We start from the raw sequence: 57,671 nt of genomic DNA, 5'->3' as shown, positions 1-57,671 counted from the left end.
ATAATCTGTGTTTGAAAATACAACCTCCTATTTTGGAGGTTGCATATTATTGTTTAGTCAATATAACTTCTTTTGGCAATGGCTGAGGAATTGCCATATTATAATAAGGGCAATCTGATGTTATAATCTCATTATTATAAAGATATTTCCAGTCTAATTTAGTTTTACTAGAATCGGTGAAATTAATGGCAATACTACCAGAAGTATTACATAAATCAGGATCAATAAAGACAAGAGAATACTTGTCTCCATATCTCCTAAAACTTACACCTTTAATTTTAGCTGTATCATCTGCTAAGTTTGTATTATCAAAAATTATATTATTATTTGAATCTATAACTTTAAATTTGGCTATTAGATAATCTTTGTAATGTTTAAAATTATTATCATATTTATTAGTAACCTTTTTAAAAGTAATAAAAATTATTTTATTATCCCATGTTCCTTTCCAAGTTCCTTCATAAGCAGGTAGTTCGTTGTTTGTATCTTTTTGGTAAGAATTTTCTGGGAGATCAATTTCTGTCGGTCTTAATGAATAAATTTGTTGTGCTCTGCATGAAATGGCAGATATGAATAGTATAAGTAGGAATATATTTTTCATAATTAAAATTTTAAAATTTTTATGGACAAGGTATTGTTTGTGTTGGATTATCTTTTCCATTATAGTTGAGCTTACTTGTGTCACCTGTAGTTTTATCAGATTTATATACTTCCAAGCCGTTAATTTTCACCTGTTCTTCCAAAAATTGTGTAAATATTTTTTCTACAATATTTGAATTAGACAATTCACTGTCTTTAAGTTTACTATATTCATCCCTATACCAAGTTTGCCAGTTATTTAGTTGCCCATTGGTAATTGCAAAGTTACCATCTCCTGAATATTTCAGGATATAGTTTCCCTGTGAGGTTATGACCATTGCATAGGCATCTATCATACTCCCCTTTAATTTTGCATTTGCTACACAGCTTGTTAAAAAAGTAACAATATCATAAGGAGAGAATATTTTTACAACACCTTCTTTGTTAAGATGAGTATGTATATATCCAAAATATTTGTTTCCATCTGGTAATCTTACATTTCCATCGGAATTATTGGCCATCTGCTCAAAAGGAGTTGTGCCATAAGCTGCAGCAAATCCTGTTTCCTGGCTTTTATCAAAAACTTCGATTTTGTCTAATGATGAAACTTTAGCTTTAAAATCGGGATTTGTATTCTGTATTTTCATCTTATCACAAGGATTTGGTGGATCAGGAGGGTTATTGTTAGAATCTCCTCCTATCGGATACTCATATCCGTCACCTCCTCCAATCTGACATTCTCCATCTGGCCCTACGATACCCATACATGAATCCATTTGTGAGAATTTACAGGTGGTCACATGATAAGTTCCCCAATGTCCTGATCCGCTGGAAGGATCGGGATTAGACTCATTATCAGGATACCATATAGAATATGCTTTTGTAGTACAAACCAGTTTGCTGGCTTCATCACTCATGTTTGTATCCATCACTTTCTTTATCTTCGAAGAAAACAAGTTCTGGAAGAAAGAAATATCATCATCTGAAGATGTATAAATAAAATACACTTTATCCTGATGTCTCGGGACTTGCAGTACAGATACCACTTTCCCGTTCTCTACTACAGGCACCATCAGAAAGCTTTCATCATACCGGTCTGCAGTAGTAGCATAGTTCCAGTAAGGAGTTCCATTGCTTTTTTTGATTTTAAATTCGTTATCCTGGTAGATTTTCATTACATTCATGATGTACTTTTCATCTTCTTTCCACAAGCTCTTATTGGTGTATTCTTTAGAAGCCGGATCTGAGGAAGCTAATGTTTCATCATGAATACAGGAATGGAACAGGGTAAAGAATACCATCGGCAGGAAAAGCCGAAAGATTAAATTTTTCTTCATAAGCATTTGTTTTTTAGTTGTTAAATATATACTTTTTTTATTACTCTACAAATGTGTGAATAATAAATTGAAACAATACAGAAGAAAAATACTGGTTTCCGTATTATTTTTCTAAAAGAAAAAATATGTAATTTTGGTAAAAATACATTGTGCTATGACGCTAGGAGAAAAACTGAAAAAAGCGAGAATCAATAAGAACTTTACCCAGGAGTATCTTGCGGAAGTATTGAATGTTTCTCAGAAAACCTATTCTAATTTTGAGAATGATAAAAGTAAGCCCGCTTTTTCTCAGGTAGAGGATATTGCAAAAGCATTGGATGTAAGTGTTCTTGACTTTTTAAGCGGAGATAATATCACGGTAAATCAAAATAATAATGATGTTGCAATAGCCCAAAATTATGCAACAATTAATGTTTCTGAAAAGTTAATAGAACAATACGAACAAAGGCTTAAAGACAAGGATGCGGAGCTCGCATTTCTCAAGCAGCTTCTCGATAAAAAATAAAAACTTCAATTTTTTTTGAAGTTTTTTTATTTTTGATGTAATAGATCTGTAACGGCAATTGTCTTACCTATAAGAAACAAAACTCATGACCCAAGAAACTTTCAAGAATACGGTGTTTATTCTCAAAGACGAGATGTATCGTTTTGCGAAGCGGTTTGTCATGAGCAGTGATGAAGCAGAAGATGTAGTACAGGATCTCATGATAAAGTTTTGGCAGAAGAGGGATGAGCTGGGGCAATTCGGGAATTTTAAATCCTATGCGCTGAAGTCTGTCCGGAACGAATGCCTGAACCGGCTGAAGCATCACGATGTCAAGATTGGCTTTGCGGATATGCAGCTTCATCGCTCGGAGCTTTATAGTATGGAAGTTGATAACCTTAAGGAACATATTATAGGATTTATCAATCAGCTCCCCGAAAAACAAAAGATGGTCATCCACTTGAAAGATGTAGAAGAGTATGATGTTTCCGAAATTTCTGAAATGCTGGAAATGGAGGAAAATGCAGTAAGGGTAAACCTGATGCGTGCGAGACAAAAAGTAAAAGAACAAATCTCACAACTGATGAGCTATGAAAAAAGATCAATTACAAGATAAATACAACGAAGTCTTCCAGGATATCAAGGAAGAAAAAATGGACTGGAGCTTTGAAGACTTTCTTCAGACTGCAGAAGGTACAGAGCCTGAACAGCATATTGCGCCTCTTATTCCATTGGAAGAAAAGAAGAAACCCTCCTTTCCTAAATGGTTCTGGATGGCCGCCAGTGTGATGCTGGTTTTCAGTATCGGATTCTTCCTGAATAACAATAATAAAGATGCGCAGGATAAAGAAAAATTGGTAAAAGATGAAATCTTAAAGCAAAAGTCCGGATTCATTGAAGAAAACAGCGATCACCAGGAACAGGTTGCTGTAAATCATACAGATTCTATTTCCGGAGTGAAAAAAGATTCTGTTTTTCAGGATAATCAGGTAGCAGAAAAGGATGTAATGGATGAAATCCTTCCAAAAAGAGGAAGACTTAAAAAGGAAACAAGACCCAGATATGTCAGCAATACCTCAAATAAAAGTTTAAATGATTCTGCATCTGCATACAATGACTCCTACGTAATTGTAAACGGCAAAAGAATCAGCAGTGAAAAAGAAGCCATAGATGTTGCCAAATATTCCTTTATGAAACTAGGAACTGAGTTTAAAAAAACAGTAGCATCTTCTCAGAAAAATGAAAATATTGACAGCGAATACTAAAAATCAGAACAATCCCATGAAAAAAATATTTTTTTTAATAGCCATAATGCTAAGCAGCTTTGCAACTTATTCTGCACAGACTGAGAAATTAGACAAGCTTTTTCAGGATTTTGAAAAAAATGGAAGAGTAACCTCTATCAATATTAAAAAACCAATGTTCAAGCTACTGAATACCATTGATGTTGATGATGCTTATATTGGAAAAATAAAACCTATTTTGAACGAAGTGGATGGGCTTAAAATTCTGATTATCCCTAAAATTACTTTTCCGGATCGTTTAAAAGATGAAAATCTTGCTAATATAAAAATGAATGAAGATAAAACGGCAAGAGTAAACAATGCCTTAAAATCTTTAAACTTCAACGAGCTGATGTCTATGAGCAGTGATGGAACTTCTATGAAATTCCTGGCTGAAGAAGAGAAAGATAACTATCTTGAAAATTTGGTGTTCAACGTAGATTCCAAAGAAGAGAATATTATTTTTATTCTTAACGGAAAAATGAAATTATCAGATGTAAACAAGATTATTAATTCTGGTGAAACAACCACTTCTACTTCTACGGTAACCACTTCCGTTAGAAATGATCTCACTTCGGGTAATACATCATCTTACCTGAATGGAGATAACAGAAACGTAGGTGAATTCTCAAAGATAGATGCCAGCGTAGGGGTAAATGTTACCTATAAACAGGAAAATACAAGAAGTGTAAAAGTAATTGCGGATGCAGATAAGCTTCAGTATGTCATCACAAAAGTGGAAAACGGAGTTTTAAAGATATATGTTGACAATAAAGGGGTTCGAAACCTGAGATTTAAAAATCTTAACGTCAATGTCTCCGCTCCTAGTATTAGTGCTATAAAAACATCATCAGGAAGTGTCTTTACAGCAGTGAATCCTGTTACAGAAAGCAGTTTGGCAATTGAAGCAGACTCTGGTTCTATTATTAAAGGAACATTCAATCTGAATCAGACGGCAGCAGTAGCTGTGAGCTCAGGTTCTGTACTGGATGTTGATATTAAGACTCCAAAATTGGCCCTGGATACTTCAAGTGGTGCAAGTGTGAGTATATCCGGAGAGGCAGCCTCTGCAGTGATTGATATCAGCAGTGGAGCATCTTGTAAAGCAGATGATCTTAAGATCGCTACAGCAGTGGTAGAATCTACTTCAGGTGCAAGTCTTTCTCTGCTGGTTACAGATAAACTAAAAGTAAGTGTTTCTTCAGGAGCTTCTGTGAGATTGAGAGGAAACCCTGAACTGGATGCTAAAGTAGATAAAATTTCAGGGGGAAGCTTAAGACAAATCAAATAAAAAACTAACCTATGAAGACTCTTAAACATTTTTTTCTCGCTATTCTGATGCTGGGTATGCTTCAATCATGCATCGTTTCAGAAAAACCGAATATCGACTTTTTTCAAAACTCAAAATATGATTTCAAAGGAGCCCGGTTTGCAAGTATTAATGTACCCATGGCTCTTGCTAAATCTTATATTAAGAAGGCTTTGAGAGAAGATGGAGAAAGTGAGGAAACGATTAATCTGGTAAAAAAAGCTTCAAAAATAAAAGTTCTTACCGTAACAAACGGAAGTAAGGAAATGCTGAATGATTATACTCAATATTTGAACGACAATCATTATGAAGAATGGGCTACCATAAAGCATGACGGAGATAATGTCAATATAAGGGTAAAACAAGAAGGGGACGCTATTAAAAATATGCTGATCACTGTAGGTTCCAATAGTAATGATATGGTATTTGTAGATGTGAAAGGAAACTTTACTCCTGATGATATCTCAAAAATGATTAATTCTGTTTCCGTTAAATAATCCGGATAATTAATCCAAAAAACTTTCACAGCATGGAAAAACTAATAAGAGAAGTTCGTATCCTTAAAATCTATGCCGTTGTACTTACCATACTTTGTGCGATGTTTTTCTTTCTCGCATTCAAAAACTCATCTTCCAACGAACGTTTTAAGGAAATAGATGTAGAACGTATCAATATCGTTGAGAAGGATGGAACTTTAAAAATGGTGATCAGTAATAAGGAACGCCAGCACCCCGGATTGGTGAATCACAAACAAATGAAACCCCGTGAAAGAGAAGCAGGACTTATTTTCTTCAATTCTATGGGAGACGAATGTGGCGGCCTTGTATATGATGGTGATGAAAAAGAATCAGGGATGGCATATTCTGTAGATCAGAGAAATACAGATCAGATTATGCAGCTGCAATATTCTGAATCAGCAGGGAATGATAAAAAAAGAGTCTATGGTTTAAAACTCTGGGACAGGCCGGATGATTTTCTGTTGGAAGATATTATTAAGGCTGGAGATTCTATCAAAAAAATTAATAATCCGGAAGCTTCAAAAAAAGCATTTGCAAAACTGCAGGAAAAAGGCAAGCTGGGATATGAGCGATTTTTTGCCGGTAAAATGGCTAATGGAGATGTAGGGATTTTTATCCGTGATACGAAAGGGAAAGTAAGATTAAAAGTTTACATCGATAAAAATAATCAGACCCATATTGAGAAATTGGATGAAAATGGAAATCCGGTAAACTAGACCTGTTAACAGCCATATTAATTAAATTTAACAAGTAGTTTCTACATATTCAATTATTTTGTACCGTAACCGTTCTGACAAAAGAGCGGTTTTTTGATTTAAGTTATTGATTATTAATTTTTATTTAAACTATTAAAAAGGATTTTCATATCTCACTAAAATAACCTAATTTTGCACAGAAAGTAAAGATGTCTATTCATAACAAAATTGTAGAGGCAGCCATCACTTTCGATGACGTTCTTCTAGTCCCTTCTTATTCAGAAGTTTTACCTAACCAGGTTTCATTAAAATCAAGACTTACCGACAAAATCACGCTGAATGTTCCGATTGTTTCTGCTGCGATGGACACAGTTACTGAAGCTGATCTGGCTATTGCATTAGCAAGAGTTGGAGGATTAGGTTTTATTCACAAAAACATGACAATCGCTGAGCAGGCTGCTCAGGTAAATCGTGTAAAGCGTTCCGAAAACGGAATGATCTCTGATCCGGTAACTTTATCTAAAGATCATACTTTAGGAGAAGCGAAAAGTCTTATGTCAAAATATAAGATTTCAGGTCTTCCAGTGGTAGATCATGATAATGTCCTGATTGGAATTATTACCAACAGAGATGTGAAATATCAGGAAAATCTTGATATGAAAGTGGAAGAGATCATGACCAAAGAAAATCTGATTACTTCAGATAAAGATACCAATCTTGAAAAGGCAAAAGAAATCCTTCTTAAAAATAGAGTTGAAAAACTTCCAATTGTAGATAAAGATAATAAACTTGTAGGATTAATTACCATCAAGGATATTGATAATCAATTGGAATATCCAAATGCTAATAAAGACCAGAACGGCCGCCTTATCGTAGGAGCAGGAGTTGGAGTTGGAGAAGATACATTAGCAAGAATTGAGGCTTTGGTAAAAGCAGGAGTTGATATCGTAGCTATTGATTCGGCACACGGTCATTCTAAAGGAGTTTTAGACAAAATCTCAGAAATCAGAAAAGCATATCCAAACCTTGATGTTGTAGGTGGAAATATTGTAACTGCAGAAGCTGCAGAAGATCTTATTAAAGCTGGAGCTAACGTACTTAAAGTGGGTGTAGGTCCCGGTTCTATCTGTACAACCAGAGTGGTTGCAGGAGTGGGAGTTCCTCAGTTATCTGCAATCTATAACGTTTACGAATATGCTAAGTCACAAAATGTAACGGTAATTGCTGATGGAGGAATCAAACTTTCAGGAGATATCGTTAAAGCTATTGCAAGTGGAGCAGGAGCGGTAATGCTTGGTTCTCTTTTAGCAGGTACAGATGAAGCTCCGGGAGAAGAAATTATTTTCCAAGGAAGAAAATTCAAATCTTACCAGGGTATGGGAAGCCTTTCTGCAATGAAGAGAGGAGGTAAAGAAAGATATTTTCAAAGTGAAGCTAAGAAATTCGTTCCGGAAGGAATTGAAGGAAGAGTTCCTCATAAAGGAAAATTGGAAGATGTAATTTTCCAATTGACAGGAGGTTTAAGAGCTGGTATGGGATACTGTGGATCAAAGGATATTGAAACACTTCAAAAAGATTCTAAACTGGTAATGATTACAGGAAGCGGATTGAAAGAATCTCACCCGCATGATGTAATTATTACACAGGAAGCTCCGAATTATTCTTTATAAATCATCATTGAATTTATATATTTAAAACCGCACAATCAGTGCGGTTTTTTCATTTTATAGTTTTGATTTAATAAATTGATTGGTAGAGTGTTAATTTTAATTATTCGGTTTTTTAAATTATTTAATTATTTATATTTTGTGTATTTTTTTTAAGAATAATTTAAACAACATAACACTGGTTTGAAATGATGTTAATTTTATTTTTAGATTGAATTGTAACAATAATGTGTCTTTTTCTACTAACTGTAGTGAAGTTTGTATTTTGTGATGATTTTTAGTTATAAATATCACTGATTAATTCATAAAATTAATAAATTTACAACTTGTTTAATTTTTTAAATTTTTGAAATGAAGAGAACTATACTTTGTGGAGCATTGCTACTTTCACTTTCTGTATCAGCACAGCAAAAAAAAGATTGGTGTGACTTTGATAATGAACAGAGAGTACACCAAAGACAGAACGCGGAAATTGATGCAATGGTTCGCAATATCCGTAACAAAATTATTAGCGGTAATCAAGATGCTGCTGGTAAGAATGGAAGTGCATACAAAATTGTAAATGGAGTTTATGAAATTCCTGTTGTAGTACACGTAATTGCACCTACAGGAGCTGCTATTGGTACCGCTTACAATAAGAGTGATGCACAAATTCAGGCGTGGTTGGATCATTGTAATCAAATGTACGCAGGTACTTATCAGTGGGCTCAGGGAATTCCTGCAGATTTTGGTAATGCTGCTACAATGCCGATTAAGTTGGTATTGGCTAAAAGAGACCCTAACTGTAATGCCACAACAGGGATTGTTCGATATAACGGAGGCGCTCTTGCCGGATACGATGCTTATGGAGTAAAGCGTAGCGGTACTGACGGCGTTACTACAGCACAGGTAAAAACTATTGCTCCACACTGGCCGGAAGCTTCTTATTTTAATATTTATATTATGAATAAAGTAGATGGTGGTGGAACATATGGTATCATGGGTTGGGCAGGACTTCCTCAAAATGCTGATGCTAACTATGAATCCTTCATGAAATCTTTTGTGGTTACATTACAGGATGATATTACTTTGGCGCACGAATTTGGACATAGTATGGGACTACTTCATACTTTTGGTAATGCTAACGCTCAGCCGCCACAGGGTACTACTTCTACTACTTACTGCCCAGCAACAACTAATAACTGTGCTACGGATGATGACCAGGTATGTGATACAGAAAGATCAAGAAGTTTGTTGAATGACCCTGCTCCTACTAACAATGATATGAATTATTGTACAGGAGCAAACTATCAGGGAGTACAGTACAACATGATGAACTATACCAATCCTATAGCATTCAAGTTTACCAATGGACAACATGATAGAGCTGCTCTTTATTTCTTTTTAATGAGAGGATCTCTAAGTACTTCATTAGGAGCAACAGCACCTTCTGCAGCCGCTGCGGTTGGAACGCCTATTGCTGCTACATGTAATCCAACCGGAGTAACCAATCCGGATAATTATTTTGTGGGACCAACTTTAGTAAAATTAGGTGCTATTAATAACGCTACTACAGGATTTTGGCAGAATAATGCAAGTTTTTATGAAGACTATACAGTTGCAAGCTGTCTGAAAGCTACCTCTACAGAACTTTCAGCAACAGGAACACATAACCTTCAGGTAAATGTATCAGCTTCAAATAATGATCTAAGAGTTTGGCTTGACTATAATAATAATGGAACGTTTGAAGCTTCTGAGCTTGTAGCTTCTGCTGATAATATTGTAGCTGATCCAGTTACGGAAATAGGTACTTACAGCGCTACGATTACAGCTCCTGCTTCAGTAGTGTTGAATACACCATTAAGAATGAGAGTTCTTGTAGATGATGAGAATCCTAACATGACTCCTTGTGGACAATTAATGTACGGACAGGTTGAAGACTATACAGTGAAATTTGTTACGAACTTAGGAACAAACGAAGTAAAAGCTGATAATAATGATTTAACAGTTTATCCTAATCCAGTAGCAACAGGAGATAAAATCTTCATTAAAGCTAAAAATGGTAAAAACCTGAAAGTTTCTATTTCTGATATGGCAGGAAGACTGGTAGCAAGCCCATCTGCAACTGAAGAAGGAAATGGTATTTTCAAAGTAGATCAGCAGTTAGGAAAAGGGGTGTATATGATTCAGGTTTCTAACGGGAAAGATTCTAAAACTTCAAAATTGATCATCAAATAAATTGATCATAGTTTAATATATTATAAATGTCTCCATTTCGATGGAGACATTTTTTTTATTCAATTTTACGGTATTTAAATCTGGGCTTGATCACTTTATTTAGAAATTGCCCTTTAGATCTGGCCTTTCCGAATTTTTCTACGATGTAAGGTGGTACTTTAAGATAATCATAAACCGCTCCTGACTGATATATAATTCGTAATATTTCAGTATCCGGGAAATAGATGAAATGATGTACAACACTTGAAGGCATACTATATTTCATACAAAAAATGTTCCTTGTCAGGAAAAATAAAAGCTTCCGGAAATTCCGAAAGCTTCAAAGATTTACTCTTTTTAAAATAGCAGATTATTTTTTCACGAATTTAAATTGGTGAGTTTGAAAATTCCGGGTATTTATCTTTAAAATATAACCGCCTGGAATAAGTTGTGAGACATCAATTTTTGAATCAAACATTTCAGATTTTATAAGACGTCCATCCATATTGTAAATTTGAATAGAGAGACCGTCATCAATCCCCGAAATACGAATGAAATCCGTTACAGGATTTGGGAAAATCTGGATTTTATTTTTAGAAAGATCTGAAGTTCCCAATGTTGTAGTCTGTATGTCACCCGTCATGGTGGAATTGACCGCAGTAAGGTTTCCGCCACATTGTCCGTTGGTCATTACGGTATTTTCAACCCAGGTTCCAACGCTGTTACCTGGAGGGATTGGAACAGAATTGTTTCCCGTTGAATTATAAAAAATCAGATAAGGAGTCGTAAAAATTCCGTTTCCTTCATCACCTAGAAATTCCCATCTAGTAAGGGTGTTGTTCCATTGGATTTTAAATTCACAGGTACCTAATCCACTACAGTCTTGTCCGCCATCAATAGGAGTGGTCATATAGATGTTCTTATTAAAAGCATCTACTCCTGTTTTGTTAAAGACATAAGTATTAGGCGGACTATCAAACAGATTAGGACATCCACTAAATGTTATGGTCTGTGCAAAAGCTGAGCTTCCAGCTATCAGACATAATAAATAAAGAATTTTCATAACTATTAATTTTGTGATGGAAAGACTCCTGCTAATGCAATGATGCATTTCAGAGTAATAAAAGGAGGTCTGTTTTCATGAGGCTGATTTCCTCCTGTGTTTCCTACCATTGTGCTTTTCATGATGGTGTTAGCGGCTGCATCGGAATATTCCTTATCAAGAACTTTGGTGTCTGCCGGAAGATTATTTGTTGGAGAATTCTGATTTCCTTCCGCCGTTACGGCATTTACCGTGTGGTTATGGGCTGGCATTTGTGTTATCAATAGTGTTACACTTTCAGCTCCTCCGGTTTCTCCCATGGTATACGTAGTAGGTCCTCCGGGAGCCTGTCCGTTATGAACAAGTACTCTTCCCCTCATATCAGGTAAAGCAAATGTGGTTGTTCCGTTTCCTCCGTAAGTGGTTCCTAGTAATGAAAAAAGTGCTTGATTTTGAGCGATAGGCAGGATCTGCCCATTACATTCTGCCCAGTATTTTGGTGCAAAATTATAAGGTACAAAGGCTATTTGCCCTAAAAAAGGTTCTGATGCCTGAGCTTTTAAGGCAGGAGCAAATGCACTGCATATCAGCAGCGTGCATACAAAAAATAAATTTTTCATGATGACAAGGTTTTAAGTAATATAAAATTAGAAAATATTTAACATATAATCAATAATAAAATCTACCTTTCATTAATTTAATGAAAGGTAGATTTTATTAATTAAATATTAATTATTTATAGATTTTTTCTCTAATGTTTAAATTACTCAATAGTCAAAACATATGATAATTAATTTTTCAAATTATCTTTAAAATCTTCAATCCTGAAATCTGTCAGAGCATTTCCTTTTTCAATTTTCTCTTTAGAATACAATCTGAAATCATTTTCCGTTTTTTCTAAAAGATAGTCATAGGGTCCTATGTGGGAAATTAATTTTACAAGAACCGGAGATATTTCAAGGCAGATAAACAGTCCCATAATAAAAGCTGCTGCTAATCCTATAATCGCTGAATTTTTTCCCAGTTCATCCAATGCCTGAAGCCTTGCTGCAAACCCATTGAATTTATCTTCAAATGTCTCTGTAGATTTTCTTTCAGTTTCAAGGTTGGTATATACCTTAGATATTTCTTTATCCAGATATTCAAGTCTTGGAGAAGCCTGTTTTTGGTAATTCTCAAGATCCTGTCTGCGTTGCTCTTTCAATTCCTGTTTACGCTTTGCATTCGGTCCGTAGCCTTCTTTTCCACTTGTTAAGCCTGATTGTTTTCCCAAAATTTCCTTCTCAAGTTCTACTGACGCAGAATCATAGGCTTTCTGATACAGTGCTACTTTTCCTGAAATCTGTTGTTTTTCTGTTTCAAAAGGTCCGCTCTGTTGAAGAATTCTTCCATTCATTTCTCCCTGAAGCTGTTTTTTATTCCTTTGGATGATTGTATTCAACTGCTTGTTTACTTCTTTCTCAAAAATTTTAAGCTCTAATGGTTTCGAAATAATAATGCCTAAAAATGTAGCGAGGATAAGACGGGGAATGGCCATCAGAATTTGGTTCCACCAGGTTCCTGTTTTTTTAATGGAAGAAACAATATAACGGTCAAGATTGAAAATCATCAACCCCCAGAGAATTCCAAATCCTATGGAAGCCCAGATATTGTCGAATACCGTATACATAGCATAGCCTGCAGACAAAGTAGCGAATACTGCGGTGAAAAGTACGATCCCTCCAATCCCGGAAAATTTATTCCATTCGCTTGGGGTCTTTCTTAAGATATGGATGTTCCCGCCGGAACACACCATTAGAAACTTTTGGAACCAGTTTATTTTATGAGTCCCTTGATTTATAGTTTGTTGGTTTGTTTTCATAACTGAAAATTTATACAAAGGTAGTACTAAAAATCATACCAATGTAAAAGATAGTATTATGTTTTACCAAGTAATTGTGCGTGTTTTTGTAAAACAATGTTTTTTAGAGGTTTAAAACAGTAGTTTGAAAGAATATAAGAAAAGGCAAAAATTATTTCAACCTATCCGGATTTTGCTTCAAAAAGCTTTCCCAGCCGGAATACGATTTTGTGTCCGTTATAGTTCCCGAATTAAAATGGTGGCATACCGCAACGGCAAGTCCGTCGGAAGCATCTAGATATTTGGTAGGGAATTCTTTTAAATTAAGAAGATTCTGAAGCATACCTGCTACCTGTTCTTTACTGGCGTTTCCGTTTCCTGTGATGGCCATTTTGATTTTTTTCGGAGAATATTCGGTGATAGGAATATTTCTGTAAAGGCTGGCAGCCATAGCTACTCCCTGAGCACGCCCAAGTTTAAGCATACTCTGTACGTTTTTTCCAAAAAAAGGAGCTTCAAGAGCTACTTCATCAGGATGAAACTCGTCAATAAGAGACAGTGTTCTTTCAAAAATATATTTGAGTTTGGTTTCGTGGTTGGGATATTTTTTTAAGATCAGTTCATGAATAGAAACCATCTCCATTTTTCCTTTTTTTACGGAGATGATACCAAATCCCATTATGGCTGTTCCTGGGTCAATACCTAAAATTATTTTCTCTGAAATCATTGCCCCAAAGATAGGAATTTCTAAGTTTTTCAGGAGTGAAAAAGTATTGGAAATGACTTTCATTTATATTTAAAACTTTAGTACCTTTAAACAAAAATGATTATGAAAAATGTATTTAATGTACTCATTGTTCCCGTTTTTCTGTTCTGTAGCTTCCAGAAAGAGAATGGATTAACTAAAAACAGACAATCGCTTTCTGAAACTATGACAAGAAAAGGCGATCGTATTATTTATTTGTTTTTCAAAGCAGATAAAGATCAATCGGGGAATGCAAAAGTGACCCTTCAGAATACTAAAATTGCGGATGGCAGATTGAAGCATATCTCTTCGTTTGAAAGAAATGAAGCTCATAAAGGCGACTTTATCATCACGCTGTCAGAATCAGACGGGAAAGAAGTTGCTAAACAGCTTGTAAGAGATCCTTTTAATCCTGAATTGGAAGTATATGAAAAAGAGGGGATTTCCAGACATAAGGCTTCTCTTCAAAGCACAGAATTCAGTGCCCGTTTTTCCTATTCTGAAAATGTTCAGACTGTAAAGGTTGAAAAGGCAACTGATGATGGAGTACAACTATTATTCACCAAAAAACTATAATTATGAAAAAAGTTCTATTATCACTTTTAGTTGGAAGCAGTTGTTTTGCCCAGACATTCGATACTGTTCCACTTTTACAGAACGGGGACAACAGTAAAAGGATTATTATTGCTGTTTTGGGAGACGGATTTACCGCTGCACAGCAAGCCGCTTTTACAACATCAGCTCAGAATACGGTCAATTATCTTTTTACAAAAAGTCCTTATACAGAATATAAAAATTACTTTAATGCCTATGCTGTAAAGGTGATTTCCACAGAATCAGGAGTGAAACACCCAGGGACAGCAACGGATGTTACCGAACCTGTAATCCCGGTTACCAATCCTAATAATTATCTGGGATCTACTTTCGATGTAGGAGTTCACAGATGTATATACAGTAATACAACCAATAAAGTAGGACAGGTGCTGGCTGCTAATATTCCTGATTATGATATCACCTATGTATTGGGGAATTCTACAGAATATGGAGGCTGCGGAGGAACGTATGCCTTTGCTTCATTAAATGGATCTTCAAATGAAATTGTAGTGCATGAGCTAGGGCACTCTTTTGGTAAACTTGCAGATGAATATTGGTTTTCAGGTTCACTGGAATCTCCCAATAAAACACAGAATTCTAATCCTGCAACCATCAAATGGAAAAATTGGGTAGGATTAAATGGAGTAGGTGTATATCCCTATACTGAAAGCCCTAGCTGGTTCCGTCCGCATCAGAGTTGTGAGATGAGGTATCTTAACCAGCAGTTCTGCTCTGTATGTAAAGAGGCAATTATCGAAAAAATTCATAGTTTAGTGTCCCCTATAGATTCCTATACACCTGCCAATAATACTACAGTAGATGCTACATCTAATGTCACTTTTACAGCTACTGAAATTCTTCCCAATCCTAATACTTTGGTCAACACCTGGATCTTAAATGGAACAACACTTGGGTCAACAGCGAGCAGTGTTACCATTACTCCTGCACAACTCAACAATGGAAATAATACATTAACATTGTCCGTAGTCGATAATAACCCGCTTTTGAAAGTTGATAACCACAGTACCCTGCATGTTAGTACGGTTTCCTGGACTTTGAGTAAATCTACTCTTAAACTTTCAGAAGTAAAAGCTGAAGAAAGACGCTTCAGTGTTTATCCGAATCCTACAGACGGAGAATTTTTCATTAAAGGAAAACAGGATTTTTCAAAAGATGTAAAAGTAGAAATCTATGATACTTCCGGAAAACTGATCCCATCGAGATTTGAATTTAAAGATGCCGGAATTAAGATTGATATTAAAAACTTTCCGACAGGTACGTATCTGTTGAATGTAAAAGAAAACAAAAATCTGATTCTCTCCCAGAAAATCATAAAAGAATAAATTGAACAAAACCGGCTCCCGCAGCCGGTTTTATTTTTCCAGCTTTTTCTCTGCTATAGGAACCCATTGTCCATCATGACGGAGAAGGATTATTCTACCAACTAAGAATTTAGTTTTATATTCCATTGTTTCATATTTTTCCCAGGCTTTAAGGTAATTTTCCCAACTCAGATCCCTGAACCCTACTGTCACGTGAGGATTAAAAGAATACTGGACAAAATTAAAGTACTCTTTTACCCTATGATAAAGCTCGGTTAAATGAATATTTTCTTTTGGTTGAATATAGAGTACAGGATTTTTAGGATTAGCAAAGCTTCCAAAGCCATCCAGTTCTACTTCAAAAGGCGTGATTTCTGTATTGATTTTCTGAAAAGCAACATGAATGTCTTCCTCCAGTTCAATTTCTCTTGAAAAAGGAGGAAATAATGTAATATGGGCTTCATTTTTCAAAGCCTTGGAATTGGCATAATTCGTTGCCAGATCTTCTTTAAATATTTTTATTTCTTCAATGATCTCCTGAGGAGGGAAAATTGCTATGAAGTACATTTTTTTCATAAAGCAAATTAAAAATTTTTATATTAAATTTATATACATAAGAAAATTATGCATATGTTTGTAAGGTATAAATCATTCTATGAAAAAGAATAGTCTTTATAAAGGTACCCTGCAGAATATTATTTTGAAGCTTCTTTCCAAAGAAATCAAAATGTACGGGTATCAGATTACTCAAAGAGCCAAAGAACTCACGGAAGGAGAGCTGGAAATGACGGAAGGTGCACTCTATCCATTACTGCACAAACTGGAGAGTGACGGAATGATTATTTCTGAAATTCAGAAAATCAACGGAAGAGACCGTAAATATTATCTGCTGACTGAAAAAGGAAAAACACAACAGGCAGAAAAAGAAACTGAGATGAAAAGTTACTTATTAAACCTACAAACCATATTCAATATATGATAACCGGAGAACAGGAAAATAAAATTACGGATTATCTGATAGCTCAACAGCTCTCATTAGATATTCTGGTAGAAATCAGAGATCATATGATCAGCCAGATTTCAGATCTTCAGTTTAATGAGAATATCAGTTTTGAGGAAGCTTTTTTAAAAATAAAAGAATCCTGGAAGGGAGAATTTAAGTTAGTCAATTATCTGCTGTTTTATCCAACGACAATTCCTTTGATTGCCAAAAGAATTATACAGGAAAAATATGCCGGGCTTTTCAGAAAATCTTTAATGATAGGATTGCTGGCTTTTGGTATTAACTTATTGTTGATCTTTATCGCAAGAAATCAGGACGATTATAATCTATTTTTCAAACTGCTTAACGGATCATTTTTATTGGGTTCAGTATTAGTACTGGCTCTTAATTATAAGATCTGGAAATACCTGAAAGTGGATTTCAAATACAAGGGAAAAAGCCTTTATACAATGTATCAGCAGAATATTGGATCGATGGTAGTTTGTACTTTTTCAATGGCTCAGGTTGTTATGAAAAACGGGAATTATGCTTATCAGTTTTTCAGAGAAAATAATCATTCTGAAGTTTTTTCGACTTTAGTGACGTTGATTTTTCCGTTTATATTGCAGACAGCACTTATTTTTGCTGTATTTAATTTTACAGAACACAAAAAGAACTTGATGAAAATGCGGGAGTTTCTTAAGCCTGCATAAATAATACACCATTCAATTAATGTTGTGATCTAAGGTGTGTAAGAGTGTTCTCAAGATGATCTGTGATCTTTTTTACTTCAATATGAGGTCTGAAGATAACTCCTTTTCCCTTTTCCTCATCGGCAATATTAGATAGAATGATTACGGAAGTTTTGGTTTCCGGATAGTAAATATTTAATGAAGGAGAGCCTTTTATATAACCGCTGTGGAAATAAGAATTGGGTTGGCCAATATTAAGCATGATACCGTAAGCGTACCCCATTTTTCCAAAGATTGCATGACGTCTTTCTGCGCTTTTTGCCATGAATAGCTTTAGGGTTTCAGTCTTTAAAATTTTTCCGCCATACAAAGCGTTGTTCCATGAATGAAGATCCTGAATAGTAGATAATATTCCGCCAGCCGGAGTTCCGATTTCCTGCCCGCCTAATCTTTTCGGCATGTTGGGAACTTCCTGGAATTTGGTAGGTGTACCAAGATATGCACTGGCAAAATTATTCCCTTTAAAAGTGTCTCCCGTTGAAGAATGTACCATTCCTGCTTTTTTAAAGAGTTCCTGAACATTTTCAGCATAGGACTTTCCTGAGACTTTTTCCACAATCTTTCCAAGCGTATTGAATCCATCATTGGAGTAGAAGAAGTCGGAACCACTCTTAAACATCAGCTTTCCTCCTACCATATTCAATCCTGAAGTGTGGTTTAACAACTGATGAATCGTAATATTTTCATATTCTTTAATCTGAAATTCCTTCAGGTATTTTGAAACTTTATCTGTCACATTCAGTTTTCCCTGTTCCATTTGAAGTAAGACTAAAACAGCGGTAAACTGTTTGCTTACCGAACCTATGGCAAAAATGGTATTGCTGTCAATTTTAGTTTTCTTCTTAAAATCAGAATATCCGTTTTCCCTTCTGTAAAGAGTAATGGTATCTTTAAAAACGGCAATGCTACCATTGAAATGATATTTTTTGAAAGTGGAATCTATCTGTTGTTCTAAAAGTGTTTTCTGAAAAGCCGAAACAGTAGAATCAATAATGGATTTTTTATCAACAGGAGGAGTTTTTGGAACTTCAGTTGTTGTACAGGAAGATAAAAAGCAGAATAGGGCCAGGAATACTAAATTTTTGATCACAGGTGTTGTATTTTTAAATGATGGTTGTTACTCTTAAAGATACTAAAATATCCAGAGAGCGGTAAAGGATGCAAATTGCGTGCTAGGACGGGGTTTAGGATCAATTTAATATAGATTTGATGCATCTTTAAGGAGTATTTAATACTTTTGATATAGATTATTGATCACAATTATTATGAATGAACATTTGAAAAGCGATTCAGTAAACATAGAGTATCTACTGAATATTGTTAAAGAGCAAGGAACGGAATATCTAAATTCCATTGAAGAGAGACCTACGTCAATAATCAATCACCATATTTCCGAAAAACAGGAACTCCCGGAATCCGGATTGGGAACAGAAGAGGCTTTACGGATTTTCAATGAAAAATTTGAACCGATCATGGTTGGATCCGGAGGACCAAGATATTGGGGATTTGTAACGGGAGGTGCTACACCGGCATCCATAGCAGGTGACTGGCTGGCGACGGTTTATGATCAGAATACCCAGTCTGTAACAGGACAGGGAGATATTTCCGCAAATGTAGAGATGGAAACCATACAGCTTTTGCTGAAACTTCTTCAGCTTCCTGAAAGCTTTCTGGGTGGTTTTGTATCAGGAGCTACGATGTCTAATTTTACCTGTTTGGCTGTGGGGCGTCAATGGCTGGGAAAAGAGCAGGGGAGAGATATTGCGAAAGAAGGCGTTTCCGGAACGATAAAGGTACTTACAGCCACACCTCACTCATCTTCTATAAAATCATTGTCATTGTTGGGACTTGGCAGCAGTAATATCATTAAGATTAAAACGGAAGAAGGAAACCGCGAAGCAATTCATATCAAAGATCTGGAAGACAATATTCTGAAGCTTAATGATGAGCCATTTATATTGATTTCAAGTGGTGGAACAGTAAATACTGTGGATTTTGATGATTTCAAAGCGATCAGCAGATTAAAAGAAAAATACAATTTCTGGTGGCATATCGATGCTGCTTTCGGTGGTTTTGCAGCGTGTTCGGAAACCCATCAACATCTTGTGGAGGGCTGGGAATATGCTGACAGTATTACAGTAGACTGTCACAAATGGCTTAATGTACCTTATGAAAGTGCTGTATTTTTGATTAAAGAGCAATATAAAATTTTACAGGTAGAAACTTTTCAGAATTCCAATGCTCCTTATCTGGGTGATCCGTTGGATAATTTTAGCTATTTAAATTTTCTTCCCGAAAATTCAAGAAGGCTAAAGGCACTTCCGGCATGGTTCTCTCTTATGGCTTATGGTAAAAAAGGGTATCAGGAGATTGTAGATAAGAATATAGCATGGGCAAAGCAGTTTGGAGAGCTGATAGAAAACAGTGATGATTTTAAACTGCTGGCTCCAGTAAGATTGAATACGGTCTGTTTTACATTAAAAGATCATGCAAAACAGGATGAGGTAGGACAATTTCTTGAAAAGCTTAATAATACTGGAAAAGTTTTTATGACACCTACTTTTTATAATCAGCATAAAGGAATAAGAGCTGCCTTTGTAAACTGGATGACGAGTGAAAAAGATATCAGACAGGTATTTGATCTCATGAATGAAATCATTGCTGAAATAAAATAATATATTGACAAGCCTGTGGATGAATATTCACAGGCTTATTTTAACAGAAGATCACAAAACCAGAAAACATATTCGCTGTCTTCCTCTTCAGGTGTTGCTTTAGGTTTTGGATAAGTCTTTTTGACGGTTTCCCCAATTTCAAATTGAACCGGATTTTTGAAAATAGGCCCATCAAAAGTGAAGGTGTGAAATTCTCCGTTTTCTCCGCATGGATCTACATTTTCAGGAAGATCATCAATGAATTTTTGATCAATAATTCGCCCTGCAAAGCTTTTATCCAGATAGGTTCCGTTCACACAGGTTACAATAGTTTTAAAACCAAGCTCTAAAAATTCACGGATGAGATTGGATGTATCTTGTTTCCAAAGGGGAAATACGGCTTTCATACCAATGGTATTTAATTGGTCTTCCCTGTATTTTCGCAGATCTTCCAGGAAAATATCTCCGAAAACGGAATGGGTAATGCCTTGAGCCTGAATTCCAGTCATTGTTGTACTCATGATTTGCTGATATTCTTCCATTGAAGGCTCTTTAGGCAGTTCCATTTTAATCAATGGAATTCCGAGACTCTCAGCCTGTTTTTCAAGCAGAGAAACATGAACACCATGCATGGAAATCCTTTGAAATTCTTCATTAATACTTGTAAGCAGTGTAGAAATCTCATATTGATCCTCCTGTTGTATTTTGTAGAGAGCCAGGGCAGAATCTTTTCCGCTGCTCCAGTTGAATAAAGCTTTTGGTTTCATTGTAAAAATAAAAATCTCCCAAAAATAAGGAGATTTTATGGCTTAATAATTTTTGTTTTGAATTTCTTTGATTGGAATAAATCCACCATTGAAGTAATCAATCTTCATTTCAAAAGGATAGGCCGGATTGGTCATGATCAGAACACCAATTGCTCCAAAAAATGCAGCTCCGGTTACCATCATGCTTCCTGCATTAGGATTTGACCTGATTTTTCCGATAAAGTAGTAATCATTATCTTTTTTTACCGCTTTGGTAAAAAGATTTTCTATGGAAAGGTAGATGTATGGTTCTCCCTTATACACAACAGCATAAATATCGTCTTTTTTAATTTCTTTTTCTTTGCCGTCTGCCATTTCATAGATTCTTACAATTTTTGGAGCATTGCCGTAGAATTTAACATTTGTAATTTCCTGGTCGGGCTGTTGGTTTTTTAAAGCGTTATAATTTTTATATACTCCGTCTTTCAGCTGAGGTGAATTGTAAAAGTTGATTGACTGCTTGGCTGTATCATCAAAGTTCATGACTTGCTCCATCGTATAATGGGTGTTGGTTTCAGGCTTTTTAGATGCATTTTTGCTGATGAAATCTACGAGCATTTCGCTCCCTTTTTCAAGAGTTTTTGTGGTAACATCAGTTGCTTTGATATCAATTACTGTATCAGTCTGATCCATTAAAGAATAGGTTCCATCATTATTTTTTGAAAATAAAAATCCCTGAAAATAGCAGTATCCATGTTCACTGAGTTTCGCTGTAACCTCTGCAAAGTAGAGTTGCTTCAGGTAAAGAACCATTGTTCCGTCTTCGGTATCATCTCCATTGATGCTGTTCAGAATACTCTGAAATTGGCTTGATATACTGGAGGTGGGAATTACTTTAGCTTTGGCGTTCAACATTCCCTGTTGTACGATTCCTAAAGAAGTAGTGTCTTCTCTTTTATCAATAAGTTTTATTGTTTTATAATAGCTTTTCTCTAGCTTATGGTTGGAAAGGCTTATGGTAAATGGTTCGGTACGTTTCTGGCCCCATAAAGCAGATGTAAGAAAAATGAGGACTAAGAAAAGGGATTTATTGAAACTTTTCACTGCTGTTTTTTTCATGGGTAATTAGTTATTGAACCTAAAAATACAAAAAACTCCTGAAATACATCAGGAGTTATTATTTATCAACAAGGTTTACTTATTTTGAAGCAGGCTTTCCATAGTTATTGAAGGGGCTTGTAATATCAAGTTTTTCCTTTTCTGCCTGTTCTCTTTTTTGTAGTTCTTCCACATTTCTAGCCATGTCGCTTTTATGAGAGGTATCTACAGTAGAGGTTTTACAAGAACCTAGCGCCATAAAAAGACTAAACACCGAAATAATTTTAATATATGTTTTCATTTGAATTTTTTTTGGTGGCAAATATATAAGATCAGAGCAGTTTATTTTTAATTTTTAACAAACATTATAAACAAACCGGCCAAAATTTAGATTTTTTTCATATTAAAAATACAAAAAAACCTCAAAGAATTTCTTTGAGGTTTGATTTATAAAAAATGTCTTTCCAGTTAAGGATTACATATTTCTTCTGTACTTACCACCCACTTCAAATAAAGCGTTGGTAATTTGTCCTAAAGAACAGTATTTTACAGCATCCATCATCACTTCAAATAAGTTTTGCTGGTTGATAGCTGCATGTTGCAATGTTTTCAAAGCTTCCTCAGATTTAGCTTCATTAGATTTCTGGAAGTTATGTAATGTTTCAATCTGAACCTGCTTTTCTTCCTCAGTAGAACGGATAACCTCTCCCGGACGTACCGTTGGCGAACCATCCTTCCCTAAGAAAGTATTTACCCCGATGATTGGATATTCACCAGTGTGTTTCAGCCATTCGTAATGCATTGATTCCTCCTGAATTTTAGAACGCTGATACATCGTTTCCATCGCTCCAAGAACTCCACCTCTTTCCGTAATTCTGTCGAACTCTGCATACACAGCTTCTTCCACAAGATCCGTTAATTCTTCAATAATAAATGAACCTTGAAGTGGATTTTCGTTTTTAGCCAATCCTAATTCCTTATTGATGATCAGCTGAATTGCCATTGCTCTTCTTACAGATTGCTCAGTAGGAGTTGTGATCGCCTCATCATAAGCATTGGTGTGAAGTGAATTACAATTGTCATAGATTGCATAAAGCGCCTGAAGAGTGGTTCTGATATCATTGAAATCAATTTCCTGAGCGTGCAGAGAACGTCCTGAAGTCTGGATATGGTATTTCAACATCTGACTTCTTTCGTCTGCTCCGTATTTTATTTTCATTGCTTTTGCCCAGATTCTTCTTGCTACACGTCCGATTACTGAATATTCAGGGTCGATACCATTAGAGAAGAAGAAAGATAAGTTTGGAGCAAAATCATTGATGTCCATTCCACGGCTTAAGTAATATTCCACATAAGTGAAACCGTTTGCCAATGTGAATGCTAATTGAGAAACAGGATTGGCTCCAGCTTCAGCAATGTGATATCCTGAAATAGAAACCGAATAGAAATTTCTTACTTTTTCTGTAATAAAATATTCCTGAACGTCACCCATCAATCTCAAGGCAAATTCAGTAGAGAAAATACAAGTATTCTGAGCTTGATCTTCTTTTAAAATATCAGCCTGAACGGTACCGCGAACGGTAGCAATTGTTTTAGCTTTAATTTCAGCATACGCATCAGCAGGAATAATTTCATCTCCGGTGATTCCCAATAATTTTAAACCTAAACCATTGTTTGATGGAGGTAATTCTCCATTATATTTTGGTCTTGCTAAACCTTTGTCGTCAAATTTTGCTTTTAAAACAGCTTCAACTTTAGCTTCTAATTTATGCTCAATAATATATTTTTCAACATTTTGATCGATAGCTGCATTCATAAAGAAAGCTAACAACATCGGAGCCGGACCGTTGATCGTCATTGAAACCGAAGTTAATGCATTCACTAAATCAAATCCTGAATATAATTTCTTAGCATCATCTAAGGTCGCAATTGAAACTCCTGCGTTTCCAATTTTACCATAAATATCTGGTGGTAAAGCTGGGTCTTGTCCATACAATGTTACCGAGTCAAAGGCTGTAGATAAACGTTTTGCAGGCATTTCTGCAGACACGTAGTGGAATCTTCTGTTGGTTCTTTCAGGGCCTCCTTCTCCAGCGAACATTCTCGTTGGATCTTCACCTGTTCTTTTGAAAGGATAAATTCCTGCAGTATATGGGAATCCTCCCGGAAGGTTTTCCTGTCCTTTCCATTTGATCAAGTCACCCCAATCGTTGTATTTTGGTAATGCAATTTTTGGAATTCTTAAATGAGATAAAGATTCTGTTGAAGTTTCAACCTTAATCTCTTTTCCTCTCACGAAATAAGAGTAGAACTCTGCATGGAACGCTTTTTTCGTATCGTCCCAAGTTTTTAGGAAGTCGATATTTTCCTGTTGAAGATCTTTTTCCGCTTTTTGATATTCAGCGTCTAATGTTTCATTGGAAAGGAAATGTCTCACTCCTTCAATATGATACATTTTTCTTGCTAATTCAGCTTGTTTTTCAACATTAGCATCGTATTGTCTATTGTTTTCTACAATTTCAGAAAGGTAACGCACTCTTTTTGGAGGAATAATGGTTACTTCGTCTGTAATTTCCTGTTCAACAAAACCTTGTAGATTTAAATCAGCAAATTTATCGTTTACTTTAGAAACTAATCTGTTGTATAATTCAGTTGTTCCGTGATCATTAAACTGTGAAGCTTTTGTAGCATACACCGGCATTTCATCCAATGGACTTTCCCACAGCAAATGGTTTCTCTGGAACTGTTTTCTTACCGCCTGAAGGGCATCAAGAGCTCCTCTTTTATCAGATTTATTTAAAGCAACTAAATCTGCGTAGTCTAACATGTCGATTTTTTCCAGCTGTGTAGAAGCTCCATATTCAGGAGTCATTACATACATTGACACATCAGCAAAATCTGAAACTTCCGAACCAGACTGTCCAATCCCCGAAGTTTCAAGGATGATGACATCAGGATGAGCCAATTTCAAAACATTCAAAGCTGAATGGATGAACGGAGAAACTGAAACGTTATTTTCTCTCGTCGCCATCGAACGCATATATACTCTGGAATCATTAATCGCGTTCATACGAATTCTGTCTCCTAATAATGCACCTCCGGTTTTCTTTTTCGAAGGGTCAATAGAAATAATGGCAATTTTTTTATCCGTATTGGAACGTAAGAAACGTCTTACCAATTCGTCTGTTAAAGAAGATTTACCTGCACCACCAGTTCCTGTGATACCAATAATCGGAATATTTAAATCTTTTGATTTTTCGTCAATGGCTTTTACTAATTCAGGTTTGTCTTCTGAAAAGTTTTCAACAGCAGAAATAATTTTAGCAATACTTGTAGAGTTTTCAAAACTAATTGAATCTAAATCACTTGCTGTTACATCTTTCCCTGTTGCAAAATCTGATCTTTTAACCAAATCATCAATCATTCCCTGCAAACCAAGCTCACGGCCGTCGTCTGGAGAATAAATCCTGTCGATTCCGTAAGACATGATATCTTCGATTTCTTCGGGTAAGATTACACCGCCGCCGCCGCCAAAAATTTTGATCTGAGGTGAATTTTTTTCTCTCAAAAGGTCATAGATATATTTGAAATATTCATTGTGACCTCCCTGATATGAAGTTAATGCAATAGCATTGGCATCTTCCTGGATCGCTGTATTGACAACTTCCTCTGCTGATTTATCGTGTCCTAAATGGATCACTTCGCATCCTGTTCCCTGAATAACACGACGCATAATATTGATCGCAGCATCATGCCCATCAAATAATGAGGCAGCAGTTACGATTCTTACCTTGTTGGTTGGAGTATATTTTTGGGTTTCCATAAAAATTCTAGAAAGTTTCTAAGTTTTCAAATATAACAATAAAAAAAGAACCGGGTGTTTGATTTTATTGTTTTGATTGTCAGATTGTTGATTGTGTTTATTTAATTATATATCCCCTTTTTGCGCTGGATACCTTGAAAGTTGTGAAACCACAGAGTTAAAACAAGTTGCAGTGTCTTCGTTTTCAAAGGCACTCATCTTTACATTCTCAAATTAAATTCTCTACTTTTGCAGAATATTTTTACAGACATGCAAAAAGCTTTGATGTACTTCGCATTGGGAACCGTAATAAGCTTCCTTATCAACTATTTCTTTTTAAGTTCACAGAATATCGGACTGGATCTTTATTATGCCATTGCCTTTGGTTCTGCCTGGGGACTTGCTTATTATCTGGATACCCCCAATTTTTCACTGCCTAAGAAATTAGGATTGTCATTTGTAGGGATGGGTGTTCTTGTTCTGATAGGAACTTTAATTTTTAAACTTGAATTAGCGATCCCGTCTATCCTGAAATTTTCAACCGTTTTTGTTGCCTATTATTTATTTGCAAGCTTCAGAGGGAATAAATCCCTTAGAAATTAATGCAGCATAATAAAGCTTAGGTACAGCAGTGCCATAAACATCAGAATCAATCCGATATAGTTGATAATAAATAATAAGGAACCCTTTAGTATACTTATTCTTTTCTTTGTTTCGTACACCCTGTGGTGGGCAACAAAGAAATAGATAGTCATATAGGTGGCTAGTCCCATGCAGGCTAAAACATATAATATAGTAAGCAGATTATTACTGGGTAAATAACTTATTATCTTTTCTCCAACTATAAATATCAATATTCCTAATAAAAGGAAGGAGAAATAGTGAAGGGTAAATATGCCATGGTCAAAGTACCACCATTTCTTTTTGTCGTGAAACAGCCATAAAAAGAATGCAAATATGGGTAGATACACGAAGAGAGCTTTGGGAATGGTATGAATGAAGTTTTCTTTATATTTTTCCCATATCTGATGCTTAGTGAATCCTTCCTCTTTTAATGCAAATGCTTTTTCTGCGATCGGTCTCAATAAGGTATAGATTCCTGTTTTATCTTTGGCCTGGATAGAATCATACTGTTTCATAGTATGAGCATTCATAATGGATGCTTCATTAGTATCGAATGTACGGTCAAGAAGATCGCTTTTTTCTTGAGCTTCTTTTATCTTTAAAGTATCTAATGTATTTAAAGTATCCAGCGCTTTTTGAGTATTGTGTGCCGCTTCATAAGACAAAACTCCTTTTTTCTGCAAATCTTTTACAATGTCTTTGGGGAGGTCTTTCTGTTTTTTTTCCTTTTCCTTTTTTTCTACTTTAACATGGCTGGGTTTTTCTGCTTCTTCTTTGGCATGAGGTAAGATATTGGGCAGGAAGAACGTAATGAAACTTATAAAAATATAAAGCTTTACAGGAGCTACATACAATTGTCTTTTCCCTGCCAGATATTCTTTGGTAAGTTTTCCGGGACGTGTCAGAAGATATTGTATGGCTTTCCAGAATTGTCCGTCATAATGGGTGAAATCCTCAATGAAGTGAGTAAAGAGAAAATGGAAGGGTTGTCTGCTTTCAATGTTTTCCTGCCCGCAGTGGGGGCAAAACCTTTCTTCAACCTGGTGTCCGCAGTTTAGGCAGGTTTTGTCTTCTCTTAGTTTTCCGTGGCTCATGAATTTGGAATATGATTGACACAAATATAATTATTTCAACGAAACTGTAGTTATATTAATGTGTTTTGCGGAAATCTTTAAAGAAAAATTAATAAAAGAAAAGGTTGAGGGTATGAACTCTTTACTGCATGATCTGTGTTTTTAGATTTTTTTCAGCGTTTTATTAATCGGCACGACAATTATATGATGTATGCCAAAACGATAAATAGTGTTAATCTATTGATAGTGGGGTATATAGAGGATATTATATAGATTAAATAAAATATGTTTTTGGGTTACAAAAATAATTTGTACCTTTGCACACCCTTTTAGGGGTAAATTATGTTTAATCTTTAACTAAAACGTGTGAATACATTAAGTTACAAAACTGTTTCAGCGAACAAAGCTACTGCGAATAAAGAATGGGTTGTGGTAGACGCTGAAGGACAGCCGTTAGGAAGACTAGCTTCTACGGTTGCAAAGATTTTGAGAGGTAAGCACAAAACGAACTTTACACCTCACGTAGATTGTGGTGATAACGTTATCGTTTTGAATGCTGGGAAAATTACACTTTCCGGAAACAAGTGGGCTGATAAGACTTATATCTGGCATACAGGATACCCTGGTGGACAGAAGTCTATGACTGCGGCTGAACTTCAAAAGAAAGATTCTTTAAAGGTATTAGAGAAATCTGTAAAAGGTATGTTGCCTAAAAACAGATTAGGTGCTGCTATCCTTAAGAACCTTTATTTATATGAAGGAACTGAGCACAAACATGAAGCTCAACAGCCTAAAACAATTAATGTTAACGAATTTAAATAATTAATTATGTCTATAGTTCACAAAATCGGAAGAAGAAAAACTTCTGTAGCAAGAGTTTATGTAAGACCAGGTTCTGGTGTTATTACAGTAAACGGTAAAGATGCTGCAACTTATTTCTCTACAGACGTGATGGTTTACAAATTAAACCAACCGTTTATCCTTTCTGAGACTGTTGGTCAGTATGACGTTACCGTAAACGTATTCGGTGGTGGAAATACAGGTCAGGCAGAAGCTATCAGATTAGGTATTTCAAGAGCTTTATGCGAAATCAACGCTGAATTCAGATTAGCATTGAAACCAGCTGGTTTACTTACAAGAGACGCAAGAATGGTGGAAAGAAAGAAGCCAGGTCAGAAAAAAGCAAGAAAGAGATTCCAATTCTCAAAACGTTAATTTTCAGACTTCAGATACAGGATCTCAGATTTCAGAATTTATTCGGTCTGTTGTCTTATATCTAAAATCTATTTATCTAAACAAAAAAATTGCCCGTTACGTTTAGCATCCAAACGCTTCTCCCATCTAAAGAAGTTGTTGATTGTTTAAAAGACGGAAAGTAAACTAACAAAAACAGAAAACATGGCAAAAGCAAATGTAAAAGACCTTTTAGAGGCTGGCGTACACTTCGGTCACATGACTAGAAAGTGGAATCCAAATATGGCTCCATACATTTTTATGGAGAAAAACGGTATTCACATTGTAGACTTACATAAAACAGCAGTTAAATTAGATGAAGCTTGCAGCGCTTTAGAAAAATTAACTTCTGCAGGTAAAAAAGTTCTTTTCGTAGCTACTAAGAAGCAAGCGAAAGAAGTTGTTGCAAAACACGCTTCTGAACTTAATATGCCTTATATTACTGAAAGATGGCCAGGAGGTATGTTAACGAATTTCGTTACTATCAGAAAGGCTGTAAAGAAGATGAATGCTATCGACAAAATGAAAAAAGACGGTACGTTCGAAACTTTATCTAAAAAAGAAAGATTACAAGTTGACAGACAAAGAGCTAACTTAGAAAAGAACTTAGGTTCTATCTCTGACATGGTTCGTCTTCCTTCTGCAATCTTTGTTGTAGATATCTTAAGAGAACACATCGCTGTAACTGAAGCTAAGAAATTAGGTATTCCAGTTTTCGGTATTGTTGATACAAACTCTGACCCTAGAAAAGTTGACTTCGTTATCCCAGGAAACGATGATGCTTCTAAGTCTATCGATATGATCTTGAGCATTGTTTCAGAATCTATCAAAGAAGGTCAGTCTCAAAGAAAAGCTGATAAAGAAAAATCTAAGGAAGAAGGAGAAGTAGTATCTGCTGATAAAGATGCTGACTTCGATGCAGAATAATTAAAGATTTTCTTTAATATAGGAAAAACGCTGGATTTCGATCCAGCGTTTTTTTGTTGTTTATACAAGAATTTTTGGGACAATTACCCTTGGTTCTACAATATACATTAAAATAAAAACCCGCAGGATTCTGCGGGTTATATATTAGTTTGAAAGCTTTATAGAATAGGAAGTTGTAATAAACTTTGTAGATTGATAGGTCGAGTTGCAAATAAGTCCTGATAACCTGTAGTTTTGATTTTTAGGAACCATTGTGTATCCTATTTTGCCAGAACCGATAGGGATTTTCTTGAAGAAATTATTCCCACTTACTGTAAGCACCATATTGCATGGAGATTTGTTTTCTACTGAAATAGAGGTCTTAGGATTTTTCGGATCATCACTGTTAAGAAGATCATTAAGAACGTCAGCCGTTTCCGGTTTATAGGTCTTTATTAGTTCGCTATATTCTCTTTCCGTATTGGCTCTGTTACCTGAATTACTGGTAGCAGAAGGGTAGGAGGTTCTTCCCGGATAGCTGCCATAATTTACATTACAGCTGGCAAGGATCATTGAAATCCCGGCAAAAACTAATAGTTTTTTCATACTAGTTTACTTTTTGGTTTTTCTTTTTTTCGAAGACTTTTTTATTTTAGCAGGTTCCTTTTTTGTAGGTTTTGCTTCTGTCTCAGGGAGTCTCGGATTATCAATCGTTACAAATATACTTTTTTTAATGTCTTTCTGGGAGATGTATTTCATATCGCAGATATTACTGTTGAGCATATATGAACCCTTATTAATCACAATAAAATTTTCTCCGCGGGCGGGGACAGCAAGGTTGTAATAATCTTTTCCTTCAATCCTCAAAACAATATTGCAGTCTGAATTATTTTTGAATAAGAGTATTGCTTCCTTACGGGTAATATCTTCATTGAACATTGCATTCAGAAGTTTTACCGTTTTTTCTTTGTGTTCAGCAGAAGTCTCAGTGATGAGTTTTTTGAACTCCTCAGCATCATTGGAATAAGGGTTTCTCATGATACTTTTAGGAATATCAGAGATAATGGGCCTTGCTTCCATAGGTTTGGCTGTACGGGCTCCTTTTGTCCATTCTGCGTTTTTTAAAGCGATAAGCTTTGGTTTCAGAACGCTTTTCTTTGGATCGTCTGGATGGGTGTTCTTAATATACTCTTCAATTTCTTTAATATCAATGCTTTTCAAAATGTCTTTATTTACTTTTTTCTGAGCAGATATCAAGTTGGGGAACAGGAATGTGAAGAATAAAAAGAAAACAGTTAAAAGTTTTTTTTTCATCAATTGTTATTTTTACTTCATCAGCTTATCCGGAATTTAATGTAAGTAATTGTTTTTCCTTTTGCTGAGAAAAGTTCTTCATAATAGGTTTTGATATCTCTCAGGTGTTCAGTATTAGGGTCATACTCCGGAGCACCATAGATATCATGGTGGGCACTAATGATTTCATAGCCAGCTCCCTGCAGATAACCAAGTGTATAACCATGTAAAAACTCTGAATCGGTTTTTAAATGAATAATACCACCAGGCTTCAGGAATCTTTTATACCGCTCTAAAAAGTCTGGATGTGTTAATCTGTGCTTTGTTCTTCTGTATTTGATCTGTGGATCCGGGAACGTAATCCAGATTTCATCTACTTCATTTTCAGCAAAGAAATGATCTACAAGCTCGATCTGTGATCTCAGAAAAGCGACATTAGTCATGTTGTTATCTACCGCTTCTTTAGCGCCAAACCAAAATCTTGCCCCTTTAATATCAATTCCGATAAAGTTTTTTTCAGGAAATGTTTTTGCGAGTCCCACAGAATATTCTCCTTTTCCACAACCTAATTCCAATACAATTGGATTGTCATTTTTAAAGAAATTTTCTCTCCATTTTCCCTTAAGTTCGAAACCTTGTAAGGCATCTTCCCTTGTAGGTTGGATTACATTTGGTAATATTTTGTTTTCTGCAAATCTTGCTAATTTATTCTTGCCCATTGAGTTATAAAATGAGTGCAAAAATAGTGAAAATTTATGGAGAATCTCTGTCTTTTGAAGGTAAAAGACAGAGTGGTAATCCGTTTATGAATAAGGCTATTGACTTCCTAAAGCCACCATGATAGGTCTTTGTATTGTCTTTTGTGAAGCATACTGTGCTCCGCAAACCAGACTAGAGAAAAGATACTGCCCTTTTTCTATAACAATTGAGCCTTCACCCTGAGCGGGAACGGCAAGTCTGTATTTGGTAGTACCTACCCCTTCCATTCTTACAATGATATTGCAGTCAGATTTATTTTGAATCATCACAATGCACTCTTTAGCATTCGGATCATTGTCAAATAAAGAGTTGAGGATTTTGACAGTTTTATTTTTATGTTCTACCGGAGATACTGCCATAAGCATATTGAATTCTTCAGCTTCTGCATTAGGAACTGCTGTATTGGCTGCCGTATTTACAACAAATGTATTCTGTGCAGTACTCGGAGTATAGACGGTGGTAGGCTGTTTTGCTGCCAGTTCTGCCTTGTATTTTGCAATCTGCTTCTGTTTGATGATCGCGTTCATTTCATCAAAGGTGATCTTTGTAGAAGGTCTTCTTCTCAGCATGGCTAGCATTTCCTGCATATCTTTTACTTTCTGATCGGCAGGATGTGCATTTTTGATGTATTCTTTCATCATTTCCATGACTCTTGGTTTCAGAACAGATCTTCGTGGGTCATCTGGATGGGCATCTCTTAAGAAAGCATTGATCTCGTAGATATTATTACTTTTCAGAATATTACTATAGTCTTTCCCTTTTTTTTGAGCAGACATAGTAAAGAAAAACATACAGCAAAGAAGTAAAAGTACTCGTTTCATTAATTAATATTAAGTTTAAAAAAATAGGTGCTTCTCTCTTAATTTGCGTTTTGGGTCGGTTAGTTTTTATTTGGATAACGAAATACAGGTGTTTTTATTTTAAACACTTGTTTGTGAGATAAAATTAAACATATTTTTGAATATTGAGGAAAGATATATGATAAAAGTTGAATAATCTGCATCGGATGCTTTGTGGATGCGCAATGCCGGGGATTTTCTGGTTATTTCAAAAAAATAATCCATGTGAAGGACATGGATTATTTTATATGTTGGAATTATTTCTCTAATTACTGTTTACAACCTCTTGAAGGTGTGAACTTCTAAGCCTTTTCTGATATATCGGCAGATATTTTTCAATAGGAATTTTTACGGCTTCAAAATTTCCGGCCAGTACATATGCCTGGATATTTTCGGAACTATAAACGAATTGAAGAAAATTGTCAATTAAATTTTCAGGAATCTTAAACTTTATAAAATAATCTTTTCCCAGATAATTTTTGATCTGTGCAACGGAGCTGTTCATTCTTTCGTAAGCCTGATAACGCTGTTTCTTCTTTCTTTCACCGGAAAGAATATCATAGATGCTTTCAAGGCTGAAGGTAAGTCCGCCATCTCGTAATCCGGCTACAGGAAGCTCCGGAGGAGTTCCGTCACCTTTCGGTTCAGGAAGCCCGATTACTTTCTTAAGAGCATATGCTTTATCTTCTTTTCTTAAAGAGTTGACATCATACCGAAGGTTTCCGGTAGGTTTGAACCTGCTGAGTACAATTTCCTGGATTTCATAGTAAGCAATTTTAAGCTCAACCAGATTTTTTTGCACCATTGATTGAGGCGTTAGCTTAATATCTTTTCTTTCGGTAACAATAGAGGTAAACCGGATCACATCTCCGGGATTGGCTGGGATATTAAAATTACCATTGTAGTCCGTAAGAACGGTTTTCTGAATGGTCAGGTTAGTGACATATACCTGATTGAGATATAAAATAGAGTTGTCTCTCAGAAATACCTCTCCGGAATATATTTGAGCATTAATTTTTGCCAGAAAAACCAATAGCAGTAGAGTAAACAGTTTCTTCATATAATGCGCAAAATTACATAGAAATATAGCAATTTTGCCTAGTTAGATGAAGAATAGTGGTTAAAGTTATATTAAACTTTAACATTAAACTGTTAAGGACTGTTAGAAATCTGCCATTACCCTAAAAAAGAATGTATATAAGTAAAGAAGGCGGAAGAAAGAATGCTCAATTTTCAGCAGTGCTTTCTTCCGACCTCCCTTTTTATCTATGTTTTACAAGCAGCCAGCTCGAATATTTTACTGTGAGAGAAGAACCGTACTCTGTCCAGATGATAAAATACCAGTAGGTTGCTGTAGGGACATATCTTCCACCTATTCTTCCATCCCAGGTATACCTGTTTTCCGGAGTTCCTCTGAAGACTTCCGCACCATATCTGTCAAAGATCCTGAATACAAGATTATCATTGGCCATTAAAGCAGAATAGTCTATTCCTTCATTATAACCATCTCCATTCGGGGTAATCGTGTTGATCAGGTTGATAATGGCAAATGGTTTTTTGACTTCTTCGCACATTTTAGAGTCTCTTACAAATACGTTATGTGCTCCTCTTGGTACGTTGTAGAAAATATTGGAACTCTGCCATACCACACCATCCAAAGAATATTCATAAGGAGGTGTACCACCACTTACTCCGACTTTTACTGTTGTACCATCAATTTCAATAGATGTAATCATAGGAAGCGGCAATTCAGTAACATTCACATACTGTTTGTAAACACAGCCATTGAACGTAAGCTCTACCCAATAACTTCCCGGAGCCACATTGGTGATGGAAGGTGTAGTAGCTCCCGTACTCCACAAATATCTTTCAAAGCCAGGTCCTGCATCCAGCGTAGTGGTGGTTTTCGGACAAATAGCTTTATCTTGTAATACATCTGATTTTTTAGGAATTTTAATATTGATTTTAAGAGTGCCTACTTCCGGGCAGACTCCATTTTTTTCAAAACGGATATAATAAGTCTGGGAAGTTGTGATGTTAACAGGTGATGAAACGATATTTACATTGTTCTGAGCATCCGCTAACGTTGCATGAAAAGTGTATGTAACATTGGGGTCTAATGTAAACTGAGGAATAAACTGGGTTAAGTTCACACTTTTTATTCCATCCAGATCATCATCGCAAACGCTTTCTGTAGCGGTTTTGGTAATCAATGTTACTTTAGCTCCGATACTGAACTGTAAAGGTTTGATTACCGTAGCACAGCCATCCGGAGAATCTACTCTGATATAAATTGTAGTTGTCGCGGTATAACTCCAGCTGTTAGGAAGAGTATTGATGTTTCCGGCGTTGGCATCTGCAAGGTTTGCATAATATCTTACATTAGTAAAATAGTTAGGATTATTAAGTACAATAGGGGTAATATTAGAAAGGATAAGTGTAACTGTCCCATCAAGATTATCATCACAGAAAATGCCGTTGTAATTATCCAGAACAATTGCTTTATTGAAAAGGGATAATGTGATTTGTGCAATACTTTTACATCCGATATTGTTTTTGACAACAGCGTAGATGATGGTTGCATTCGGTGCTGTATGTGATGTTGCATTGGTTATTGCTGCTGCTGCATTTTCATTCTGAGCATCTACCAGAGTAGGGTAGTAAGTAATAGTAACAGGAGAATTGTTCGTAATATTAGCTGTAGTGAGATTGAATGTTCCCTGTCCATTTATATCACAGGCAAATAATGTGGTGTTCATTACTGTAAGTGCCTGAATATTGATGGTAACCGTTACTGTTTCACAATCCGGAAAGTCCGGATCATTTCCGCAGAATGTATAAGTAAATGTATCCGTTCCCGATGTGCCGGGAGTATTTACAGTATAAGTAATCACTCCAGTTGTAGCATTTATCGTAGCGGTCCCCAGTGTAGGCGCTGCTGTAATTGCTACTGTATTAGGAGCAGTTGTTTGTGTGGAACTGCTTAATACAGGAGTTATAGTCTGCGAAGTACAAACATTATAGGTTTTGGTGCTTAGTTTTGTACAGTTCAGAACTTTAAATTGTTCAGTGACTAAAGGTGCACAGCTTCCCATTGTTACAGAACAAGTGTAATATCCGGGTAGTGTAGGGGTAATTGAAGATGACGTAGCTCCCGGAACAATTGTACCGTTTCTGTACCATTGATAAGTATCATAGATCAGGGGGTCTACAGTAAGAACAATACCTGGAATACAACCGACACCTGATTGTAAAATAACGGGCTGCGTAGGAAAACCGGCGAAAAAGCCGCCGTATCCTACGGCATCACTTCCGGCAGTAATTCCAGCCATAATGGCCTTGTCTGAAACTACAGTAATGGTCCCTGTTACATTGGGGATTCCATAAGTAACCCAGTTGGTGGTCCCGGTCATATTGTAAGGGCCTGTTATAGCAAGTGGGCTAGCTCCGTTTACTGTAATATTAGCTCCTCTTTCTGTAATAAGGTTCAGTTTTGTTGGGATGTTCAGAATACCTCCGGGATTACCATTGGAATGAACAAAGTTTTCATTAATAAGTCCTAGCTCATTAATCTGTTTCGGAAGGTAACAGTTCAAAGCCGGAATGAAGTTGAATCCTCCGGTAGCCGTTTCATTTCCCGAATTTGAATCTCCGGCTAAAATCTGGTAGACATAAGCATTTTTTGACGTTTTCAGATATAAATTATAATGTCCGTTTCCCTGAAGGATATATTTGGAATCAGGTATAACAAAATATTTTCCTGCATTGATGGTTGCTATAGGAGGTATTTCATTATTGACAAAAATTTGAGTATTGTCTTCTGTGGCTATGACGACAGCGCCTTCCATATTGGCGCCAATCGGTCCGTTACCTTTTACAAGGGCAAATTCATTTCCTAGCCTGTTGACAGGTACTGCCTGATCCATTAAAATATCTGAACTGGACGGAAAGTTTCCGGCATACTGTCCGTTAAAATTTCCATTGGTGATATTAACGGGTTTGTTTGAGATAATTTTGGAACCAATGAAACCATCAAAGTTTCCTGCGATATCCCCGATTCCGTCAATGATATAAGATTGTCCTTTATTTAAAGTGAAAGTCATTGTCGGATTGGTAGCTCCGGTCATTCCATTAGAAAACTGAACGGTAGGGCTGTATCCGGATATGGTAACGGTTGTGTTATCTTGAGTTGCCAGTACGCTGGTCATGAAGTTCAGAATACTGTTGCTCACAGTGATAGGAGCGGAGGCTGCGTAGAACGTATTTCCCGTGGAGGGAATTCCTTTGGAAGTAATGATTTCCGCATGGTTGAATACCGAGAACCTTAAATTGGCATAAAATGGAAATTCTGCTTTAAGGTATAATCCTTTAGTTGTTGGGGTAAATAAATCCGTCTGCTGTGTGGTAATAATGTAATTCCTTAATACATCAAATTTCTGCGGATTATTTTTACTGATATTCACCGTTCCGATCAGAACATTATTGTTATAAATATTTACTGGAAAAGGAGTCGTTCTGCTGGTGGATAAATACAGTTTCTGATAGGGATTGGGTGCGCCAGTCCTGTCTACCATTGGAGCAAACCAATGCTCTCGGTCCAATTGGGCAAAAGCAGAGGTGAAAATATAAAATATAAATAAAAAAGATAGAATTTTCTTCATTCAGTAGTAGTATTTATCACAAATTTAATAATAAAAAGCATTGAATACTTGAAAATGTAATAAAAAAGCCACGATTATGAAATCGTGGCTTACCAATATGGTTTTAACTAATTATTACTCTCTGTTTTTAACAAGAATCCAACCTGTATATTTTATTGGAGTCTTTTCTTTGTTGGATTCAGTCCAGTTGATATGATACCAATAAGTTCCTGTTCCAAGTTTCTTATCAAAATGTTTTCCATCCCATCTGTAGTTGTTGAATTTATTTCCGGTGAATACCATATTCCCATATCTGTCATACACTACAAAACTTAGGTTTTCTTTATAAGCCAGCTCACTGTAATCTATATAGTCATTTACATTATCTCCATTAGGTGTAATGGCATTTAATAGATTAGGAATCGTAATTTCTACCTCAGTAGGAGTACAGTTATAAAAATCTTTTACATAGAAAGTATGCTGTCCTCTTGTTAAACCTGTAAAGGTGTTTGAATCCTGCCAGTTAGCCGTTCCGTCAACTGCATATTTGTAAGGTGCTTTACCTCCGCTTACAATTACTGTTGCTGTATTGTTGTTGATCTCAATCGTTTGGATTACCGGATCTTCAACTTTTTTAACTTTTACTGTCTGAGTAAGGAAACATCCGTTCTTACCAAGTATTACAGTATATTCTCCAACCCCTACATCTCTGATACCTGAAGTGGTAGCGCCTGTGCTCCATTGGTATGAGTCATAGCCAGAACCTGCATCCAGGTTTGTTTTAGCATCCATACAGATATACTGATCTACCAATATTGGAGATTTTTTGATTGGAAGTACAATCAATTCGATTTTTGCATTTGCGGTACATCCTTCAGCGGTAGTCACTTTCACATATACAAATCCTCCTGTTGAAGGGAAATTGTCTGGTGTTGTGATTTCGTTGATACCTGCAGTAAGGTCACTCAGTGTACGGTAGTACTTTTTAGTAACGGCATTATAATCTGTTACTTTAGCTTTCGTAAGATCAAAATAAGCATAAGGAGCTACATCATACCAACATGCTTTAATAGAAGCATCCGTTACAATGAATGGTACTACAGTAAGATTTAATGTTACCTGCTCGCAATCTGTAAACTCAACTGAGTTTCCACAGAATTTATAAACTATTTTATCTGGTCCTAAATATCCAGGATTTGGAGTATAAGTGATTGTTCCGTTTGTATTAACTACTGCTGTTCCCTTTGTAGGAGGAGTTAAAATGACTACTGTAGTCGCTACCACTGTCTGTGTAGACGAAGTAAACGTAGGGGTAATAATTTTAGTAGAACAAGCATTAAGAGCCTGAGTTGTTTCTTTTAAACAAGTTTGTACTTTATAGATAGGAGTTGTCACAGGAGGACATGTTCCCATTGTTACTTTTACGGTATAGTTTCCTGATTGTGTAGGAGTATACGTGTAAGAAGTTGCACCTGGAATAGCAACTCCGTCACGGAACCATTGGTATGTTTCATATCCGTCATCTAGTTCAAGAACGATACCCGGTACACATTCTCCTGTTTTTTTCGCAATAACAGGAATTGATGAGAACCCGGCGAAATAACCTCCGTATCCTGCAGAACTAAATCCTCCGTTGATACCTGCTGTTACAGCTTTTGTAGAAGTGATTTTAATATTTCCAGTTACTCCGGTGATTCCATAAGTTACCCAGTTCGTATTTCCTGCTACAGGATATGGTCCATCTGTTGCTGCTACTGGACCGTCATTTACCATTACAGTAGCTCCTGTCTCTGTTAAAATATTTAATTTGACCACCAGGTCGCCAGGTGTTATACTGGCACCTCCTGTCCCAAGCGGCATTTCATTAATCTTCCCGATTTCATCAATTTTCCTTGGAAGAAAGCAGTTCAATGGCGGAATATAGTTGAATCCGTTGGTTGCGTCACTTGACAATATCCCAATAAATTGGTATAAGTATACATTTTTAGTAGTAGAGATGAACATATTGGAATGTCCTGAAGTACCCTGAGCTACATAGCTGGTTTCATTTATTCTATACCATTCTCCTGCAGCAAGTGTTGCAACAGAAGTACCTCCACCATTTAAAAAGACTTCAGTATTATCTTCAGTAGCCACAATAAGACCTCCCTCCATATTTAAATTTGGAGCAGTAGATCTTGTTTTTACCATTGCAAAAGTATTTCCAAGTCTGTCAACCGGTACAGATTGATCCAGAACCGGGTCACTTCCTGTTGTACTGGCAGAGAAGTTAGCATTACAGCTTCCGTTGGTAAGTGTTACTGGCTTATCAGCAACTATTTTAGCACCGATAAAACCCGTCTGGTTTGCAGATTGAGATCCAGATCCAGCAAGAATGAAAGATTGTCCTTTCTGTAATGTAAAAGATTGAGTGTTACCAGTAGGAGTTCCATTGATAAAAACGACTCCGGCAGTAGGATTCCATGATACCGTTACATTGGTATTATCTTCAGTGGCAAGCACACCTGCCGTGAAGTTTTGAATACTGCTGGTATTGGTATTGGGAGCAGCAGCAACGAAGAATTTTTTCCCAATTCCTGCTCTTCCTTTACTGGTGATTACTTCCCCGTGAACACTTTGGGCAAGTCTTAAACTACAGTAGAAAGGTTTTGTTGCTTTTAAATAGAGTCCTTTATTACCTACATTGAATGCTTCAGTAGAAGTACCTGTAGAAATTAGGTTGTTGGCAACCTTGTAGGTTTGTGGGCTACCTTTACTAATGGTAACCGTAGTGACTATAGCATTATTATTGTAAATGGTTACATCAAAAGGAGTGGGTGAATCAGTGGAAAGGTATATCATATTGTTATATCCTCCGACACTGTCATAATAAGGAGCAATCCAATGCTCGCTATCCCTTTGTGCAAAGAGTGTATTAATTGTAAAAAAAATTAATACCAAACTGAGTAGAAATCTTTTCATGTGTATGGAATTAGGATTTCTACAAAATTAAAATAAAAAATGAAATACTTTTAATAAAATGTAAATAAATGTTAAAAAATATTACCGATTTTTAATTAAAAGCCCTCCTGAGTATGAAACTGGTAATTGAGATTAATGCATGGTTATCTAATGATATGTAAATATATCCCCTCGTTAAGAATTATTTTATTTAATTTTCCATGAAATAAAGAATTCCTATTGCAAGGCTTATAAATTGAGACAGAGCACTGGTCTTCTGTTTGATTGCTGCAGATGTCAGTTTGTATATTATTGTAATAGAAAATTTTTGTGAATAAAAAATCCCGGTGAACTTCACCGGGATTCAATATTGTTTTTGAAGATGAGCTTATAGGCTTACTCTTACAAATCCTGTTACTTTTAGATCTGCATTTACAGATTTTACATAGTCAGCAACTGAGATACTTCCGTCTTTAATGAAGTCCTGGTGTACCAAAGTGTTGTCTTTGTAGAATCTCTGCATTTTACCTTTAAGGATATTATCGATAATGTTTGCAGGCTTACCTTCTTCAGTAAGTTTGTGTCTTTCGATCTCTAATTCTTTATCAATAGTTTCCTGAGAAACTCTTGTTTCGTCCAAAGCGATTGGGTTCATAGCAGCAACCTGCATAGAAACAGCTTTAGCAGCATCATCAGCTCCGTCTACTTTAGCAGAAAGAGAAGAGATTGCAGCGATTTTGTTTCCAGCGTGGATGTAAGCTCCTAAGAAATCTCCCTGGATTCTTTCGAAAGATCCGATTTCGATTTTCTCACCGATAACTCCTGTTTGCTCTACTAATTTCTCAGCAACAGTCATTCCGTGGAAATCAGTAGCTAAAAGTTCTTCTTTAGTAGCAGCGAAGATAGCCATCTCAGCTAATTCGTAAGCTAGCTCGATGAACGCTTCATTTTTAGCAACAAAGTCAGTTTCGCAGTTTAGAGAGATTACTACACCTAAAGTGTTGTCTTCGTTTACTCTTGCGATTACTGCACCTTCAGCAGATTCTCTGTCAGCTCTGTTAGCAGCAACTTTTTGTCCTTTTTTTCTAAGGATATCTACCGCTTTTTCGAAGTCTCCTTCAGCTTCAACTAGAGCTTTCTTGCAGTCCATCATACCTGCACCTGTTTGGTTTCTCAATTTTGCTACGTCTGCAGCAGCTGGTGTATAAGACATAATATCTATTATTTTTTTTATTTAAGATTAGTATTAATTTTTAGCTTAAATTTAGAGCAGTGCAAAGATAATGATTTTAATGATAAACTAAAAAATGACTTTTCACGTTATTAATATATTTAATACTATTTTAAAGATTTGATTAATGAAAAAAATCTTATTCCTTCTATTTATATGCATTTTCTCGCTTGGTTTTTCCCAAAAAAAGAAGAAAACAAAATCTAAAGCTGTTGTTGAAAAAGAAACTGTAATTATCTATACAGAGCAGGAAGCTGAAATTTCAAAAGAAGCAAGGGTGATTGCCGGCTTTTTGAAACAGAATCCGGGACATGCTAAAACAGATTATTTCAAAAGAAAACTGATTGATATTATCATGGCAGGAAATTCTCCTGAAGCCAAACCTACGATTAGACCAATCAGTAAAGAAAAAATTGAAAATATCGTTAAGAATAATGAGTTAAACAGCGGTAAAACTATTGCTGCAAATAAAACGTATACAGCGAACGGAAAACCTGTTTCCAATAATACAGCAGCTGCTATTGAAGCCTTAAAAGAAGAAAGAAGAACGACCACCTTTGCTTCAGTAGGTTCTGCAGGCTCAGCAAAAAGTGCCGGTACTTCTAAAGCCGGACCCAGTGAAGAAAATAAAAGAACAGCAGCGATGCTTACGCACCTTTTTAATAATGATATCAACAAAAATGAAGCCTATATCAATATTAAAAACAGATCTTCCTGTAACCTTATTGTAAAGATAAGTGGTAAAAAATATTATAACCTGAGTGTTCCTGCAAAAGGAGAGAACTTTATTCTGGTAGATAAAGGAGAGTATATAATGACAACAATGGTGTGTGATGCAAAATATTCTGCCCCGAAGAAAATTACTCAGGATATTGAAATAGCATTGAATGTTGCCGAATAAAATAGATAGAAGAAAGCTAAAGAAAAAAGGTTAAGAAGAAATTCTTAACCTTTTTATTTTTTTTTATCCTTTAAACTGACCCATCGCAATGAATTTATCCTGTCTCTGGGTTTCAAGCTCCTGTCCTGTAAATTTCGAGAAAGCTTTGATATTTTGTAAAATTGAATTTTTCAAGTTTAAATAGGTTGTCTCCTGATCATACTGAGCTCCACCAAGTGGTTCCTCAATAATTCCGTCGATGAACTTTTCTCTTAAGGCATCTGCTGGAGTAAGGTTTAGTGCATTGGCTGCATCTTCCTTGTGATCCCAGTTTCTCCATAAGATAGAAGAACAGCTTTCCGGTGCAATTACAGTATACCATGTGTTTTCCAACATATATACTTTATTTCCAACCCCTATTCCTAATGCACCACCACTGGCACCTTCTCCGATGATGTATGTGAAGATAGGAGTTTTCAGCTGAACCATTTCAAAAATATTTCTTGCAATAGCTTCTCCCTGTCCTCTTTCTTCAGCTTCCAATCCTGGGTAAGCTCCCGGTGTATCTACTAAAGTTACCACAGGAATATTGAATTTTTCAGCAAGCTTCATTAGTCTTAAAGCTTTTCTGTATCCCTCAGGATTTGGCATTCCAAATCTTCTGTATTGTCTTTCTTTAGTTGTTCTTCCTTTTTGAGTACCTATGATCATTACTTTTTGACCATCAAGGGTAATCAATCCTCCAATCATTGCCGGATCATCAGCGAAATTTCTGTCTCCATGAAGTTCTAAGAAACTGCCTTTGTCTGCCATTCCGTGGATATAATCCAATGTATATGGACGATCCGGATGACGGGACAGTTGTACTCTTTGCCAAGGTGTAAGATTTCCATAGATTTCTTTTTTCTTTTCTAAAATCTTATCCTCAATCTGGCTGCATGCTAATTTTACATCAACACCACTTTCTTCTCCTACTAAAGAACACGTCTGGTATTGATCCATCAATTCTTTGATAGGAAGTTCGAAACTTAAATATTCCATTTCTTGAAGTAAATTAAATCTTTCAAATGTATGAAAAATTATGGTTATTCTATTTAAAATTATTTATAGCATTGTTTATTCTGGAGGTACTTTCCTCTTTACCAAGGGTTTCCAGAATATCCGGAACGTCCGGCCCTTTCAATTCTCCTACTAAAGACAAACGTAAAGGCATCATTACTTTACCCATACCCAATCCTTTGCTTTCTGCAAAATCATGCATGGTGTGCTTCAATGTCTCAGCAGCAAAGTCTGTAGATCCAAAAGCAACAGCCAATTCTGCTAAAATTGCTGATGTTTCATCATTCCATGCCTTTTTAGAAGCTTTTTCGTCATAAGAAGTTGGAGCTTCAAAGAAAAATTTTCCATTTTCATAAATATCTTTCGGGAAAGTTGCTCTTTCTTTCATCAGATGAATTACTTTCAACAGTTTTTCATCCGAAGCACCTGCAAAATCAATATCTGTGTTTTTCAATATCTGAAGAAGCTCTTCGTCAGACTTCATCTGAATATACTGATGGTTGAACCACTCAGATTTTTCTTTGCTGAATCTTGCACCCGCTTTATGTACTTTATGAAGATCAAATTCCTTGATCATTTCCTCTAAAGGAAGGATTTCTTTATCATCTGCCGGAGACCAGCCCAATAGTGCTACCATATTGATGAAAGCATCAGGAAGATAACCGTTTTCTCTGTACCCTTTAGAAACTATTCCTGTAGCAGGATCTTTGAAATCAAGTGGGAATACTGGGAATCCGAACTTATCTCCGTCTCTTTTGCTTAATTTTCCTTTTCCTTCAGGTTTTAAAATTAGAGAAAGGTGTGCAAACTGTGGTGCTTCCCACTGCATTGCTTCATACAATAAAGTATGCAGTCCTAAAGAAGGCAGCCATTCTTCTCCACGGATTACGTGAGAGATCTCCATTTCGTGGTCATCAATGATGTTGGCGAAATGATACGTTGGCATTCCGTCATTCTTTACAAGAACTTTATCATCTAAAGTATTGGTATTGACAGAAGATTTTCCACGGATAATATCTTCAAGATTCAATACTCTGTCTACAGGCATTTTGAAACGTACTACATAAGGAGTCTTTTCGTCTAATAACCTTTGAATTTCCTCTTCAGAAAGTGCTAGACTGTTCCTTAGACCATTTCTTGTTTTATTATCATAAGAAAAAACATCACCTTTAGCTTCGTACTCTGCACGGATTGCATCTAATTCTTCTGCAGTATCAAATGCAATGTAAGCATAATCTGTTTTTAAGATCTGCTCAGTATATCGGTCGTAGATATCTCTTCTTTCAGACTGTCTGTAAGGAGCGAATTTTCCTCCTTTCTTAGGACTCTCATCAGGGATGATTCCGCACCATTCCAAAGCTTCTTCAATATATTCTTCAGCACCTTCCACGTATCTGGCGGTATCTGTATCTTCTATTCTCAATACAAATTCTCCCCCTTGATTTTTAGCAAAAAGATAATCATATAATGCGGTTCTTACGCCTCCCAAATGTAATGGTCCTGTAGGACTTGGAGCAAAACGTACTCTTACTTTCCCCATTTCAATTTTAATTTTTGCAAATTTACTTAAAATTATGCGTTTAAGAGGTGATTTCTGACCTGGTATTCGTTTTTTGATTCTAACTTTTTATATTTATTTCTGCAGAATTTAATAAAATGCTGCTGAGAACCACTTAATACTATAATGCTACTGATAATTTTAATTTTCATGCATTATTAGAACTGACAATGCTTTCAGAATTTAAATTATACAGGAGAGTTGTATTGCAGTCGCCGTATAAATATCTCTAATATGTGATTAATTTTGATTGTATAATTAGATTTTATTTATTAAATCGTAATAATTTGATTTTAAACTTACTTATTAATAGGTGTTTAAGTCAATGTTAAATTCACTAAATAATGATATATATCATTATGTGATCCCTTTTTTCACTCACTGTTGAATATTATATTTGCCGAAACTTTTAATAAATACTATGAAAAAACAAATTTTATTTTGCTTCAGTAGTTTACTGATGCTTTTCATGAGTTCATGTTCAACGGAGGAACTGAACAGTGAGATAACGCCTGAAAGTCCTGCGGCAAAGGCTAATAGTCGATTATCTGCTTCCAAATTTGCTGGAGACGGAATTTATGATGTCTTAGGACATGGTTATAATGTTGCCGGTGAATATGCCAATGCTACAGCAGCAGGTTTTAAAGTGATCGATATTGATCGTTTTAAAGTGGAGCAGGCAAACAGATTAATCAGCGAAAATACATTCTCACAGGAATATACTGAAGAATATGGTGAAAATGCAGAATCATATTCTAAAATGGTTTCAACCAAAGTGAATGTTACTGCTGGTATTCCATTATTCAAGAAAACACTTTCAGTAGGATTCAACTCTGCAGTAACGACCAACAATAAGTTTGATGGAAAATATATCTACGGAAGCTATAATCTTACCATTAAACAGAAAAGAGTAAGATTCAATGCAACTGCTGATATGTTGGGAGACTATCTTACTCCGGAGTTTGCTCAGGATCTGCAGACAAAAACTCCACAACAAATTGTACAGGACTATGGAACTCACGTAACACTTGATATCTATACAGGAGCAAAGCTGGATGTTTTATTTCAGGCTGAAACAAGAAGCCAAAGCCGTGATCGTGCAGCAAGAATTGGTGTGAAAGTGGGAATGAAAGATATTTTTGATGTAGATGTAACGAATGATGTGAATACTTCTGAATCATCCATGAACTATTCTAAAAAATTAGCCTATAAAACAAGAGGAGGGGATCCTTCAAAAGGTTTAATAGGAGATCTGAACCTTGATCAGACAAATCCTAAAATCAACATTTCAAACTGGCAGAACAGCTCTAATGCAACTAATTCAGTGTTGGTAGATTTTGGAAACAACGGATTGGTTATCATCTATGACTTAGTGAAAGATGCAACTAAAAAGGCTCAGCTTAAAGCTTATGTAGATCAATATCTGATCGATAATAAAGTGTATATGGAGTTCAATACTATTCCAGTTTACAGATATTACAACGGACTAGATCATTACTATACAAGAACTCCGGGAAGCTATAGCGGATATTCTTATGAAGGAACAGAGTTCAATGCATTTTTATACAAAGCTCCAAACACAGTTCCTATTTACAGATATTGGAATGGTAAAGATCATTATTATACAAAAACTCCGGGATATTACCAGGGGTATGTAGACGAAGGAATTGAGTTCAATGCTTTTGCTACTCAACAGCCTAATACAGTTCCTATCTACAGATATTGGAACGGTAAAGACCATTATTATTCAAGATCCAGTGCAAGACCGGCAGGTTATGTTTCTGAAGGAATTGAATTCTATGCCTATTAATTAGAAATATTAAAATTTTACAACCAAAGAAACCGTTTCATTTTTGAAACGGTTTTTTGTTACCATGAAGAATAAAATGAATATCTGTACAATATTTTTTGTGGATAATGACAACACAGAAAGAATATTTCCGGCAGCCTTATCTTTAAAAATGTATTTTTGTACCTTATAAATTTAGATGATCAATGAAAAAAGCAATCTGCCTTTTTATCGTAGGAGAGAAGTACTGGAAAATGTATAATAAAAACAGAGCTAGATTTGAAAGCTATGCTAAAAAGTGTGGCGCAGATTTAAAGATCATTGATAAGCCTATGGATAATAAGTTTCATCGCCCGCTTCTTTCTCAGAAGCTTTTGATTCCTTCAGAAGCAAGGGAGTATGATATGGTTCTTTTTTTAGACCTTGATATCATTATCTCAGATAAAGCACCTTCCGTTTTTGATTATCTTCCTGAAGACAAATATTTCGGGGCTATTCTCGATCCGAGAGGTACTGAAGAATTCAACAAAACCTGGGGACATATTCCGAGAATTCTGGAAGAGACCAGCGAAATGTATTTTACTGACCGTCATTTTGAAGCAAATCCTTTATTGCAGGGAAGTATCAATGGCGGTGTATTTATTTTCAGACCGGAAAAAGTGGCTGATCTCTTCAAAGACTACTATTTTTCAGAGCATAATCAAGGTGAACTGAACAGTTTTGAAGAAACACCGTTCGCATATTTTTCCCAGATCAATAATTGGTTTGAAGCTTTACCGCCGGCCTTCAATGTTCAGATTTTATACAAAATAAAAGGAACAGAAAAAGGAAAAGAGGTAGAACATGATGAGAAAAAACTTCCACAATTTTTCAGAAAATATTACTACAAAAAATCAGGAAGCTGTTTTTATCCCACAAAGAAGTATAAGAATTACGTACAACAAATCATTGCTGAAAATTACTTTACTCATTTTTCTGGCAATTATCCTATAATCTACAATTAAATTATGAGCCTACTTTCACGCTTTTCCAGCAAGTTTATAACAGTTTCTTACGGAATTACTGTTAATGATGAAGCTAATGAACTGAAAAATTTACTGGATGTCCTTCTTCCTTTGATTGACAAAAATGATGAGGTCATTGTACTTCAGGATATCACCAATAAAAATAAAGAGGTAACAGAATTACTGAATAACTATGATAATATTATAAAACTTGAAGCAAGACTGGAAGGAGATTTTGCCACGTTTAAAAATAGATTAATAGAAAAGGCAACGTGCCAATATTTGTTTCAGATAGATGCAGATGAATATCCTACTGAGCATTTCATCAAAACATTGAAGCCTTATCTTAAAAAAGAAAAAAGTGTTGAAATATTTTTCGTTCCAAGAATCAATATTGTAGAAGGAATTACAGCAGAATATGTACAACAAATGGGCTGGAATATGAATAATGAAGGTTATATTAATTTTCCGGACTATCAGGCAAGGATTATTAAGAATAATAAAAAGATCTTCTGGAAAAATAAAGTACATGAAGTGCTGTATGGAAATAAAAACTTTACAGAAATTCCAAATAAATACGAATTATCATTAATTCATAAAAAGAATTTTGAAAAGCAGCAAAAGCAGAATAATTTTTATGAAACTTTGGAAGATTAATCAGGTTGAATTATTACAAAACTAAAATGGCAGATTTAGGAATTAACGTTTTTGGATTTATTAATGGTGAATTTGGTATTGCAGAAGCAACAAGGCTTAATTGTAAAGCGATGCAGAGTGCAGGGATTCCCCTTAATTTGATGAATTATGATGTGAGAACCAATCATGATACTAATGATCAGACTTTTACCCAATTTTCGGATAAAGCAGATCATCCTATCAATTTAGTTCAGGTTTCGGCGTCGGTTTCGGAAATGTCAAATTTCTTTGAGTATTTTGATTATTCTTTTTTTGAAAGGAAATACAACATTCTGTATATGGCCTGGGAATCAGAAACTATTCCGGAAGATTATCTTTTGAATATCAATCTTTTCGATGAGGTCTGGACTCCTTCAGAATATTGCAAAAAATGTATCGAAAAATATATCGCTTCTCCGGTAAAAGTAATTCCACACCCCATTGATATTAATCTGAAGCCAACGGAAGATGCTGATGCACTGAATTTTTATAACGCCGACTTCTTTAATTTTTTATTCATATTCGATTATAATAGTTCTATCCAAAGGAAAAATGTACTCAATCTGATTAAGGTATTCAGAGAGACTTTTGACGGAAAAGAAAATAATGCTTTTTTAACCATTAAAACATCTAAATCTGATAAATTTTCTCTGGAAAAAGAACAGATAAAAGAGGCAATCGGAGATTCTGTGAAAATCAAAGTGGTAGAAAAGATTTTTGATAAAAATGCACTGAACTATGTGATCAGTACCTGCGATAGCTATATTTCTCTTCACAGATCTGAAGGTTTCGGACTGACTATGGCAGAGGCTATGTACTTTGGAAAACCCGTTATTGCTACAGGATATTCCGGAAATCTGCAGTTTATGAATGATGAGAATAGCTTTTTAGTAAATGCGGAAAAGGTATCTTACGGTTCAGATGATCTTAATTATGATTCCAATACCATCTGGTCTGAGCCTTCACTAGAAAAAGCTTCAAAATATCTTAAAAAAATATACCAGGGCGAGGATGATATTAAAGTTATATCAGATAATGCACGCAAAACAATTACCAATGATTTTTCACTTGAGGGAGTAGGGAAATTGATTAGAAAAAGATCCGAAGAACTGATTTCTGAGGGTAAAATTCAGCAAAGCAGATCAGCATTAATGAAATTATATGCAGACAGTATATTTTTGAAAAAAGATCTGAGAATTTATAAAAAGAGTAAACCTATTCAGTGGATATATGATATCAAAATGTATTTCAGAAATAGAAAGGGGAAAAAATAATTTCTTATAAAACTAAAAGCGGTAGATTCATTTGAAACTACCGCTTTTTTTATTTTTTACCTTTTATTTTCTTCAGAAAGATATTTACTTTTTTTCTGATTTTATTGTATAATGTCTTTTCCAGGTAATTCACTCTGCCGCTTAGCCTGTCTATTTCGGCAAGGTGAAAAACGTTGTCTACACTGCTTCCTGGCGTATTTTCTTTCTTACCCATCTTATCAATAAAAGACAATCTTAAGGTAAGCAGCTCTCCGATAGCTTCAAGAGAAAAGTGATCTCTGATCTGAGCTTCGGCGCTGTGTTGAATGGAAGTTAAAGACTTGAAATTATTTTTTATATACTGAAGCTTTTGAGTAGCATCCTGTAAATCCGGCCTTGCCAGAGTAAGTCCTTCAGCAATCAATCCTTTTGTGTTGGAGGTTTTAATAAAATCATATTGAACAAGGAAGCTGTTGTTTACATTCATAAAGTCCAGGTTTCCGGAATATCCGGTTCCTACAACAATTTTCCCGTAAGACATTGCCTCTGCCATAGTCAGCCCGAAACCTTCGGAACCATGTAAAGAAATAAGAACATCAGATTTCTGAATCAATGAATGGAGCTTTTCCTTTGAAAAATGTTCATTAATAATGATAATATTTGAAATGCCGGCGTATTTTTCGAGTACTGCCTGTGCATCTTTACTCCTGTCAAGATTATGTGTTTTTACAATAAGAACACTTTCCGAATCGTTTTTGAAGACATTAATAAATGCTTCAATCGTAGCTTCAGGATTCTTTCTGATGGTTGTACTTAACGAATCAAAAATGGTAATATATACGTTTGTTCCGGGTTTAATATTGTATTCTTCAAAATCAAATTCATCAGAAGCAGGCAGCTTCTGAATAGGATGGGAGAATCTCATCACAGGAATTCCTGTATATTTTGTGAAAATATTGACACAGAAATCACTAGGAACCCACAATTCATCAAAAATATTCAGAAATTCAACTGTTTTATCTGAAACTTCGGGAAATTCCCAGGCCCAATAAACAATGTTGTAATGACCAGCAAGATTGATATCCTGATTTTTTGAAAAAAATTCGTGGGTCACATTACTGTTAATGTGAAAAATATTAATTAATGCATCGGGTTGTGCGTCACTTTTAGACTTTTCAAGAGTATCACTGGAGTAGCTGATGCGGTTTACTTTAATGCCTTTGCTTTCCATAGCAGCAGCATTAAGCCTTGTAGCCTCTGCTATCCCAAAATTTCCCTCAAAAAAACCGTGATAGTTTACGCTTAATGACATATCTTATAATGTTTTAAGTTTTTCTTTTACTTCTTCAGGTGAAAATGCTCTCAGACTGTCTACAGAATTTTGGCTCAATGTATTCCAAAGTTCCTCATTATTATTCAGCTGAATAATGGCTTCTGCAAAACTGTTTTCGTCATTGGCAATCAATACATTTTTCTTATCTGTAAGCTTCATTCCTTCGGCACCAATATCTGTGGTAACTACCGGAAAAAAATATTCAAAAGCCTGTCCGATTTTTCCTTTCACCCCAGCTCCAAACCGTAAAGGAGCCACCATGATTTTGGAATTCATGAAATGCTCTTCGATACTTTCTACAAACCCTAAAAATTTAAACTTAGGATATAGTTTGAGATCCAGTTTTTCGGAAACATTCCCAATAATGCTTACCTCCAGCTCAGGATTGGTTTTCCAGACAATGGGCATTATTTTTTCATACAGAAACTTTACCGCATCAATATTCGGTTCGTGGATAGAACCAATGAAGGTAATTCCTTTACTTTCACTAAAGTTTTTCCTTTCTGAAATATCAATTTTAGGATAATGAATATTTGATATGGTAATGATTTTATTTTTGTCCGCATACTGGCTCATAATTTCTTTCTCTTTATCGGAGATGGCAATAATATAATCCAGCTGTGGCGCAACAACTGTTTCCAGACGGAAGAAATGTTTATAGTTTTTCTTTAGAGAAATACGGGTTGGTTCCAGTTCAATCGCTCTTTTAAACCTTAAAAAATGAATATCTACCATATCATAAATGAATCGGGTAGAAGGTAAAACAGCCTTCATCTTTTTGTAAAACAGATTCAGGGCAAGCGGACCATTGAACCAAACGTAATCTACCTTTTTAAAAGAAGATAGAAAATCATAAATGTTCTTGTATTTATTGTTCTCTACATATACCAAAACATGGTGCTGCTGATAAAACTTTACATAAGAATCGTCTTCAAAAATATGGGGAGCAAATAAAATGCAGTTGTATCCTAATTCTTTGTAGATTAATATAAGTTCTTTCAGTCTGTTGGCCCCGGATTCTTTATCATGGGCAGGGAAATCTCTTGAAGCAAACAGGATCGTTTTTTGGGAAGCGTCATACAGATTGATGTTGACTATATCCTTAGACTGAAGATATTTGAGTTTTTCTTTTCTTTCGAAGTGTTTTTTTATTTTTTTTAAAATTCCCATTTGCTAGTTTTTAGTATCCAGTTCAAAAACTTTGTTTACCCAACTATCCAAAGTGTATCTGTAGTAGATTTCCTCAGAAATTTTCTCGTAAGGTGTTTCAAAAAAAGATTTGTCAAGATTACTAATATTTTTATTTAAAATCAAAATATTATTGGGATTGTAAAAATCATAGGTTTTAATGGCTTCATTATCAGTAATGATTTTCTTCTCCAGAGACATAGCCTCAAAAACTCTGAAACTAAGTCCATATTGCCCTTCACGCATAAGGTCAAGCAATACTTTTGAATTTTTATAATATTTTGGAAGATCGTTATGAGGAATCTTTTTGATGCTGAAAACCAGAAATAGGTTTTTGGGTACAGTCATGAAAATATTCGTCAGCTGATGTTTCCATGATTTTTTTCCGATGATCATAATCTGGAACTTCAGTCCCTGCTCAATCAGCTTTTTAGCCAGTAATTTTATCAATGAAACCCTTCTGTTATCATAAGAAGTGATGTAGAAAAGATCCATTTCAGGCTGCTGAATTTCTTTTGCGCAGTGCGGCAGATAAATATAATTCGTCAGTTTTTCAAACCCGTGCTTTGTAACATCAATATAATCAAAGGAAAATACTTTGTCAAAAAGGTAGAGTTTATCTTCTACAGGAACTCTTTCAAGGTTGTCATAAAGATAGGTAACCAGACGGTCTGAATATTTTCGGATTTTCTCAAGAGTTGAAAGATCAAACGTATCCGGGTTCATGACCAATATCTGATCCTGATGTCCTAATTTTTCCAGGGCATCCAGAACGTATTTCTGTCTTTTTTCAGTCTTAAGATTTTTATTTAAAAAGGTTTTGCTTAAAGCGTTTACAGCTCTTTCATTGAAGTTTGAATGAGTAACTGTACTGATCTTTACATGATGGGCATCAATACCCCGTTTGCATAATGTTTCAACAATATACTTATCATAATCCCAAAAATCATAACTAATGATACAAATCTTCATTCAACTAATTTTGCTCTTTTTTTAATGATTCATAGGTTTCAAAAACGCTTAAAGATTGCAGGTAAGATAACTGATACCCTTCTTTTCCGTCTAAAATACCCAGTCTCATTATATAGGCTTTAAAGAATTTAAAAGCTGTTTTAAGATATTGCACTAAAACATTGTACTTTTTCCCTTTTACAGCCAGTTCTTTCCCCTTTAAAACTCCGTAATGAATCATTTTTTTTCTATAAGATTCATAATCTGAAACGGAGTAATGTAGTAATTTATTTTTTAAAATCCCAATGGTTCCGTTGACTTCCAGAGTTTCGTGTACCTTTTTTCCTGCCATGTATCTGGCCTTCGATTTTCTGAAAAGCCTAAAGTTTTTATCAGACTGTGTTCCTGAAAAATGAATCGGTTTCTGAGCAAAAAAGAATTTCCTGTAAAAATAATAGGCATCTTTTTGCCCGGGTCTATTCAGCTCCTCTATAATTTCCTGCTTCAAAGCCGGTGTAAGTCTTTCATCACCGTCCAAAAATAGAACCCAGTCGTTTTTTGCAGAATCCAGAGCCAAATTTCTTTGCTTTGTAAAGTCTTCAAATTTATTTTGAACCACCTTCACATTGGGAAATTTCTTTGCAATTTCTACAGTTTTATCCGTGCTAAATGAGTCTATCACTACTATTTCATCACAGAAATCAAAAGACTCAAGGACATCCTGTATATTTTTTTCTTCATTATATGTTATGATCAAACCACTTATATTCATCACAACGCTTTGTTTGATAGAGAAGTACATATAATACTTCTTTAAATTGTTTTTAAAATAGTTTTAATCTTCCAAAGATAAGTTTTAATTTGAATTTTATTATCGAATCTTTGCCTTTTATATCAATTCTACACAGCTCGTAGGGACGCTGGGTAGGGTAATAATTTACCTTATTTCCAATTCTTACTGCAAAATCAATTCCTATTTTTTTCAAAATAGAAAAAAATGCTAATTTATCATGTTTTTTTTGTGGATATTTTCCATACGGATATGCCAAAACCCTTGAATACTTGATATTTTGGGCATCGAGAATTTGCATGTTTTTTTTTAGATCTTTTTCTATAAAATCAGCAGAAGCATTTTTTAGATTTTCATGAGCATGGCTATGAAGAGCAATCTCAAAATATTTTTTATCCAGATTTCTGATTTCATCAAAGGTCATCATAGGATAATTTTTATATCCTTTTTCAATGAATTCTGTTGGAATAAAAATGGTTGCCTTCAGATTATATTTTTCTAATAAAGACGGCAGATGCTCATAGTTATTTTTATATCCGTCATCAAAGGTGATGATTATATTTTTTTTCGATGCAGTATGAAGTTCTGAGAAAAACCTGGCAGCGTATTTTTTACGACTCAGATATGAAAACTGCTGTTCAAGGTTCTCCAGACTTACTGTAAGATCTTCGTGGCTTTCCTTTTCAATCTGATGGTACATGAGAATTACCAGTCTGTTGTACGGAAAAGCAAAAAGATAGAGGCGGAAATACACGACGATAAATACCGTCAAGAGAGCAGAAATAAGATACAGGACCATACTATTTCACTGTATTTTTTTCAATTTCTGAGAGTCTTATTTTTTCACGCAGTTTAATATACTTCAAAAAGGTGTAATAGGACATCGTTTTGGCAATGTAAAATCCGGGAAATCCGTCCAGGAAACCAAGTTTGAAAACAAATACTTTGATAAATTCAAAAACCGGACTTACAATGATTTTGAATCTTTTAATTTTCAGTTCTCTCTCAAACATTTTCTCAGCCATCATATCAGAATACTTATTGATTTTTGCGACATGATGATGAATACTTTTGTAGGTATAATGATTCAGTTTTCCTTCCAGAAGACCGGTCTTCTGATCTGTAATCAAAAATTCATGAACTTTATCATCAGAATATCTGGCGTATTTTTTTCTGAACAATCTTTCACGGCATACATTTCCCCATCCTCCGAATCTGATCATGTGGCTTCCGAGATGGTTGTTGAATTTCGCTTTATAGACGTTGAATTCTGTGTTCGTAGAGGAAACGATTTTCTGTATGGATTTTTTGAGATTCTCATCAGGAACTTCATCAGCATCCAGAAACAGAACCCATTCATGAGAACATAAAGTAAGGGCATGGTTTTTTTGTTCACCATACCCATTAAACTTTTTCTCAAAGAATTGTATCTGAGGATATTTTTGAGTGCAAATCTCTTTTGTCTTATCTGTAGAAAAGCTGTCGACAATAATAATTTCATCAGCAATATCTGCCAAAGAATTTAAAAGTCTTACGATATTCTCTTCTTCATTATAAGTAATGATTGCAAGGGAGAGAGCCATTTATTTATATTCAAGAATAGTCTTTTCAATAATCTTTACGCAATCCAGCAGTTGCTCTTCAGTAATGACCAATGGCGGTGCCAGTCTGATGATATTACCGTGTGTAGGCTTTGCGAGTAATCCGTTTTCTTTTAACTGTAAGCAAAGATTCCATGCGGTAGAACTGTCAGGAGTATCATTGATCAGGATGGCATTTAAAAGCCCTTTTCCTCTTACTTTGGTAATAAGGTCTGACTTTTCTATCAGTTTATCAATTTCACTTCTGAATAGCTGTCCAAGCTCTTCAGCTCTTTCAGATAATTTTTCTTCAGCTACCACGTCCAATGCCGCCACTGCTACTGCACAGGCAATAGGGTTTCCTCCGAATGTAGAACCGTGCTGTCCGGGCTTGATAACATTCATGATGCTGTCGTTAGCTAAAACTGCTGATACGGGGTACATTCCTCCGGAAAGAGCTTTTCCTAAAATTAATATATCCGGCTGTACATTTTCGTGATGACATGCAATTAATCTTCCTGTTCTTGCAATACCAGTCTGAACTTCATCAGCAATGAAAAGAACGTTATATTTTTTACATAGTTCAGAAGCATTTTTCAGGTAGTTTTCATCTGGAACATATACTCCGGCTTCTCCCTGAATAGGTTCTACAAGGAATGCCGAAATAGTATCTGCTTCTCTGCTCAGAACTTCTTCTAGGGCTGCAATATCGTTGTAAGGAATTTTGATAAATCCTGGTGTAAAAGGTCCGTAGTTCTGATTAGCATCCGGATCATTAGAGAAAGAAACTATAGTTGTAGTTCTTCCATGGAAATTATTTTCGCAAACAATAATTTTGGCTGCGTTTTCCGAAATTCCTTTTACTTCGTAGCTCCATTTTCTGGCAAGTTTTACTGCGGTTTCCACAGCTTCAGCTCCGGAGTTCATAGGTAAAACTTTATCAAATCCGAAAAGGGTTGTAATTTTTTGTTCGTATTCTCCTAATTTAGAATTGTAGAATGCTCTTGATGTTAACGCCAGTTTTTTTGCCTGTTCTACCAATGCGTCTACGATTTTAGGGTGAGAGTGCCCCTGGTTCACAGCAGAATATGCTGAAAGAAAATCATAATACCTTTTGCCTTCTACATCCCAAACGAAAACACCTTCTCCACGATCCAAAACTACTGGAAGCGGGTGATAATTATGAGCTCCATGTTTGTCTTCAAGGTCAATAAAATACTGTGAGTTTTTTGTTTGTTCTGCTGTTGACATATATTTTGGTTTTCAACAAATTTACGCAATATTAATGATATGCCTGAACAAATACCAAGTGTCGTATGGAGGTGCAATTGAAGTAGATTTTAAGGAAGAATTATGCTGTATCAGAAAATATTTTCTTTATTGGTAGGTTGTTATAGGTATTCTATCTTTACCATGGTCAGATTTTATTTTCTGCTTCTTTATTAATTTTTATTAACGGTTGGTAATGGAATGTTCCAACGGCCTGACATTGATGGTCTGTAATAAAAAACTGCCTCAAAAAGAGGCAGTTTCATTTTTATTTTAAAATAATCTTAGTGATTATCATATTTTCTGTCCATTACAAAATCTTCCATGAATTTTGTAGTATAGTTTCCTGCAAGATAATCTTCATTATCCATTAGTTGTCTGTGGAAAGGAATTGTTGTTTTTACTCCTTCAATATAGAATTCCTCAAGAGCACGTTTCATTTTAGCAATAGCTTCCTCACGGGTTTGAGCCGTAGTGATAAGCTTGGCAATCATTGAGTCATAGTTGGAAGGAATGCTGTATCCGGAATATACGTGAGTATCTACTCTGATTCCGTGTCCACCAGGGATGTTTAATCCTGTGATTTTTCCTGGAGATGGTCTGAAATCTGCGTAAGGATCTTCTGCATTGATTCTACACTCAATGGAATGTAATTTCGGGTAATAGTTAATTCCTGAAATAGGAGTTCCCGCAGCAAGAAGAATTTGTTCTCTGATCAGGTCATAATCAATTACCTGCTCAGTAATAGGGTGTTCTACCTGAATTCTTGTATTCATTTCCATGAAATAGAAATTTCTGTGTTTGTCTACAAGGAATTCAATAGTTCCTACACCTTCATAACCAATGAATTCAGCAGCTTTTACAGCAGCGTCACCCATTTTCTCACGAAGTTCATCTGTCATGAAAGGAGAAGGAGTTTCTTCAGTTAGTTTCTGATTTCTTCTCTGTACAGAACAGTCTCTTTCAGAAAGGTGACACGCTTTACCGAATTGGTCACCAGCAACCTGAATTTCAATGTGTCTTGGCTCTTCAATCAGTTTTTCCATATACATACCTCCGTTTCCAAAGGCTGCTACAGCTTCCTGAATTGCAGACTCCCAGTGATCTTTAAGGTCTTCAGCTTTCCAAACAGCTCTCATTCCTTTTCCTCCACCACCAG

Annotated in this window: 55 protein-coding genes (2 of these 55 cut by a window edge); 22 read left to right on the top strand and 33 right to left on the bottom strand. The window is 35.5% G+C overall.

Features of this window, described 5'->3' with window-relative positions; translation table 11 throughout:
• The 3 genes in view from AC57AW_RS23915 to AC57AW_RS23905 are tightly spaced (at most 44 nt apart) and all read right to left on the bottom strand, a layout consistent with a single transcriptional unit that may run on beyond the window.
• On the bottom strand, positions 1–2 hold a 2-nt sliver of the coding sequence (locus AC57AW_RS23915) for a hypothetical protein (protein ID WP_496353850.1). It extends 400 nt beyond the left edge of the window; only 2 of the gene's 402 nt are visible here; its start codon straddles the left edge of the window (only 2 of its three bases are visible, at positions 1–2); the stop codon falls past the left edge of the window.
• Positions 3–46: 44 nt separating this feature from the next.
• Positions 47–601, bottom strand: a complete 555-nt coding sequence (locus AC57AW_RS23910) for a DUF6705 family protein (RefSeq protein ID WP_496353849.1) — start codon at positions 599–601, stop codon at positions 47–49.
• A gap of 19 nt (positions 602–620) precedes the next feature.
• Positions 621–1,916 (bottom strand): hypothetical protein, encoded by a 1,296-nt coding sequence (locus AC57AW_RS23905; protein WP_496353848.1) that lies wholly within the window; start codon positions 1,914–1,916, stop codon positions 621–623.
• A 154-nt stretch (positions 1,917–2,070) separates the two neighbouring features.
• Here AC57AW_RS23905 and AC57AW_RS23900 point away from each other — a divergent pair, with 154 nt between their 5' ends.
• The 8 genes from AC57AW_RS23900 to AC57AW_RS23865 all read left to right on the top strand — a co-directional run bounded on the left by AC57AW_RS23900 (position 2,071) and on the right by AC57AW_RS23865 (position 10,089).
• On the top strand, positions 2,071–2,421 hold the full coding sequence (locus tag AC57AW_RS23900) for a helix-turn-helix domain-containing protein (protein WP_496353847.1): 351 nt from the start codon (positions 2,071–2,073) through the stop codon (positions 2,419–2,421).
• Positions 2,422–2,506: 85 nt separating this feature from the next.
• Positions 2,507–3,016, top strand: coding sequence for a GFO_1088 family ECF-type sigma factor (locus AC57AW_RS23895; RefSeq protein WP_047385893.1), 510 nt, complete (start codon positions 2,507–2,509; stop codon positions 3,014–3,016).
• Entirely contained in the window at positions 2,991–3,665 is a 675-nt protein-coding gene (locus tag AC57AW_RS23890) for a hypothetical protein (protein ID WP_496353846.1), read from the top strand. Before AC57AW_RS23895 ends, AC57AW_RS23890 begins: the two co-directional genes overlap by 26 nt.
• A 16-nt stretch (positions 3,666–3,681) precedes the next feature.
• Positions 3,682–4,974, top strand: coding sequence for a DUF4252 domain-containing protein (locus tag AC57AW_RS23885; RefSeq protein ID WP_496353845.1), 1,293 nt, complete (start codon positions 3,682–3,684; stop codon positions 4,972–4,974).
• An 11-nt stretch (positions 4,975–4,985) separates the two neighbouring features.
• Entirely contained in the window at positions 4,986–5,489 is a 504-nt protein-coding gene (locus AC57AW_RS23880) for a DUF4252 domain-containing protein (protein WP_496353844.1), read from the top strand.
• A 32-nt stretch (positions 5,490–5,521) separates the two neighbouring features.
• Complete coding sequence (locus tag AC57AW_RS23875) at positions 5,522–6,226, top strand: hypothetical protein (RefSeq protein ID WP_496353843.1); 705 nt, start codon at positions 5,522–5,524, stop codon at positions 6,224–6,226.
• A 188-nt stretch (positions 6,227–6,414) separates the two neighbouring features.
• A complete protein-coding gene (guaB, locus tag AC57AW_RS23870) occupies positions 6,415–7,875 on the top strand; it encodes an IMP dehydrogenase (RefSeq protein WP_496353842.1) in 1,461 nt (486 codons plus the stop codon).
• Between the two features lie 348 nt (positions 7,876–8,223).
• The gene (locus AC57AW_RS23865; protein WP_496353841.1) at positions 8,224–10,089 is read left to right on the top strand and encodes a GEVED domain-containing protein; all 1,866 of its coding nucleotides are present in this window, start codon (positions 8,224–8,226) and stop codon (positions 10,087–10,089) included.
• A 55-nt stretch (positions 10,090–10,144) separates the two neighbouring features.
• On the opposite strand, the gene AC57AW_RS23860 is transcribed toward AC57AW_RS23865, so the two are convergent.
• From AC57AW_RS23860 to ruvC, 5 genes are all read right to left on the bottom strand, one after another.
• Positions 10,145–10,354, bottom strand: coding sequence for a KTSC domain-containing protein (locus AC57AW_RS23860; RefSeq protein WP_496353840.1), 210 nt, complete (start codon positions 10,352–10,354; stop codon positions 10,145–10,147).
• 84 nt (positions 10,355–10,438) lie between these two features.
• A complete protein-coding gene (locus tag AC57AW_RS23855) occupies positions 10,439–11,131 on the bottom strand; it encodes a T9SS type A sorting domain-containing protein (protein WP_496353839.1) in 693 nt (230 codons plus the stop codon).
• Positions 11,132–11,136: 5 nt separating this feature from the next.
• Positions 11,137–11,730, bottom strand: a complete 594-nt coding sequence (locus tag AC57AW_RS23850) for a phage tail protein (RefSeq protein ID WP_496353838.1) — start codon at positions 11,728–11,730, stop codon at positions 11,137–11,139.
• Between the two features lie 170 nt (positions 11,731–11,900).
• Complete coding sequence (locus AC57AW_RS23845; RefSeq protein WP_496353837.1) at positions 11,901–12,971, bottom strand: DUF4407 domain-containing protein; 1,071 nt, start codon at positions 12,969–12,971, stop codon at positions 11,901–11,903.
• Between the two features lie 151 nt (positions 12,972–13,122).
• Positions 13,123–13,677 carry a crossover junction endodeoxyribonuclease RuvC gene (gene ruvC / locus AC57AW_RS23840; RefSeq protein ID WP_318846282.1) on the bottom strand — a complete coding sequence of 185 codons (555 nt, stop codon included), beginning with the start codon at positions 13,675–13,677 and terminating at the stop codon, positions 13,123–13,125.
• 102 nt (positions 13,678–13,779) lie between these two features.
• Here ruvC and AC57AW_RS23835 point away from each other — a divergent pair, with 102 nt between their 5' ends.
• The gene (locus AC57AW_RS23835) at positions 13,780–14,271 is read left to right on the top strand and encodes a hypothetical protein (protein ID WP_496353836.1); all 492 of its coding nucleotides are present in this window, start codon (positions 13,780–13,782) and stop codon (positions 14,269–14,271) included.
• Between the two features lie 2 nt (positions 14,272–14,273).
• Positions 14,274–15,632 carry a T9SS type A sorting domain-containing protein gene (locus AC57AW_RS23830; RefSeq protein WP_496353835.1) on the top strand — a complete coding sequence of 453 codons (1,359 nt, stop codon included), beginning with the start codon at positions 14,274–14,276 and terminating at the stop codon, positions 15,630–15,632.
• Between the two features lie 30 nt (positions 15,633–15,662).
• Here the strand turns inward: AC57AW_RS23830 and AC57AW_RS23825 are convergent, their stop codons facing one another.
• Positions 15,663–16,187: a 2'-5' RNA ligase family protein gene (locus tag AC57AW_RS23825; protein WP_496353834.1), complete on the bottom strand. Its 525-nt coding sequence runs from the start codon at positions 16,185–16,187 to the stop codon at positions 15,663–15,665.
• Between the two features lie 79 nt (positions 16,188–16,266).
• Here AC57AW_RS23825 and AC57AW_RS23820 point away from each other — a divergent pair, with 79 nt between their 5' ends.
• The gene (locus tag AC57AW_RS23820) at positions 16,267–16,590 is read left to right on the top strand and encodes a PadR family transcriptional regulator (RefSeq protein WP_318846286.1); all 324 of its coding nucleotides are present in this window, start codon (positions 16,267–16,269) and stop codon (positions 16,588–16,590) included.
• Complete coding sequence (locus AC57AW_RS23815; RefSeq protein ID WP_496353833.1) at positions 16,587–17,306, top strand: hypothetical protein; 720 nt, start codon at positions 16,587–16,589, stop codon at positions 17,304–17,306. Before AC57AW_RS23820 ends, AC57AW_RS23815 begins: the two co-directional genes overlap by 4 nt.
• Before the next feature lie 16 nt (positions 17,307–17,322).
• Here AC57AW_RS23815 and AC57AW_RS23810 read toward each other — a convergent pair whose 3' ends face one another.
• Complete coding sequence (locus AC57AW_RS23810) at positions 17,323–18,435, bottom strand: serine hydrolase domain-containing protein (protein ID WP_496353832.1); 1,113 nt, start codon at positions 18,433–18,435, stop codon at positions 17,323–17,325.
• A gap of 175 nt (positions 18,436–18,610) precedes the next feature.
• Between AC57AW_RS23810 and AC57AW_RS23805 the strand changes: the two genes are divergently transcribed.
• Positions 18,611–20,020, top strand: coding sequence for a pyridoxal phosphate-dependent decarboxylase family protein (locus AC57AW_RS23805; protein WP_496353831.1), 1,410 nt, complete (start codon positions 18,611–18,613; stop codon positions 20,018–20,020).
• A 35-nt stretch (positions 20,021–20,055) separates the two neighbouring features.
• Here the strand turns inward: AC57AW_RS23805 and AC57AW_RS23800 are convergent, their stop codons facing one another.
• From AC57AW_RS23800 to AC57AW_RS23785, 4 genes are all read right to left on the bottom strand, one after another.
• A complete protein-coding gene (locus AC57AW_RS23800) occupies positions 20,056–20,766 on the bottom strand; it encodes a Dph6-related ATP pyrophosphatase (RefSeq protein WP_496353830.1) in 711 nt (236 codons plus the stop codon).
• A 42-nt stretch (positions 20,767–20,808) separates the two neighbouring features.
• A complete protein-coding gene (locus AC57AW_RS23795) occupies positions 20,809–21,864 on the bottom strand; it encodes a hypothetical protein (RefSeq protein ID WP_496353829.1) in 1,056 nt (351 codons plus the stop codon).
• 79 nt (positions 21,865–21,943) lie between these two features.
• Positions 21,944–22,144: a hypothetical protein gene (locus AC57AW_RS23790; RefSeq protein ID WP_496353828.1), complete on the bottom strand. Its 201-nt coding sequence runs from the start codon at positions 22,142–22,144 to the stop codon at positions 21,944–21,946.
• A gap of 174 nt (positions 22,145–22,318) precedes the next feature.
• Entirely contained in the window at positions 22,319–25,666 is a 3,348-nt protein-coding gene (locus tag AC57AW_RS23785; RefSeq protein ID WP_496353827.1) for a methylmalonyl-CoA mutase family protein, read from the bottom strand.
• A 249-nt stretch (positions 25,667–25,915) separates the two neighbouring features.
• Between AC57AW_RS23785 and AC57AW_RS23780 the strand changes: the two genes are divergently transcribed.
• Positions 25,916–26,248 carry a hypothetical protein gene (locus AC57AW_RS23780; protein ID WP_496353902.1) on the top strand — a complete coding sequence of 111 codons (333 nt, stop codon included), beginning with the start codon at positions 25,916–25,918 and terminating at the stop codon, positions 26,246–26,248.
• Here AC57AW_RS23780 and AC57AW_RS23775 read toward each other — a convergent pair.
• Complete coding sequence (locus AC57AW_RS23775; RefSeq protein ID WP_496353826.1) at positions 26,245–27,363, bottom strand: DUF3667 domain-containing protein; 1,119 nt, start codon at positions 27,361–27,363, stop codon at positions 26,245–26,247. The two genes, AC57AW_RS23780 and AC57AW_RS23775, sit on opposite strands and share 4 nt — an antisense overlap.
• Before the next feature lie 345 nt (positions 27,364–27,708).
• Here AC57AW_RS23775 and rplM point away from each other — a divergent pair, with 345 nt between their 5' ends.
• From rplM to rpsB, 3 genes are all read left to right on the top strand, one after another.
• Positions 27,709–28,164 (top strand): 50S ribosomal protein L13, encoded by a 456-nt coding sequence (gene rplM / locus AC57AW_RS23770; RefSeq protein ID WP_027375420.1) that lies wholly within the window; start codon positions 27,709–27,711, stop codon positions 28,162–28,164.
• Between the two features lie 6 nt (positions 28,165–28,170).
• Positions 28,171–28,557 carry a 30S ribosomal protein S9 gene (gene rpsI / locus AC57AW_RS23765; protein ID WP_045501218.1) on the top strand — a complete coding sequence of 129 codons (387 nt, stop codon included), beginning with the start codon at positions 28,171–28,173 and terminating at the stop codon, positions 28,555–28,557.
• Between the two features lie 183 nt (positions 28,558–28,740).
• Complete coding sequence (gene rpsB, locus AC57AW_RS23760) at positions 28,741–29,502, top strand: 30S ribosomal protein S2 (protein WP_047373581.1); 762 nt, start codon at positions 28,741–28,743, stop codon at positions 29,500–29,502.
• A gap of 144 nt (positions 29,503–29,646) precedes the next feature.
• Here the strand turns inward: rpsB and AC57AW_RS23755 are convergent, their stop codons facing one another.
• The 8 genes from AC57AW_RS23755 to tsf all read right to left on the bottom strand — a co-directional run bounded on the left by AC57AW_RS23755 (position 29,647) and on the right by tsf (position 41,165).
• Complete coding sequence (locus AC57AW_RS23755; protein WP_496353825.1) at positions 29,647–30,087, bottom strand: DUF6759 domain-containing protein; 441 nt, start codon at positions 30,085–30,087, stop codon at positions 29,647–29,649.
• 6 nt (positions 30,088–30,093) lie between these two features.
• A complete protein-coding gene (locus AC57AW_RS23750; RefSeq protein WP_496353824.1) occupies positions 30,094–30,795 on the bottom strand; it encodes a DUF6759 domain-containing protein in 702 nt (233 codons plus the stop codon).
• A 20-nt stretch (positions 30,796–30,815) separates the two neighbouring features.
• Complete coding sequence (gene trmB / locus AC57AW_RS23745; RefSeq protein WP_318846297.1) at positions 30,816–31,493, bottom strand: tRNA (guanosine(46)-N7)-methyltransferase TrmB; 678 nt, start codon at positions 31,491–31,493, stop codon at positions 30,816–30,818.
• Positions 31,494–31,589: 96 nt separating this feature from the next.
• The gene (locus tag AC57AW_RS23740; RefSeq protein ID WP_318846298.1) at positions 31,590–32,354 is read right to left on the bottom strand and encodes a DUF6759 domain-containing protein; all 765 of its coding nucleotides are present in this window, start codon (positions 32,352–32,354) and stop codon (positions 31,590–31,592) included.
• Between the two features lie 283 nt (positions 32,355–32,637).
• Positions 32,638–33,432, bottom strand: coding sequence for a hypothetical protein (locus AC57AW_RS23735; RefSeq protein ID WP_318846299.1), 795 nt, complete (start codon positions 33,430–33,432; stop codon positions 32,638–32,640).
• A gap of 202 nt (positions 33,433–33,634) precedes the next feature.
• A complete protein-coding gene (locus AC57AW_RS23730) occupies positions 33,635–37,033 on the bottom strand; it encodes an FIDD domain-containing protein (protein ID WP_496353823.1) in 3,399 nt (1,132 codons plus the stop codon).
• Between the two features lie 114 nt (positions 37,034–37,147).
• Positions 37,148–39,973: a T9SS type B sorting domain-containing protein gene (locus tag AC57AW_RS23725; RefSeq protein ID WP_496353822.1), complete on the bottom strand. Its 2,826-nt coding sequence runs from the start codon at positions 39,971–39,973 to the stop codon at positions 37,148–37,150.
• 367 nt (positions 39,974–40,340) lie between these two features.
• Positions 40,341–41,165: a translation elongation factor Ts gene (tsf, locus tag AC57AW_RS23720; protein WP_318846302.1), complete on the bottom strand. Its 825-nt coding sequence runs from the start codon at positions 41,163–41,165 to the stop codon at positions 40,341–40,343.
• Between the two features lie 145 nt (positions 41,166–41,310).
• Here tsf and AC57AW_RS23715 point away from each other — a divergent pair, with 145 nt between their 5' ends.
• The gene (locus AC57AW_RS23715; RefSeq protein WP_496353821.1) at positions 41,311–42,084 is read left to right on the top strand and encodes a DUF6759 domain-containing protein; all 774 of its coding nucleotides are present in this window, start codon (positions 41,311–41,313) and stop codon (positions 42,082–42,084) included.
• 63 nt (positions 42,085–42,147) lie between these two features.
• On the opposite strand, the gene AC57AW_RS23710 is transcribed toward AC57AW_RS23715, so the two are convergent.
• Positions 42,148–43,104, bottom strand: a complete 957-nt coding sequence (locus tag AC57AW_RS23710; RefSeq protein WP_318846304.1) for an acetyl-CoA carboxylase carboxyltransferase subunit alpha — start codon at positions 43,102–43,104, stop codon at positions 42,148–42,150.
• A gap of 49 nt (positions 43,105–43,153) precedes the next feature.
• Positions 43,154–44,662: a glutamate--tRNA ligase gene (gene gltX, locus AC57AW_RS23705; protein WP_496353820.1), complete on the bottom strand. Its 1,509-nt coding sequence runs from the start codon at positions 44,660–44,662 to the stop codon at positions 43,154–43,156.
• Positions 44,663–45,101: 439 nt separating this feature from the next.
• On the opposite strand from gltX, the gene AC57AW_RS23700 reads away from it, so the two are divergent.
• The 4 genes from AC57AW_RS23700 to AC57AW_RS23685 all read left to right on the top strand — a co-directional run bounded on the left by AC57AW_RS23700 (position 45,102) and on the right by AC57AW_RS23685 (position 49,422).
• Entirely contained in the window at positions 45,102–46,490 is a 1,389-nt protein-coding gene (locus tag AC57AW_RS23700; protein WP_318846306.1) for an MAC/perforin domain-containing protein, read from the top strand.
• A 185-nt stretch (positions 46,491–46,675) separates the two neighbouring features.
• The gene (locus tag AC57AW_RS23695; protein WP_496353819.1) at positions 46,676–47,473 is read left to right on the top strand and encodes a glycosyltransferase family protein; all 798 of its coding nucleotides are present in this window, start codon (positions 46,676–46,678) and stop codon (positions 47,471–47,473) included.
• A 3-nt stretch (positions 47,474–47,476) separates the two neighbouring features.
• Positions 47,477–48,130 (top strand): glycosyltransferase, encoded by a 654-nt coding sequence (locus AC57AW_RS23690; RefSeq protein ID WP_496353818.1) that lies wholly within the window; start codon positions 47,477–47,479, stop codon positions 48,128–48,130.
• 26 nt (positions 48,131–48,156) lie between these two features.
• Positions 48,157–49,422, top strand: coding sequence for a glycosyltransferase (locus tag AC57AW_RS23685; RefSeq protein WP_496353817.1), 1,266 nt, complete (start codon positions 48,157–48,159; stop codon positions 49,420–49,422).
• Between the two features lie 49 nt (positions 49,423–49,471).
• Here AC57AW_RS23685 and AC57AW_RS23680 read toward each other — a convergent pair whose 3' ends face one another.
• From AC57AW_RS23680 to accC, 8 genes are all read right to left on the bottom strand, one after another.
• Positions 49,472–50,713, bottom strand: coding sequence for a glycosyltransferase (locus tag AC57AW_RS23680; RefSeq protein WP_496353816.1), 1,242 nt, complete (start codon positions 50,711–50,713; stop codon positions 49,472–49,474).
• 3 nt (positions 50,714–50,716) lie between these two features.
• Positions 50,717–51,904, bottom strand: a complete 1,188-nt coding sequence (locus AC57AW_RS23675; RefSeq protein WP_496353815.1) for a glycosyltransferase family 4 protein — start codon at positions 51,902–51,904, stop codon at positions 50,717–50,719.
• A 3-nt stretch (positions 51,905–51,907) separates the two neighbouring features.
• Positions 51,908–52,894 (bottom strand): WaaS/CpsH family glycosyltransferase, encoded by a 987-nt coding sequence (locus AC57AW_RS23670; RefSeq protein ID WP_496353813.1) that lies wholly within the window; start codon positions 52,892–52,894, stop codon positions 51,908–51,910.
• A gap of 4 nt (positions 52,895–52,898) precedes the next feature.
• Positions 52,899–53,675 (bottom strand): glycosyltransferase family 2 protein, encoded by a 777-nt coding sequence (locus AC57AW_RS23665; protein WP_496353812.1) that lies wholly within the window; start codon positions 53,673–53,675, stop codon positions 52,899–52,901.
• Positions 53,676–53,697: 22 nt separating this feature from the next.
• Entirely contained in the window at positions 53,698–54,462 is a 765-nt protein-coding gene (locus tag AC57AW_RS23660; RefSeq protein ID WP_496353811.1) for a polysaccharide deacetylase family protein, read from the bottom strand.
• Between the two features lies 1 nt (position 54,463).
• Positions 54,464–55,246: a glycosyltransferase family 2 protein gene (locus AC57AW_RS23655; protein ID WP_496353810.1), complete on the bottom strand. Its 783-nt coding sequence runs from the start codon at positions 55,244–55,246 to the stop codon at positions 54,464–54,466.
• Entirely contained in the window at positions 55,247–56,494 is a 1,248-nt protein-coding gene (gene rocD / locus AC57AW_RS23650; protein ID WP_318846316.1) for an ornithine--oxo-acid transaminase, read from the bottom strand.
• A 302-nt stretch (positions 56,495–56,796) separates the two neighbouring features.
• Positions 56,797–57,671, bottom strand: the 3' portion of a protein-coding gene (accC, locus tag AC57AW_RS23645) for an acetyl-CoA carboxylase biotin carboxylase subunit (protein ID WP_496353809.1). Its footprint extends 481 nt past the window's final position; the window shows 875 of its 1,356 coding nt (coding positions 482–1,356); its start codon lies beyond the right edge, outside the window; its stop codon occupies positions 56,797–56,799.

Source organism: Chryseobacterium sp. BGA-UO-ETr-SB22 (assembly GCF_059567885.1).
This window is presented reverse-complemented; position numbering and strand designations above follow the sequence as displayed.

Excerpts from the sequence above, each read along its gene's own strand:
- AC57AW_RS23815 (WP_496353833.1), top strand. The coding sequence starts at position 16,587 with ATGATAACCGGAGAACAGGAAAATAAAATTACGGATTATCTGATAGCT.
- AC57AW_RS23795 (WP_496353829.1), bottom strand. The coding sequence starts at position 21,864 with ATGAAAAAAACAGCAGTGAAAAGTTTCAATAAATCCCTTTTCTTAGTC.
- AC57AW_RS23755 (WP_496353825.1), bottom strand. The coding sequence starts at position 30,087 with ATGAAAAAACTATTAGTTTTTGCCGGGATTTCAATGATCCTTGCCAGC.
- AC57AW_RS23700 (WP_318846306.1), top strand. The coding sequence starts at position 45,102 with ATGAAAAAACAAATTTTATTTTGCTTCAGTAGTTTACTGATGCTTTTC.
- AC57AW_RS23780 (WP_496353902.1), top strand. The coding sequence starts at position 25,916 with ATGCAAAAAGCTTTGATGTACTTCGCATTGGGAACCGTAATAAGCTTC.
- AC57AW_RS23690 (WP_496353818.1), top strand. The coding sequence starts at position 47,477 with ATGAGCCTACTTTCACGCTTTTCCAGCAAGTTTATAACAGTTTCTTAC.
- trmB (WP_318846297.1), bottom strand. The coding sequence starts at position 31,493 with ATGGGCAAGAATAAATTAGCAAGATTTGCAGAAAACAAAATATTACCA.
- AC57AW_RS23895 (WP_047385893.1), top strand. The coding sequence starts at position 2,507 with ATGACCCAAGAAACTTTCAAGAATACGGTGTTTATTCTCAAAGACGAG.
- AC57AW_RS23900 (WP_496353847.1), top strand. The coding sequence starts at position 2,071 with ATGACGCTAGGAGAAAAACTGAAAAAAGCGAGAATCAATAAGAACTTT.
- AC57AW_RS23855 (WP_496353839.1), bottom strand. The coding sequence starts at position 11,131 with ATGAAAATTCTTTATTTATTATGTCTGATAGCTGGAAGCTCAGCTTTT.
- AC57AW_RS23825 (WP_496353834.1), bottom strand. The coding sequence starts at position 16,187 with ATGAAAAAAATGTACTTCATAGCAATTTTCCCTCCTCAGGAGATCATT.
- AC57AW_RS23790 (WP_496353828.1), bottom strand. The coding sequence starts at position 22,144 with ATGAAAACATATATTAAAATTATTTCGGTGTTTAGTCTTTTTATGGCG.
- AC57AW_RS23730 (WP_496353823.1), bottom strand. The coding sequence starts at position 37,033 with ATGAAGAAAATTCTATCTTTTTTATTTATATTTTATATTTTCACCTCT.
- gltX (WP_496353820.1), bottom strand. The coding sequence starts at position 44,662 with ATGGGGAAAGTAAGAGTACGTTTTGCTCCAAGTCCTACAGGACCATTA.
- AC57AW_RS23805 (WP_496353831.1), top strand. The coding sequence starts at position 18,611 with ATGAATGAACATTTGAAAAGCGATTCAGTAAACATAGAGTATCTACTG.
- AC57AW_RS23675 (WP_496353815.1), bottom strand. The coding sequence starts at position 51,904 with ATGGGAATTTTAAAAAAAATAAAAAAACACTTCGAAAGAAAAGAAAAA.
- AC57AW_RS23660 (WP_496353811.1), bottom strand. The coding sequence starts at position 54,462 with ATGGTCCTGTATCTTATTTCTGCTCTCTTGACGGTATTTATCGTCGTG.
- AC57AW_RS23835 (WP_496353836.1), top strand. The coding sequence starts at position 13,780 with ATGAAAAATGTATTTAATGTACTCATTGTTCCCGTTTTTCTGTTCTGT.
- AC57AW_RS23850 (WP_496353838.1), bottom strand. The coding sequence starts at position 11,730 with ATGAAAAATTTATTTTTTGTATGCACGCTGCTGATATGCAGTGCATTT.
- guaB (WP_496353842.1), top strand. The coding sequence starts at position 6,415 with ATGTCTATTCATAACAAAATTGTAGAGGCAGCCATCACTTTCGATGAC.
- AC57AW_RS23680 (WP_496353816.1), bottom strand. The coding sequence starts at position 50,713 with ATGTCATTAAGCGTAAACTATCACGGTTTTTTTGAGGGAAATTTTGGG.
- AC57AW_RS23830 (WP_496353835.1), top strand. The coding sequence starts at position 14,274 with ATGAAAAAAGTTCTATTATCACTTTTAGTTGGAAGCAGTTGTTTTGCC.
- AC57AW_RS23725 (WP_496353822.1), bottom strand. The coding sequence starts at position 39,973 with ATGAAAAGATTTCTACTCAGTTTGGTATTAATTTTTTTTACAATTAAT.
- tsf (WP_318846302.1), bottom strand. The coding sequence starts at position 41,165 with ATGTCTTATACACCAGCTGCTGCAGACGTAGCAAAATTGAGAAACCAA.
- AC57AW_RS23670 (WP_496353813.1), bottom strand. The coding sequence starts at position 52,894 with ATGAAGATTTGTATCATTAGTTATGATTTTTGGGATTATGATAAGTAT.
- rpsB (WP_047373581.1), top strand. The coding sequence starts at position 28,741 with ATGGCAAAAGCAAATGTAAAAGACCTTTTAGAGGCTGGCGTACACTTC.
- AC57AW_RS23655 (WP_496353810.1), bottom strand. The coding sequence starts at position 55,246 with ATGGCTCTCTCCCTTGCAATCATTACTTATAATGAAGAAGAGAATATC.
- AC57AW_RS23685 (WP_496353817.1), top strand. The coding sequence starts at position 48,157 with ATGGCAGATTTAGGAATTAACGTTTTTGGATTTATTAATGGTGAATTT.
- AC57AW_RS23860 (WP_496353840.1), bottom strand. The coding sequence starts at position 10,354 with ATGAAATATAGTATGCCTTCAAGTGTTGTACATCATTTCATCTATTTC.
- AC57AW_RS23885 (WP_496353845.1), top strand. The coding sequence starts at position 3,682 with ATGAAAAAAATATTTTTTTTAATAGCCATAATGCTAAGCAGCTTTGCA.
- AC57AW_RS23715 (WP_496353821.1), top strand. The coding sequence starts at position 41,311 with ATGAAAAAAATCTTATTCCTTCTATTTATATGCATTTTCTCGCTTGGT.
- AC57AW_RS23750 (WP_496353824.1), bottom strand. The coding sequence starts at position 30,795 with ATGAAAAAAAAACTTTTAACTGTTTTCTTTTTATTCTTCACATTCCTG.
- AC57AW_RS23910 (WP_496353849.1), bottom strand. The coding sequence starts at position 601 with ATGAAAAATATATTCCTACTTATACTATTCATATCTGCCATTTCATGC.
- AC57AW_RS23665 (WP_496353812.1), bottom strand. The coding sequence starts at position 53,675 with ATGTACTTCTCTATCAAACAAAGCGTTGTGATGAATATAAGTGGTTTG.
- ruvC (WP_318846282.1), bottom strand. The coding sequence starts at position 13,677 with ATGATTTCAGAGAAAATAATTTTAGGTATTGACCCAGGAACAGCCATA.
- rpsI (WP_045501218.1), top strand. The coding sequence starts at position 28,171 with ATGTCTATAGTTCACAAAATCGGAAGAAGAAAAACTTCTGTAGCAAGA.
- AC57AW_RS23845 (WP_496353837.1), bottom strand. The coding sequence starts at position 12,971 with ATGAAAACAAACCAACAAACTATAAATCAAGGGACTCATAAAATAAAC.
- AC57AW_RS23735 (WP_318846299.1), bottom strand. The coding sequence starts at position 33,432 with ATGAAGAAACTGTTTACTCTACTGCTATTGGTTTTTCTGGCAAAAATT.
- AC57AW_RS23695 (WP_496353819.1), top strand. The coding sequence starts at position 46,676 with ATGAAAAAAGCAATCTGCCTTTTTATCGTAGGAGAGAAGTACTGGAAA.
- AC57AW_RS23740 (WP_318846298.1), bottom strand. The coding sequence starts at position 32,354 with ATGAAACGAGTACTTTTACTTCTTTGCTGTATGTTTTTCTTTACTATG.
- AC57AW_RS23710 (WP_318846304.1), bottom strand. The coding sequence starts at position 43,104 with ATGGAATATTTAAGTTTCGAACTTCCTATCAAAGAATTGATGGATCAA.
- AC57AW_RS23775 (WP_496353826.1), bottom strand. The coding sequence starts at position 27,363 with ATGAGCCACGGAAAACTAAGAGAAGACAAAACCTGCCTAAACTGCGGA.
- AC57AW_RS23785 (WP_496353827.1), bottom strand. The coding sequence starts at position 25,666 with ATGGAAACCCAAAAATATACTCCAACCAACAAGGTAAGAATCGTAACT.
- AC57AW_RS23800 (WP_496353830.1), bottom strand. The coding sequence starts at position 20,766 with ATGAAACCAAAAGCTTTATTCAACTGGAGCAGCGGAAAAGATTCTGCC.
- AC57AW_RS23890 (WP_496353846.1), top strand. The coding sequence starts at position 2,991 with ATGAAAAAAGATCAATTACAAGATAAATACAACGAAGTCTTCCAGGAT.
- AC57AW_RS23880 (WP_496353844.1), top strand. The coding sequence starts at position 4,986 with ATGAAGACTCTTAAACATTTTTTTCTCGCTATTCTGATGCTGGGTATG.
- rocD (WP_318846316.1), bottom strand. The coding sequence starts at position 56,494 with ATGTCAACAGCAGAACAAACAAAAAACTCACAGTATTTTATTGACCTT.
- AC57AW_RS23875 (WP_496353843.1), top strand. The coding sequence starts at position 5,522 with ATGGAAAAACTAATAAGAGAAGTTCGTATCCTTAAAATCTATGCCGTT.
- AC57AW_RS23820 (WP_318846286.1), top strand. The coding sequence starts at position 16,267 with ATGAAAAAGAATAGTCTTTATAAAGGTACCCTGCAGAATATTATTTTG.
- AC57AW_RS23865 (WP_496353841.1), top strand. The coding sequence starts at position 8,224 with ATGAAGAGAACTATACTTTGTGGAGCATTGCTACTTTCACTTTCTGTA.
- AC57AW_RS23905 (WP_496353848.1), bottom strand. The coding sequence starts at position 1,916 with ATGAAGAAAAATTTAATCTTTCGGCTTTTCCTGCCGATGGTATTCTTT.